This is a genomic window from Polymorphospora sp. NPDC050346 (assembly GCF_040655695.1).
In the GTDB taxonomy this organism is placed as follows: Bacteria; Actinomycetota; Actinomycetes; order Mycobacteriales; family Micromonosporaceae; genus Polymorphospora; species Polymorphospora lycopeni.
On the sequence record NZ_JBFAKM010000035.1, the window covers coordinates 1 to 57,671 of the forward strand.

General features: G+C 69.3%; 48 protein-coding genes and 1 pseudogene (1 of these 49 running past the window's edge). 24 read left to right on the top strand and 25 right to left on the bottom strand.

All coding sequences use genetic code 11. The features are described 5' to 3' along the window. Positions 1–486 (top strand): annotated as a pseudogene (locus AB0I42_RS28400) (IS1634 family transposase); the annotation flags it as partial. Between the two features lie 466 nt (positions 487–952). Here AB0I42_RS28400 and AB0I42_RS28405 read toward each other — a convergent pair. Beyond that, a complete protein-coding gene (locus tag AB0I42_RS28405; protein WP_357541892.1) occupies positions 953–3,421 on the bottom strand; it encodes a serine/threonine-protein kinase in 2,469 nt (822 codons plus the stop codon). 924 nt (positions 3,422–4,345) lie between these two features. On the opposite strand from AB0I42_RS28405, the gene AB0I42_RS28410 reads away from it, so the two are divergent. The 4 genes from AB0I42_RS28410 to AB0I42_RS28425 all read left to right on the top strand — a co-directional run bounded on the left by AB0I42_RS28410 (position 4,346) and on the right by AB0I42_RS28425 (position 8,315). Beyond that, on the top strand, positions 4,346–5,230 hold the full coding sequence (locus AB0I42_RS28410) for a replication-relaxation family protein (protein ID WP_357541894.1): 885 nt from the start codon (positions 4,346–4,348) through the stop codon (positions 5,228–5,230). 360 nt (positions 5,231–5,590) lie between these two features. Further along, positions 5,591–6,463 carry a DUF2637 domain-containing protein gene (locus AB0I42_RS28415; protein ID WP_357542029.1) on the top strand — a complete coding sequence of 291 codons (873 nt, stop codon included), beginning with the start codon at positions 5,591–5,593 and terminating at the stop codon, positions 6,461–6,463. After that, positions 6,460–6,849 carry a hypothetical protein gene (locus AB0I42_RS28420; protein WP_357541896.1) on the top strand — a complete coding sequence of 130 codons (390 nt, stop codon included), beginning with the start codon at positions 6,460–6,462 and terminating at the stop codon, positions 6,847–6,849. Before AB0I42_RS28415 ends, AB0I42_RS28420 begins: the two co-directional genes overlap by 4 nt. Continuing rightward, positions 6,846–8,315, top strand: coding sequence for a tyrosine-type recombinase/integrase (locus AB0I42_RS28425; RefSeq protein WP_357541898.1), 1,470 nt, complete (start codon positions 6,846–6,848; stop codon positions 8,313–8,315). Before AB0I42_RS28420 ends, AB0I42_RS28425 begins: the two co-directional genes overlap by 4 nt. A 470-nt stretch (positions 8,316–8,785) precedes the next feature. Here AB0I42_RS28425 and AB0I42_RS28430 read toward each other — a convergent pair whose 3' ends face one another. The 6 genes from AB0I42_RS28430 to AB0I42_RS28455 form a co-directional block, all read right to left on the bottom strand. Continuing rightward, positions 8,786–9,748: a DUF4365 domain-containing protein gene (locus AB0I42_RS28430; RefSeq protein WP_357542031.1), complete on the bottom strand. Its 963-nt coding sequence runs from the start codon at positions 9,746–9,748 to the stop codon at positions 8,786–8,788. A 696-nt stretch (positions 9,749–10,444) separates the two neighbouring features. Then, the gene (locus AB0I42_RS28435) at positions 10,445–11,650 is read right to left on the bottom strand and encodes an XRE family transcriptional regulator (protein WP_357541900.1); all 1,206 of its coding nucleotides are present in this window, start codon (positions 11,648–11,650) and stop codon (positions 10,445–10,447) included. 1 nt (position 11,651) lies between these two features. Further along, a complete protein-coding gene (locus AB0I42_RS28440) occupies positions 11,652–12,680 on the bottom strand; it encodes a 7-cyano-7-deazaguanine synthase (RefSeq protein WP_357541902.1) in 1,029 nt (342 codons plus the stop codon). A gap of 302 nt (positions 12,681–12,982) precedes the next feature. After that, complete coding sequence (locus AB0I42_RS28445) at positions 12,983–13,582, bottom strand: hypothetical protein (protein WP_357541904.1); 600 nt, start codon at positions 13,580–13,582, stop codon at positions 12,983–12,985. A gap of 633 nt (positions 13,583–14,215) precedes the next feature. Next, the gene (locus AB0I42_RS28450) at positions 14,216–15,529 is read right to left on the bottom strand and encodes a serine/threonine-protein kinase (protein ID WP_357541906.1); all 1,314 of its coding nucleotides are present in this window, start codon (positions 15,527–15,529) and stop codon (positions 14,216–14,218) included. Continuing rightward, a complete protein-coding gene (locus tag AB0I42_RS28455) occupies positions 15,516–15,917 on the bottom strand; it encodes a hypothetical protein (protein ID WP_357541908.1) in 402 nt (133 codons plus the stop codon). The genes AB0I42_RS28450 and AB0I42_RS28455 overlap by 14 nt, the downstream gene beginning before the upstream one ends. Positions 15,918–16,284: 367 nt before the next feature. On the opposite strand from AB0I42_RS28455, the gene AB0I42_RS28460 reads away from it, so the two are divergent. The 4 genes from AB0I42_RS28460 (at position 16,285) to AB0I42_RS28475 (ending at position 18,200) form a co-directional block, all read left to right on the top strand. Next, positions 16,285–16,851 carry a DUF6244 family protein gene (locus AB0I42_RS28460; protein WP_357541910.1) on the top strand — a complete coding sequence of 189 codons (567 nt, stop codon included), beginning with the start codon at positions 16,285–16,287 and terminating at the stop codon, positions 16,849–16,851. Between the two features lie 92 nt (positions 16,852–16,943). Continuing rightward, positions 16,944–17,267, top strand: coding sequence for a DddA-like double-stranded DNA deaminase toxin (locus AB0I42_RS28465; RefSeq protein WP_357541912.1), 324 nt, complete (start codon positions 16,944–16,946; stop codon positions 17,265–17,267). After that, positions 17,254–17,472 (top strand): hypothetical protein, encoded by a 219-nt coding sequence (locus AB0I42_RS28470; protein ID WP_357541914.1) that lies wholly within the window; start codon positions 17,254–17,256, stop codon positions 17,470–17,472. The genes AB0I42_RS28465 and AB0I42_RS28470 overlap by 14 nt, the downstream gene beginning before the upstream one ends. A gap of 356 nt (positions 17,473–17,828) precedes the next feature. Further along, positions 17,829–18,200, top strand: a complete 372-nt coding sequence (locus AB0I42_RS28475) for a hypothetical protein (protein WP_357541916.1) — start codon at positions 17,829–17,831, stop codon at positions 18,198–18,200. A gap of 84 nt (positions 18,201–18,284) precedes the next feature. Here AB0I42_RS28475 and AB0I42_RS28480 read toward each other — a convergent pair whose 3' ends face one another. Beyond that, a complete protein-coding gene (locus AB0I42_RS28480) occupies positions 18,285–19,835 on the bottom strand; it encodes a glycosyltransferase family 39 protein (RefSeq protein WP_357541918.1) in 1,551 nt (516 codons plus the stop codon). 653 nt (positions 19,836–20,488) lie between these two features. Between AB0I42_RS28480 and AB0I42_RS28485 the strand changes: the two genes are divergently transcribed. Together AB0I42_RS28485 and AB0I42_RS28490 are read left to right on the top strand one after the other, a co-directional pair. Further along, the gene (locus AB0I42_RS28485) at positions 20,489–21,025 is read left to right on the top strand and encodes a hypothetical protein (RefSeq protein WP_357541920.1); all 537 of its coding nucleotides are present in this window, start codon (positions 20,489–20,491) and stop codon (positions 21,023–21,025) included. Positions 21,026–21,095: 70 nt separating this feature from the next. Further along, complete coding sequence (locus tag AB0I42_RS28490; RefSeq protein ID WP_357541922.1) at positions 21,096–22,067, top strand: GNAT family N-acetyltransferase; 972 nt, start codon at positions 21,096–21,098, stop codon at positions 22,065–22,067. A 34-nt stretch (positions 22,068–22,101) separates the two neighbouring features. On the opposite strand, the gene AB0I42_RS28495 is transcribed toward AB0I42_RS28490, so the two are convergent. The 9 genes from AB0I42_RS28495 to AB0I42_RS28535 all read right to left on the bottom strand — a co-directional run bounded on the left by AB0I42_RS28495 (position 22,102) and on the right by AB0I42_RS28535 (position 32,720). Beyond that, a complete protein-coding gene (locus AB0I42_RS28495; RefSeq protein ID WP_357541924.1) occupies positions 22,102–23,355 on the bottom strand; it encodes a VWA-like domain-containing protein in 1,254 nt (417 codons plus the stop codon). Further along, positions 23,352–24,590, bottom strand: a complete 1,239-nt coding sequence (locus tag AB0I42_RS28500; protein WP_357541926.1) for a MoxR family ATPase — start codon at positions 24,588–24,590, stop codon at positions 23,352–23,354. The genes AB0I42_RS28495 and AB0I42_RS28500 overlap by 4 nt, the downstream gene beginning before the upstream one ends. Before the next feature lie 87 nt (positions 24,591–24,677). Further along, complete coding sequence (locus AB0I42_RS28505) at positions 24,678–26,066, bottom strand: hypothetical protein (RefSeq protein WP_357541928.1); 1,389 nt, start codon at positions 26,064–26,066, stop codon at positions 24,678–24,680. Between the two features lie 231 nt (positions 26,067–26,297). Continuing rightward, entirely contained in the window at positions 26,298–26,843 is a 546-nt protein-coding gene (locus tag AB0I42_RS28510) for a hypothetical protein (protein ID WP_357541930.1), read from the bottom strand. Between the two features lie 292 nt (positions 26,844–27,135). Beyond that, positions 27,136–28,188, bottom strand: a complete 1,053-nt coding sequence (locus AB0I42_RS28515) for a 2-hydroxyacid dehydrogenase (RefSeq protein WP_357541932.1) — start codon at positions 28,186–28,188, stop codon at positions 27,136–27,138. Between the two features lie 106 nt (positions 28,189–28,294). Next, on the bottom strand, positions 28,295–29,731 hold the full coding sequence (locus tag AB0I42_RS28520; protein WP_357541934.1) for an FGGY-family carbohydrate kinase: 1,437 nt from the start codon (positions 29,729–29,731) through the stop codon (positions 28,295–28,297). A gap of 9 nt (positions 29,732–29,740) precedes the next feature. Beyond that, the gene (locus tag AB0I42_RS28525; protein ID WP_357517145.1) at positions 29,741–30,526 is read right to left on the bottom strand and encodes a DeoR/GlpR family DNA-binding transcription regulator; all 786 of its coding nucleotides are present in this window, start codon (positions 30,524–30,526) and stop codon (positions 29,741–29,743) included. Then, positions 30,523–31,224 carry a histidine phosphatase family protein gene (locus tag AB0I42_RS28530; protein ID WP_357541936.1) on the bottom strand — a complete coding sequence of 234 codons (702 nt, stop codon included), beginning with the start codon at positions 31,222–31,224 and terminating at the stop codon, positions 30,523–30,525. The genes AB0I42_RS28525 and AB0I42_RS28530 overlap by 4 nt, the downstream gene beginning before the upstream one ends. Next, entirely contained in the window at positions 31,221–32,720 is a 1,500-nt protein-coding gene (locus AB0I42_RS28535) for an FGGY family carbohydrate kinase (RefSeq protein ID WP_357541938.1), read from the bottom strand. The genes AB0I42_RS28530 and AB0I42_RS28535 overlap by 4 nt, the downstream gene beginning before the upstream one ends. Before the next feature lie 257 nt (positions 32,721–32,977). Here AB0I42_RS28535 and AB0I42_RS28540 point away from each other — a divergent pair, with 257 nt between their 5' ends. From AB0I42_RS28540 to AB0I42_RS28580, 9 genes are all read left to right on the top strand, one after another. Continuing rightward, on the top strand, positions 32,978–34,315 hold the full coding sequence (locus AB0I42_RS28540; protein WP_357541940.1) for an ABC transporter substrate-binding protein: 1,338 nt from the start codon (positions 32,978–32,980) through the stop codon (positions 34,313–34,315). Between the two features lie 109 nt (positions 34,316–34,424). Further along, positions 34,425–35,123 carry a glycerophosphodiester phosphodiesterase family protein gene (locus AB0I42_RS28545; protein WP_357541942.1) on the top strand — a complete coding sequence of 233 codons (699 nt, stop codon included), beginning with the start codon at positions 34,425–34,427 and terminating at the stop codon, positions 35,121–35,123. Further along, positions 35,120–35,932: an inositol monophosphatase family protein gene (locus tag AB0I42_RS28550; RefSeq protein WP_357541944.1), complete on the top strand. Its 813-nt coding sequence runs from the start codon at positions 35,120–35,122 to the stop codon at positions 35,930–35,932. The genes AB0I42_RS28545 and AB0I42_RS28550 overlap by 4 nt, the downstream gene beginning before the upstream one ends. Beyond that, positions 35,929–36,882: a sugar ABC transporter permease gene (locus tag AB0I42_RS28555; RefSeq protein WP_357541946.1), complete on the top strand. Its 954-nt coding sequence runs from the start codon at positions 35,929–35,931 to the stop codon at positions 36,880–36,882. Before AB0I42_RS28550 ends, AB0I42_RS28555 begins: the two co-directional genes overlap by 4 nt. After that, entirely contained in the window at positions 36,879–37,694 is an 816-nt protein-coding gene (locus AB0I42_RS28560; protein ID WP_357541948.1) for a carbohydrate ABC transporter permease, read from the top strand. Before AB0I42_RS28555 ends, AB0I42_RS28560 begins: the two co-directional genes overlap by 4 nt. Next, the gene (locus tag AB0I42_RS28565; protein WP_357541950.1) at positions 37,691–39,271 is read left to right on the top strand and encodes a hypothetical protein; all 1,581 of its coding nucleotides are present in this window, start codon (positions 37,691–37,693) and stop codon (positions 39,269–39,271) included. The genes AB0I42_RS28560 and AB0I42_RS28565 overlap by 4 nt, the downstream gene beginning before the upstream one ends. A 39-nt stretch (positions 39,272–39,310) precedes the next feature. Further along, positions 39,311–40,948 carry a right-handed parallel beta-helix repeat-containing protein gene (locus tag AB0I42_RS28570; protein WP_357541952.1) on the top strand — a complete coding sequence of 546 codons (1,638 nt, stop codon included), beginning with the start codon at positions 39,311–39,313 and terminating at the stop codon, positions 40,946–40,948. A gap of 94 nt (positions 40,949–41,042) precedes the next feature. Continuing rightward, positions 41,043–41,990, top strand: coding sequence for an inorganic phosphate transporter (locus AB0I42_RS28575; protein ID WP_357541954.1), 948 nt, complete (start codon positions 41,043–41,045; stop codon positions 41,988–41,990). Then, complete coding sequence (locus AB0I42_RS28580) at positions 41,984–42,625, top strand: DUF47 family protein (RefSeq protein ID WP_357529211.1); 642 nt, start codon at positions 41,984–41,986, stop codon at positions 42,623–42,625. The genes AB0I42_RS28575 and AB0I42_RS28580 overlap by 7 nt, the downstream gene beginning before the upstream one ends. 96 nt (positions 42,626–42,721) lie before the next feature. Here AB0I42_RS28580 and AB0I42_RS28585 read toward each other — a convergent pair whose 3' ends face one another. Continuing rightward, the gene (locus AB0I42_RS28585; protein ID WP_357541956.1) at positions 42,722–47,059 is read right to left on the bottom strand and encodes a discoidin domain-containing protein; all 4,338 of its coding nucleotides are present in this window, start codon (positions 47,057–47,059) and stop codon (positions 42,722–42,724) included. 384 nt (positions 47,060–47,443) lie between these two features. Then, positions 47,444–47,959 carry an N-acetyltransferase family protein gene (locus tag AB0I42_RS28590; protein ID WP_357541958.1) on the bottom strand — a complete coding sequence of 172 codons (516 nt, stop codon included), beginning with the start codon at positions 47,957–47,959 and terminating at the stop codon, positions 47,444–47,446. A 45-nt stretch (positions 47,960–48,004) separates the two neighbouring features. On the opposite strand from AB0I42_RS28590, the gene AB0I42_RS28595 reads away from it, so the two are divergent. Next, the gene (locus tag AB0I42_RS28595) at positions 48,005–48,607 is read left to right on the top strand and encodes an XRE family transcriptional regulator (RefSeq protein WP_357541960.1); all 603 of its coding nucleotides are present in this window, start codon (positions 48,005–48,007) and stop codon (positions 48,605–48,607) included. 33 nt (positions 48,608–48,640) lie between these two features. On the opposite strand, the gene AB0I42_RS28600 is transcribed toward AB0I42_RS28595, so the two are convergent. The 4 genes from AB0I42_RS28600 to AB0I42_RS28615 form a co-directional block, all read right to left on the bottom strand. Then, a complete protein-coding gene (locus AB0I42_RS28600; protein ID WP_357541962.1) occupies positions 48,641–49,963 on the bottom strand; it encodes an aminotransferase class III-fold pyridoxal phosphate-dependent enzyme in 1,323 nt (440 codons plus the stop codon). Further along, positions 49,960–50,931: a transketolase C-terminal domain-containing protein gene (locus AB0I42_RS28605; RefSeq protein WP_357541964.1), complete on the bottom strand. Its 972-nt coding sequence runs from the start codon at positions 50,929–50,931 to the stop codon at positions 49,960–49,962. The genes AB0I42_RS28600 and AB0I42_RS28605 overlap by 4 nt, the downstream gene beginning before the upstream one ends. Continuing rightward, complete coding sequence (locus AB0I42_RS28610) at positions 50,928–51,887, bottom strand: thiamine pyrophosphate-dependent dehydrogenase E1 component subunit alpha (protein ID WP_357541966.1); 960 nt, start codon at positions 51,885–51,887, stop codon at positions 50,928–50,930. The genes AB0I42_RS28605 and AB0I42_RS28610 overlap by 4 nt, the downstream gene beginning before the upstream one ends. A gap of 90 nt (positions 51,888–51,977) precedes the next feature. After that, entirely contained in the window at positions 51,978–53,324 is a 1,347-nt protein-coding gene (locus AB0I42_RS28615; protein WP_357541967.1) for an MFS transporter, read from the bottom strand. A gap of 235 nt (positions 53,325–53,559) precedes the next feature. Between AB0I42_RS28615 and AB0I42_RS28620 the strand changes: the two genes are divergently transcribed. The 3 genes from AB0I42_RS28620 (at position 53,560) to AB0I42_RS28630 (ending at position 56,873) form a co-directional block, all read left to right on the top strand. Continuing rightward, the gene (locus AB0I42_RS28620) at positions 53,560–54,324 is read left to right on the top strand and encodes a ferritin-like domain-containing protein (RefSeq protein ID WP_357541969.1); all 765 of its coding nucleotides are present in this window, start codon (positions 53,560–53,562) and stop codon (positions 54,322–54,324) included. A gap of 153 nt (positions 54,325–54,477) precedes the next feature. Then, positions 54,478–56,307, top strand: a complete 1,830-nt coding sequence (locus AB0I42_RS28625) for a RiPP maturation radical SAM C-methyltransferase (protein WP_357541971.1) — start codon at positions 54,478–54,480, stop codon at positions 56,305–56,307. Positions 56,308–56,309: 2 nt separating this feature from the next. Continuing rightward, positions 56,310–56,873, top strand: a complete 564-nt coding sequence (locus tag AB0I42_RS28630) for a DUF5825 family protein (protein ID WP_357541973.1) — start codon at positions 56,310–56,312, stop codon at positions 56,871–56,873. A 45-nt stretch (positions 56,874–56,918) separates the two neighbouring features. Here AB0I42_RS28630 and AB0I42_RS28635 read toward each other — a convergent pair whose 3' ends face one another. Together AB0I42_RS28635 and AB0I42_RS28640 are read right to left on the bottom strand one after the other, a co-directional pair. After that, a complete protein-coding gene (locus AB0I42_RS28635; RefSeq protein ID WP_357541975.1) occupies positions 56,919–57,626 on the bottom strand; it encodes a hypothetical protein in 708 nt (235 codons plus the stop codon). A gap of 4 nt (positions 57,627–57,630) precedes the next feature. Further along, positions 57,631–57,671 carry the 3' portion of a hypothetical protein gene (locus tag AB0I42_RS28640; RefSeq protein WP_357541977.1) on the bottom strand. 250 nt of this gene lie beyond the right edge of the window, so 41 of the gene's 291 nt are visible here — the last part of the coding sequence; its start codon lies off the right edge, out of view; the stop codon is at positions 57,631–57,633.

The window sequence follows — 57,671 nt, forward strand, 5'->3', positions numbered from 1 at the left end:
GGGAAGACCACGGTCAAGCGCAACCGGTTCGTCCAGCTCTCCGGCGGCACCCGCACGGTCAACCGGGCGCTGGAGGCCAGGGCCCGGGCCGTGGCTGGTCTGAAGGGGTACGTCACCAACCTCGCCGCCTGCCCCGACGGCACCCCCGTGACGGCCGAGTTCGTGATCGACGCCTACCACCGGCTGTTCCAGATCGAGAAGTCGTTCCGCATGTCCAAACACGACCTGCAAGCCCGACCGATCTACCACCACCAGCGCGAATCAATCGAAGCCCACCTCACGATCGTGTTCGCCGCCCTCGCGGCCAGCCGCTGGATCGAAGACCGGACCGGCTGGTCGATCAAGAAGTTCGTCCGCACCACCCGCCGCTACCGCACCATCGAGATCCAGGTCGGCACCCACACCATCACCGCCGCCGACCCCCTACCCGACGACCTCCGTGACGCCCTCGAAGCCATCACCCGAACCACCCGACGTGCGCACTAACGTGAGCCAAGTCGGGGCCAACACATCGACCGGCGCTGTGATGTGGAGATCACCGAACGGGGGGCATCATCCTCAGCCCGCTCAAAGCCACCCAACTCGCGGCCGAACATGCCGAGTCAGGACTCCGGCGATGCCGTCGCACTGCAACTCGACGTACAACGACGGCCCTCCAAGCCGCGATCCGCCACCCAGCGCCCAACTCCTGATCGTCAGACGACCACGAGGCCGCAGCAATTCTCGACCATCCTCGCCGTAACTCGCCGGCTTGTCGGCCTGGTCCGCCAGGCGCTCCAAGGGTGAGTTAGAAAAACAGTTCCCCACGTGATCGACGTTACGGCGCCGCTGAGCAACCTTCTTTGGTCGTGCGTGAGCACAGGTAATGTCACCTGCGGGGAGGTAATCTTTGTGGGCGAATCGACGTCTACCTGCTCCCCGATAGGCAGGTTAGTCCGGGAGTGGCGTGGGGCTAGAATCCCGTCGCCCTCTTTCCTGTGGCATTCAACGCGGTCCGCGCTTCTCTGAGGGCGTCAGACGTCAATCGATATCCGTGCTCACCCCGGTAGTCCAGCATCTTTTCGATGATCTTAAAAGTGCGCTGGCTGACATTCTTGCGAGCTAAAACGAGTAGGTCGGGTAGGGTCGCTTTTCCTATTTCTGCTCCGCTGGCGAGTTGCAGTAGGGTGAGTCCGAGTTGATAAAGGTCGACCTCGTGCGTCCAGTTTCCGAAGATGAACCCGGGAGGCAAGTAATGAGGGGTTGCGCTCACTGTATTAACCGGGGTGCCCGCAGCAATAGAGATGTTGAAGTCGATCAGTACTGGCCCTCGACCCTTGCTCAAGACTATGTTTGCCGGCTTGATGTCCCTGTGTACGACGCCGTGCTGTGCTTCGAAGATTGCTTGGGCGACATCGCCATCGAGTTCGTCGTGACGCTTGCGCATTTCGTCGACCTGTGCCGGACGCGGGTGCATTCTCTCCAAGGCGTTGAGGAGGGCGACTGTCCACTTGAGGAGGGTTGGCTCAGAGGGGCGAGTTGAGGCCTCGCAGTAGCTTCGCAAAGTAGGACCCTCGACATACTCCATTACCAAGTATGCGTCGCCATTGGTCAGGCTTCCTGCATCGATTATTTTAACGATGTTTGGATGATGGAGCGTCTGGAGGATATCCAATTCGCGCTGAACGCTACTCAGTTTTCCGTTTCGAACTACCTTAAGGGCGACTACTTCGTTCGTTTGGTCCTGTCGATGCGCTTTGTAGACTCTGGCGAATCCACCTGGAGCCCCTACAGTGTGCTCTATGACGTAGTCGCCGACCTCTTCTCCTGGCTGAAGGTCGGAGGATCCGCTATTTCTGAATGGGCGCTCTAGTGCACTTAACTGTCTCTGCAGGTAGGTCTGGAGTAAGTTGATGCACAACCGTGGAACAGTGTGCGGGTCTTTGCAGATTCCATAACCGACTAGGTGGGCGACGTCGGGAGGTGAGGATCTAGCCCATTCTGCGAACTCGTTGACCTTGCCTTCTGCCAGCAACGTTAGCAAGTAGTACTCATCTGGGTACTCGTCGCGTAGGGTCGATACGAGTTGATCCAAGAGTGACGACCGCTCGATGAGGAGGTCTTGTGCGAGCAGTCTTACGTCGCCTTCAACGATGCGAGTCGCATTGCGCCGGTTGGGTTCCCGGCCGTGGGCGCTTGATCCAAGCGCGCGCAATAGTGCCGGATGGCCACCGGTTTGCGAATAGCTGGCCGAGAGCGAATGTGTCTCCCATTCAAGACCAATTCGCTTTCCGATGGTGACAAGGAGGTCAGCCGCTTCGTCTAGGTCCAGTGGACTTAGGTATTCGCGGGTGAAGTAGTTGTATACGGGGTTGTCCTCCGCGCCGATCTTTGCATCCTCGACGCACTTGGGGTTGGTTCCAGAAATGATATAGGAAAGTCGCCCCGGAAACTGTTGATCAAGTCCGCGCAAGAGTCGCCACAGTTGAACGAAGTTCCGCTGGGCCTCCGGTGAGGGGTTCGGTGGCAGGATTCGCTCGATCTCATCAAGGAAGACGACAATCTTCCTGTGGCGTTCTCTCAGGAGTAATTGAATGTCGTGGTCGTATAGTTCTGTTACGAGTTTCGGATCTGGAATGTCGAGGAAGAGGCGATACTGGCCGAATAAGCGGAGGCTTTTGACGTCTCGTACTCGTCTATGAGAATCGAAGATTGCCTGTCCTACCGACCAAAGGATATAGGAGGTGTCTGGTCTAATTGCGGCCGCTCTTTGTAGATCAATTTGCGCAACAAAGCATCTGCCGTCTTCGCGGACGAGCTGGGCAAGCCTGTTTACTAGTGATGTCTTGCCGATCTTTCTTAGGCCAAAGATTCCCTGGTGTCCAGATCCTGTTACGATCTCCTGGCGGAGGCGCTCGAGTAGTCGGCGGCGGCCAAAGAAATCCTGTGATTTAGTGACGGCTCCAGGTAGGTTGTATAGGTCACGTGCATATGCTTGCGACTGAAGTAGGACCCGAAAGTCTGTGTCTCCGTGCGGCTTGCAAGACCGGATTCGATCTAGGCTGAAGCCGACGAATAGTGTTCCGCTCTCGTCGCTGTACTCACGGACTCGATCGCCAGTTCGTCGATCCTCGGTCATTATGATGCTGATCGACCTGCTGAGTCGAACGCCCGTAGATCGGATTATGTCCGCGGCCTTGTCAATCTCACTCGCCTGGAGTCTGTCGTACTCGGCGACCAGTACAAGTATTTCTCTGGTTTCCCCTAGGGCTGCCTGGAGGACTTCGGATGGCTTGACAAACAAGCTCCAGACTCGAGGATTATCTGTCGTCTTGGTGTACTCAATCGAAAGGCCGCCAGCCTGGAGTGCCGCAGCGACATCACGTTTGATTCGACTTCCCTCGATGAATCGCTCAAGTGCGCCGGGTGGCAGTGGGGGCATAGTGCGCCATGTTAGCGGTTCGAGCGCCGACTGTAATCCCCTGATCAACTGACCGTCACAGGAGTTTGTCCAACGAAGGTTCCCCTATGTGGCGACGAACAGGCAGTGATCTGCCACGAATCAGGTAGGCGCTGCCCTCCGATGAAGGGGTTGTGCAGTCCGGCGACGCCGCGCCTTTGCGTTGCTGGGGCTGTCGTCTATCGAGCGGTTGGAGTCGCCTCAGCTGGATAAACGTTCGTCCGGCGATCTTGTCCGCCGGGCCATGGTCGATCGGCGGGCGCCGCCGCTGGTGAGGCGCTTGCATTCGTTCCGGTCTGTCGTGAGCGGGTTGCGGGGGTGAGTGAGCCTCACGGGAGGCCACCATGAAGGATCTTCTTCCAGCCGATTGGGCGCCGCCGCGCAGCCGCCTGCGCGTGTCCTGTCCTCGGCCGTCGCTGGTTCGGCTGCTACGCCGCCCGCTCGCCTCGCCCATCGCCCGAGCCCCTTCCGTCCCTGGCCGCGTAGGTCGTGGTCGCGGTGGGTGCTGACCTTCTCTTTCCAGCCGTCCCCGAACGGGGACGACGCGTCCGTTGACAGTTCCACAGTGGATGGCGCCCGTCGGGCGCCCCGTTCTGGTGCCGCCATAGGGGTGGCACCGGTCGCATCTTCTCGTTGAAGGAGTTCCGTTGTTCTCCCAGGTGTTTCCTGCCGCTGCCGGCTTCGGTGGCGGTGACAGATTCCTGCTTGGCCGTCGTTCGGGGGTCAGGCTTGACGTCAGGGTTGATGTCAGTCTTGGGCCGGACCCCCGGACTGACCCCCTGTTCCTTCTCACAATGCAGGTCGACGCGGTTGTCAGCGCCTCCGGCTGGTCCTGCGACAGACCCTGCTGGTCTCGGGTCTCTCCCCCTGGGGAGCCCCACAGGCGTCGGCTGGGGGTGGTGGCCCGTGGATGATCCGATCCTGCGGGTGCAGTCCCAGGTGACCGCCCGCGATCGGGTGTTGCTGGGCTGGTTGTACGACCACGGGGTGCTGACCTCGTTCCAGCTCGCCCACGCCCTGTTCCCGTCGCTGGACTTCTGCCAGCGCCGGCTGCGCAAGCTGCACGGGTTGGGACTCGTGGCCCGGTTCCGGCCGCAGCGTCCCGACGGCGGCTCGTACCCGTACCACTATGTCCTGGACCAGCGCGGTGCCGAGGTCGTCGCCGCGTACCGGGACGAGCGTCCGCCGAGGCGGGACCACGCCCGGGCGCAGCGGCGGCGGTGGACGTCGAGCCGTAGCCTCGCGCACCGGCTCGGGGTGAACGGGTTCTTCACCGACCTGGCCGGCTACGCCCGCACCCACCCTGGCGCGGAGCTGGTGGAGTGGTTGCCGGAGGCGACGTGCCTGCGCCCTGGTGCGTTCGCCGGCCCGGATGATCCGGTGTTGGTGCGGGCGTATCAGCCGCGGGTCCGTCCGGACGGTTTCGGCCGCTGGGTCGAGGACGGTGTCGTGGTGCCGTTCTTCGTCGAGTACGACACCGGTGGCGAGCCGCTGTCGGTGCTGGTCAACAAGCTGGCCGGGTACCGGGAGCTGTTCGACACGCTCAGGCGGATGTGGCCGGTGCTGTTCTGGCTGCACTCGGCCGCCCGGGAACGGAACCTGCGCCGCCTGCTGGCCGAGGCGCCGCTGCTGCCGGTCGCTACCGGTGCCCGCGACCACGCGACCTCAGCGGGACTGTGCCCGGCTGGGGCCGTCTGGGCGGCGCCTGGCGATGTGGGGGAGCGGCGGCGGCTGGTCGACCTGGCCGGCTATGTCGCCGACTTCCGCAACCACCCGGAGGAGCCGGCATGAACCGCGCGTTTCGGTGCCGCACCACGAGTCTGTTCCGCTGGCACCGGTCTGTCAGTGCCTCGCGGGTGGCGGCTGACAGATCGGTGAGAGGACCGGATCGCCCTGTCAGTGATAGGGGAGAGGTATCGTCCGCGCTTCCCGTCGTCCGGTCCACGGCCCGGTCCCGGACCGCTCCCGTAGCGGTCCGGGACCGGGACACGGGGACCGGCCGCCAGATGCGGGACCGGTCCGCTTCCGACCGGCGCGTGCCGGTCCTGCTTCGGTCCGGGGAGGTGGTCCGCCACGGCCGCCTCGACATCTGACGCCCGGGACGCCGGTCGGCGGTCCAGCCGGATCGAGGGCACGGTCCAGATCGTGATCATGCTCGCGATCGGTGGGGCGGCCGGCGCGGCGTCGTTTACCCACGTACGTGACGTCGCTGCCGCTCACGGCCAGCCGGGCTGGTTGGCCTGGGCGGACGCGATCGTCCTGGAGCTGATGTCCATCGCCTCCGGGCTGGAGCTTCGCCGCCGTAAACGGGCCGGTAAGTCGACGCTTTTCCCGGCGACGGTGCTGGCCTGTGCGGTCACGCTGTCCCTGGCCGCGCAGGTGGTCGAGGCGGAGCCGTCACCGATCGGCTGGATCGCCGCCGCCGTACCCGCGCTCGGCTTCCTCGTCATGGTCAAGATCGCCCTCGGCTATGCCGACACAGCATCCGCCACCAAACCGACCGGTCCCGTCCGATCAGACGCACATGCCGGAGACCTGCCCACCACCGATACCGCTCCACCGGACGGCCGGGACCTGTTTGCGACACCGGTCCCGGACCGAACCGTCGCCGAGCGGACGGTCCACCAGCCGGGTCGGGACCGCCGTCCCCGCGGACCGGACCACCGCAAGACCAGCGGACCACAGCATCAACGCCGACCCGTACGACGTGGACCGTCCCACGGCGGTCCGGCCAGCCTCGACGAGTTACTTGCCGCCGCACGACGTACCCGCGAACGACTCGCTGCCGGGGGCCGGCCGTTGACCCGCGCTGCCCTGGCCGAAGCCCTGCGCACGGCGGGGTTCCCGGTGTCGAACACCAGGGCATCGCACCTGCTGAAGATCCTCAAAACCGAGCAGCCGCCGGCATCTGCGGCACCCGTGCCGGACCGTTCCGGTCCGGCGGCCGGCATCGCGCCGGCCCCGCTCACCGACCCGTCCGTACGACATCCAGCCGTTCCACATCCAGGAGACGCCACACCATGAGCGCCAACCCGATTCCAACCGACCACACCAACCCGACCACTCCACGCCGGCCATCCGGCGGGGTGTGGACCGCCGAGCGGATTCGCGTGCTCGGCGCGACCACCGACCTGCCGACCGCCGCGGCCGTCCTCGGGATCAGCCGGTCCCAGGCGTACCGGCTGGTCGCCACCGACAGCTTCCCCACATCCGTCATCCGCGCCGGCAGCCGGATCATCGTCCCGGTCGCCGGCCTGCTCCGCCTCCTCCTACTCGACAACCCCGACCCCGACGGCCAGCGACTTGATCCGGTTGCCGAGACGAGCGTGGATGCAACGGACACGCCACCAGCGGACTACCGCCACCACCGCTGGTGGCACCACGCCGAGCACCCGGGAGACGATGAGTGAAGGGCACCACCTTCAAACGCTGCGGCTGCCGTGACACCACCGGCCGGCGACTGGGGCAATCCTGCCCCCAGCTCCGGCGGGCCGGCGGAGCCTGGTCCCGCAACCACGGCAACTGGCACTGGCAGATCGAAATCCCCGCCCGCGCCGACGGCACCCGCCGCCCCCTACGTCAAGGCCCCCACCAAAGCCAAGCCGACGCCGAAGCCGTCCTCGACCGCATCCGGGCCGCGCTCACCGTCCCCGACCCCACCGACACCCACGCCACCACCAAAACCGGCGACCTCATCGAAACCGCCGTCAAGACCGGCGCACCCATCCCCACTCCCGACCAGATCCGCCGCGCCCTTCACCTCGACATCACCCCCACCGAACTACCCACCATGGAGACCTACCTGCACAGCTGGCTCGCCGGGCGCAAGGGCATCAAGCAAGGCACCGTACGCACCTACGAAGCCCACATCCGCCTCTACCTGATCCCGTACCTCGGCCACCTCCGCATCGACCGACTCCGCCCCGGCCACATCGACGCCATGTACGACGCCATCGACGAACGCAACACCACCATCGACACCCTGCGCGCCAGCCCCGACCCCGCCAAACGCGACAAGGTCAAAGGCCAACGCACCGTCGTACCCGCCACCATGCACCGCATCCGCGCCACCCTGCGCAAAGCCCTCAACGACGCCATCCGCCGCCACCGACTCATCGACATCAACCCCGCCACCATGATCGAACTACCACGGGCCCGAGCCCCCAAGCCCACCATCTGGACCGACCAACGCATAAAGACCTGGCGCGACACCGGCAAAACCCCCAGCCGCGTCATGATCTGGACCCCCGAACACACCGGCCGATTCCTTGACCACACCCACGACGCCGGCGACCGCCTCTACGCCCTCTACCACCTCGTCACCTTCACCGGCCTACGCCGCGGCGAAGCCTGCGGCCTGCACTGGGACGACCTCGACCTCGACAACCGCACCCTCACCGTCCGCTGGCAACTCGTCCAACACGGCTGGGCCACCGCCATCGACACACCCAAAACCGCCGACAGCGAAGGAGCCGTAGCCCTCGACGTCGAGACCATCGCCGTTCTACGCGCCCACCGGACCCGCCAACACCGCGAACGCCTCGCCGCCGGCGAGACCTGGACCAAGTCGGGCCTGGTCTTCACCACCCCGACCGGCAACCCACTACACCCCGCCGACATCACCGACCACTTCCACCACCTCGCCGCCCAAGCCGGCCTACCACCCATCCGGCTTCACGACCTCAGGCATGGCGCCGCCACCATGGGCCTTGCCGCCGGAGTCCAGATGAAAGTCATCTCCAACCGGCTGCGCCACTCCAGCCCACACTTCACCGCCAAGTACTACGGCGACGTCCTACCCGAACTATCACACGCCGCCGCCGAAGCAACCGCCGCCGTGGTACCGCGCCAGCGCAACACGACAAGGCCGGCGTAATCTCCACACGTCGTCCAACCATCCTTAACAGTGTTAGGGCCGTAGGCAACCCCACCCCTATCAGAAGTAACCGCAACGCCCATACCTGACATGAAGATCGGCCCTTTAGTCACGCAAGTCATTGAGAGAATCCGCCTCTGCCGCTGACTGTCTCTATTCGCGTAGTGGGTCTGCTGCACCAGTAGACACCTGAGTACTGCCCAAGCCACTACCGCCGCCGTGCAGACGACAATAGTCGCTACCCCGGTTGCGTCCGTCAAATTTGAGAGCATCATGCACCTCCGGCCAGTCAGGTCGCGTGACGACATCTGCCATCCGCCGCTGCCCCATACAGATTCCCCTGCGGTTCCACGGAAGTGGCTGCTAAGCATGCAGTGCGGAATAGAGACGCAAAAGAGTGGCCGGCTTTTCAGTGCCTGCGGTCCGGGTTTGGGCCTACCAAGGATAGTGGCTCACTCGTGCGGTGAGCCTCATGGGGCGGCGTTATCGGCTGCGTCGGCTAACGCATTGAAATCTTGCTTGTACTCCTCAATCAATCTGAATCGCGACTGTGCGTCTTCCTCAAAGAGTATGCGAACGAACCGCTCCTGCGTCACCGATGCATACATGCCCCGGTTCCACTTACTCCAAGACGATTGAAGCTTTCTAATGTAGGATAGTAATTGTTCGCCGCGGATCGTGAGGCGGCCCAGGAACTTGCCTGTCATGCGCCACCGTTCCGCCGCCTCATCAAACCATTCATAGTTAAAGACGACGATGTTGTGGGCTATGAGGAATTCGATGTAGTCGTCAATAAAGCTGTGGTCGCCACTTTCTACATCCGGATATCCCGTCTTGTGAGCAAGGATCCCACAGTATAGATCCATGCCGAAATAGAGGGCTCGCCCAGTTTCGGTGAGGCCGTTAACGAACAAATCAAAGTACGATATTTGTGAGCGAATGCCCGACGATTTTGAAAGCATTTCCTCGCAGATGCCGCGAGGAGGCAGTGGTTCGGTCGGTAGCGGGCCGCCCGAACGGAACAATTCGAGGAAATTGTCTGGCGTGAGGACGGGACTTAGGGGAAGTTTGACGGGGCTCGCCCGGTTGAGCCTGATTGCCTTGCGTACGTCGATCCAGTGCATTGAGCCGATGGTAGGGGCGTAGATCGCCAGGATTACAGGGAGTGGATAGCTAGACCAATACTCGCGGTGTTTGTCGGATGGGGAGTATGTTATTCGACCGTTCGTTACGTTTGTGTATGATGAGCCGCTCTTAATCTGTACCGCGATGTTTCGCCCAGTGGCGGCGCCCGCTGGAGTGACGTACTCGACATGTCCATCCACGCCAACGTCATGCATGGGCGTCTCGCGCCACAGGCAGCGGGCCCGGTTCGCAAGTGTTGCGAAGGTATTCACGCCTTCGCGTTCCACGAAGGTGCTGTCCGATACCATCGGCGCCAAATTAGCCCTCAGAACCTCAGACAACAGCCACCTTCCGGCATCTAAGCGTTCAATTTTTGGATGGTTGCAAGCGCAGTACCCCGGCAACGGCCGGCTCTTCGCTCGCTATCGTGCGTGCGACATCAATCTCACCAATTGGTCAATCTGCACTCAGCTCTGCAAATGCTGTGTCCACCATTGGAAATCAGGATCGGAGCGCGCGGGAGCGAAGTACGTTTCAGTGCGAATGTGATCTAGCAGAGCTCGGATCATCGGATTCGGCATCGAGCAAGAATCGGTGTACCGTCGAAGAATTTCCAGGCTTCGCAATGGCGAATATATCCCGTTCTCAGAGCAGACACGCCGCGCTCTTCGATCATCGATGGCAAGCTGTATACCGCGATTCGCTGCCACTGCGACGGTTGCGGCGGATGCATCGTCTAGAAGCGCGGCGAGCGTTACATAACTGTCGGACTCGTGTGGTAGGAGATCCGTAATCTCAAAGACTCGCTGACCGCCAAACGCATCGATCGTTTTCGGAAACGAGTTCTCGATCAAGGCCTTCCGTACCTCCGGTACCAATGCCGCAGCCTCGCGGACCATCAAGAAAGTCGTGCCTAGCCTGTCGGCAATCTCAGCCAGTCTCTTCGAGGCAGTCAAATTGATCGCAACGCAAGGGCCGAGGAGCAACTTCTGTCGAGGCACGTTTCACTCCGACGTCTCGGATAGGTCGACGAACTGGAACGCACCGTCTTCAGAAATGTCACGCGTCTCAGTCAACTCCTGATAGATCCTGCGAGCTTCGATTATGCTTGCGTCCAGATACTGAGCAAGTTCGGGTTCGGTTATCTTGCCATCCAAATACAGTTGGACAGCAAGGTTGCGATAATGAAGTGGAAGGTAATGGCCGCCCTCGTCGTGTGGCCGAAGGCCGAGCCGAGTTGCCGCCAGTCGTGGCTGGAATCTATTGTCGTGGAGTTTGTCCCACGTTCCAGCTTTTACGAGGCCAAGGTCCTCCAGTCGGATGGTCAGGGCCTGAACTGAGACCTGGTAAGAATGAGCTAGTTGCACCAGTGTCGCGGGTGTGACGTTACCTCCTTGCCCGCGCTTAAGTTCGTGAAAGCGGCGTGTTAGTCCGTTCCTGGGCATCAGGAAATTCGCCGCAAAGGCATCCGCGTACCGCTCGGACTCCTGCATCTTGGTCCGAGCGTCAAGCGTGGTCACCTCGGCCCGCGTCCTAGAGACAAGAAAGTGCGCATATTCGTGTGCCATGGTCCACCGGCGTCGTTCAATAGGATGATCTGCGTTCGCCGCGACACAACCGCCGAGATTCTCGACAAAGACGAAGAAGCCGGCTACCTTGGACGGGAGTGGAACTATGAATACTCTTAGGCCGACCTCCATTTCGAGGATCTCCCGAAGCTGAATAACAGGTCCGTCTCCAATGCCCAGCCGATTCCGTTCCTCCATTGCAAAATCCTCACCTGCCTGTGCAGGGGCGAGGTGGTCAATCGTCTTGATGGAAGGATAGCGACCAGGAGGCTGTGCGCGTGCTCGCCTCAGAAGGTCCAGATAGTTGTCGGCTAGCGCCTCGATCTTCTCGATTTCAGCATTCACATTACCGGCGCTTGGCGAGGATCCTGCCGCGAGCCTGAATCTAGTACCGATAGCAGTTGGTGGCGCGGCTGGACGCAGGAGTGCACTGACTTGCACACCGTAGATATGCGCCAAGCGGATCAGTTCCGACGGTTGAACCTCTCTGGCGCCCTTTTCCATCGCGATCAGGAGGGGGCGACTGACTCCGAGTTCGGCCGCAGCTTGCGCCTGGGTCAGATTTGCAGACTCCCTCGCTGCGCGTAGCCTCATCGCCAATGAATCTGGGCCTACTTCGGACTGGAGGCTCTGTGTAGTCATCTCAGGTCATTCCTCTGCGTTGCCACGTCGTCACATCTACCCCAAGTGCGTCACCAGCGACACGCCATTCTTGCACATACCGATCGTAGAGCCTCACGAGGTCGTTAGGGTCCAAAATGTGCGACGCTTTAAGTAGGCTTGGAAACTGTGATACCAAGGCGCGCCATGGATGCGCTTGCGCTAGGCACTGTTCAAGCAGCGAGACTTGCCAAAGCATGGCGGAAAGGCCTGGATCTTTCGATTTCGTCTGCCTTCTATATCGTGACGAGTCGTCTAGATATCCCCGGCCAGCACTTTGTAGTGACTGGCGTCGCAATAAGCACGAAGTGCATGAGCCGCATTCATAAGAGGATCGTGCAGAGAAGCCCGAGTCGCAGGAAATTGAGGCAGCAAGCGCAGGATCAGCGGACTGTGGCACCATCCCAATGAGGTCGCCCTTCGTGGTCCCCAAGTATGGAGCCTGGATAGTAAATCCGCCGCTTGCGACCTTCGAGGCGATCTCGGACATTTGCAGCAGCGTCAAAGGATGCATGGATCTGGTCGCCTGAGAACCGAATTGCGATTTAAGGTATGGAATATTGAGCGCGCCAACGCCGTTTTCATACACTCGCAAAACGTTCGAATCTATCGCCCACGATGTCGCAATTCCTACGCTCAGAAACAGGAATCCGCGTGTCCGTTGGCTTGATTCTCGTTTGCCATACTTGCGGCCTCCGGCAAGTTGAATGCGATACGTTAAAGGGTCAATCGAATGGCTGCTGCTCGCTTTTAGTGCGGCAAGTACGTCATTTTGGGCGCGCCGCATTCGGGAGTTGGTGTAAATGCTGATGGGAGCCACATTTTCCTGAGCTGAGTCAATTGCTAGACCGCAGCACGAATCTAGCCCTCCGGAGAACAAGGCTGGTGTTGCGTTCTGAGGGATTGTTTCGAACAGGGCGTGCTGACCGTCGTAAAGAGGTCCGTCTTCGCGGTCCCGGGAGGCAAACTCCACATCCCATTCGTCATCAGTCAGCCAGTTCAGCGTCTTCATTACCAAATCAGCATGCGTTTGCCAAGTGCTCAAGCATCTAACGGGAACTCGCACCCAAATTTTTCTGCCCCAACCTACGGTTACCCCGCTTTGGGCCGCGTTCGGTCGTGGTGCGTGCTGATCAACCGCAAACACGATGCTTGCCAGTTCCACAAGATCCGCCGCCTCGGGCGGAAGTTGTCGGGCCAGTCTGCGAATAACCTGACTGCCTGCGAGTGTGATGTGGTACCCGAAGCAAATGCTTCTGATGTTCGAGTCGTCTTCTGTGCGAAATTCTGCGATTCTGCTTTCGGCCCGAGCGCTCACAGATCCTCCAGCGTGGTGTTGAGTAGCTCGTCATGTGAGCGCCTTGGCGTGATTCGATTAGGTGCGCGAAGATGTTCTGCGGTAGGACGCTTGAGCAGGCTCCTTGCCAACTTCTCCAGTTGGCGACCTTCCATGATTTGGTTAACGACGCTATGGAACTCCATCGGCTTGTATTCGCCTTGGTTCACAAGTTTTGGCACCATCCGGTCAAAGCCTGCGTAATGCGCAAATTCGATGAGCAGTCTCTTTGTTAGCAGTAGTGCTGCCTTTTCGCTCGACACCAACGCCAGTTGCGACTGCATGGTGGCTGCCAGAACCTGTGCCGCCTCCTCGGCTAGGCGCGTTGGGACATGCGGAGGGCTCGCGCTCAATCTCGATAGATCAGAGGCGTTCCAGCTGCCGGTTCGTGCCGATTCCTGCATTCCGTCTGCAATCGTGCGTAGGTCTGGAACGCCGCCACTTGCCTTGAGTGAAGAGGCAAGAGCCCCCATTGTCCGCTGTTCGAGCTCCTCTAGGCCCGCGCGTTCGCGGAGTCCACGTAGGACTTTGCCCCATCCGGCGGTGAGGCGAAGGCCGAAGCGATCGTCGTCTGGCATGATCCCTGCCCTCTGACAATGTCAACACCTCCACGGTACGCAGTGCGGCGCCGATGTCAAGATGTCAAGTGGCTAAGGGTGACGATGTCTGTCCGTTGTGTATCCCTCGGTCCATGTTGGTCGGATTGTGCTTCGGCCCTAGGGGGCACTGCGATCACCGAGGCCGCCTGTGGGCGGGCGATAAGTCTGATCTGTCTGGTGTGGTTGCCAAAGTTGAAGCTGGTTGAGGGGGCTCTCGTCGTCCCGCCAGACAGTAGGTAGTCCTCGATGCCCGCGATTGTCCCGGCGCTCAAGCCTGGTGACCATGCCTCGACTGCTGCATGCTGTTTACATAGGTAGCAATGCTTGGTGGACGGAGGGGCGATATGGCGCAACTGCGGCTCGCATCCACCTTCGCTGCGCAGCACTCGGGGCTGCCTGGCGGGCTTGTCGGCGTCGTATGCGCCTTACTTGCGATCGGCCCCGTCACCCGCGCGCCGGTCGACCCTGCGTGGCCGCTGCACCGCGCCCTGCTGGAGCTGCGCGAAAGGGCTCTTGCCGCCGGGTTGGCCGACCCTCTCTACGGGGCGGCCACCCGGCCGGATCCGCACTTCGGCGTCCGCGTCGTCGGAACGGAGCGGGCCCTGCGATCACTTAGAGCCCAGGGCGTGGTCGTGGCGACGGGATCCGGGGCTTCAGCAGGCTGGGAACTGACTGCTGAAGCCGCGATGACTGCCCGGAGCGACTTCCTGCGTCAGTGTCCAGCTGACCCGGACCTGCTGCTCTGGGCTGCTCACCGTTGGAACGCGTCACTATCCGCTGTCGAAAAGGCTCGGTCCAAGGGGGCCCGGTCATCGGGATCCGATACGGAGTCAGGTGATAGTCGTCGCCAGGCGGTGCCCGCTCGCTTGCGATAGAGGACGCTAACGCGGATTCGGCCACGGTTTGGTCCAGCGGACAATGGCACAGCCTCGACGCGGTAGGAACGGACTTTGCCGTCGCGGCCCGGCAACCCAGTGCCCTCCCATTCGGCAGGCGCACCGTCGCGGGGCCCCGATGGTCTCCAGTCGATGGTCCTGCATTCTTGTAGCCGGCGAAGCGCGTCGATCGCGGATGCCGGCGGGACGACGGGGTCTGTGACATCAATGACTTGACCGCTCGGCGGACCTGCCGGTTTACGTGCGGTGGAAACTCAGCGAGACGGTCCGAGAATGCCCGTCGGCCACGGCCCAGAGACTCCTCCATCTGTAGCGGGTCCATCTGTTCATAAGGGAGCGGCCCCTTGAGCATTTCCAGGAGGGTAACGCCGAGGCTGTAAAGGTCCGACCGTGCATCCAGCACACCCGTCCTGTACTCCGGTGGTCGGTAGAGCAGGGTCCCACCGTGCGCGTTACAGGTTCGGCCGCCGTCTGATAGGGGAGAAGCGGACCCGAGGTCACCGAGGTACGCCGTCTTGCGGTCCTGGTCGAGCAGGACATTCCCTGGCTTGACGTCCCGGTGTAGGAACCCGTGCCCGAGGTGGAGATGATCGAGCGCGTCAAGAACCTGCCCCGCGAGCAGCAGTGCCCCGCGGACCCCGAACCGGTGGCCGTCCTGGAGGGCGCCGTGAACGCTCCCGCCGGATAGGTAGTCCATAACTAGCGTCAGGCCGTGGTCGATGTCTGGGTCCGGCTGAGCGTCACGAATTCTGACGATGTGATCGTGCTGAACCCGGTCAAGCAGTCTCGGCTCCCGATAGGCGACAGCGTCCTCGAGACCGAGTAGGTCGATGGTCTTTTGCACGAGCATCCGCTGCAGAGGCTCGTGCCAGACGAGCCGAACTTCGCCGACCGCGCCTCCGGGCAGAGTCTGAAGGAATGAGTAGGACGGCTGATTGAGGCGGTCGCCACGGATCACGTCAGGCCCCTGCCTCCACGGCAACGGCGGCGAGCGCGGCCAAGCCGCGGCCGTCGCTTCAGTACTTGCCACTCCGGGCGACGCTGCCCACGCCGAGCTTCGCTAGCCCACCGCTCCCAGTCAGCCCGAGTGCGCCCTTTACTGCCTGGTGCGATACGTACCGGCATGGAACATCCGCCTTCGCGCACTCCAGCCGCAGCAGCGTCTCCATTGCCAGGCGGTTTGTCCAGCCGGTGTGTGTATCCGTGTGATTCGACACGGCACGTAGGATTACCACCTGGGACACCTCAGCGTCGCGAAGTGCACGGGCGGCGTCCTTTCCGAACTCAACTAGCCGCTCCGCGTCGGACAGGCCGTCGCGGAAAGCCAGCCGCTCTGGCCTGCCTTCGACAACAGCCGCTCCGTCGGCGACGACAAGGTATGTGTACGACGACGTGCAGGCGACTCCGAGTGTAGTCATGGTCCTCCTCGCCTCTGCCTTACTAAGATCAGCCGGGACTCGCTCCCGTCCTACCTGTCGCGGCCCGACTGGCACTGGGCCTCAAGCGCACGCTGGCGGCCGGCGCAGTAGCCCGGTCGCGTAGTTGCCCGATTGGTCCAACGTGTGGCCGGCGGACATGCAGCACTGCCGTCAGCAGGGCTCCGACCGACAAGCGGCAAGTTACCGGACTACGACGGCATTGAGAAGATGCCACTGTGGACGCCTGCATTGTAGCGGCCAGTGGTGGACGGAACCTCCATCATCGGCTCGCTCTCCTGCTTACAGTCGGGATTGTGTCAGGCCTACCGTGTGGAGGTCGATGAGGTACGAGGAGCGGGAGGTGTAGGTGTCCCTGCTCGATTCCATCCGAACGGGCTTGCGGGTGATAACTGCTGGTATCGGCCGTGCCGGTCAGGAGATCGTCTCTGCTGATCATGGCGCGCAGCAGGTCGCGTTGCATGCGGCGGCGTCAGGTTTCGTGGGGATTGCGCAAAGCACGGCCAGAGTTCGCCAGGTGATCGGGCAGGTCCAGGCGGGGATCGGGAGCCTGGCTGTCCTGGCGGGTGAGGCCACCACGGTCTTGTCTGCCGTCCCGCGACAGTCGACCCCGCAAGAAGCCGTCGCGATGCTCGCCCCAGTGATGGAGAAGCTCAACGGTATCCATGACGGGGTCGGTGGTTGTATCGGGCAGGTCGACCAGGCCAAGCAGGTTACTGCGGCGGTCCTGCACGGTGGCGATCCTGGGCCTCTGCTGGCCAGGCTGGATGCCCTTCTTCAGATCCTGGCCGGGGTTGGTCAGCACGTCAACGCTGCCAGGGAGCAGGTCGTGGCGGCGATTAGCGAGGCGAGAAGGGCCGGTAGTTCGGGAAACCGACTTCGGGTGGCGGGCAGAGGATCGTCCCGCCACCCGTGACAGCACCGGTTCGGATACCACCGAACCGTTCCGCGATCGAAGAAATCCGTCGGTACGTTGGGCGAGATGTGGCCGCGGGGCGGTTGTACGACGTGGACGGGCGACCGTTGACGCCGGTCGTCGGGCCCGGCGACACCGGCGCGGCCGAAGATCTTGCCGAGCCGCGCCGGTCGATGCGGTTCGTTCACCACGTGGAGTCGAATGCGACCGCGTACATGCGCCGGCACGGCGTGCGCTCGGCAGTCCTCTACATGAACATGCGACCTTGCCAAGGGGAGGACGGCTGCACCGAGAACCTCAAGGCGACGCTGCCGGTAGGTTACCGGGTGACCGTCTACCAGGTGTACGCCAACGGGTCTGTGCGGCTGTGGGACTTCAAAGGGACCGGGGAAGGGCTGACCGATGATCGACGCTGACGACCGCCAAGTGCAGGCCGACCCCGCAACCCTGGCCGCACTCAACGAGCGGGTGCACGATCTCGACACGCCCGAACTGACCGCCTACGCCACGTCACTCGGCGTCCGGCCGCCCGACGACCGCCCTGGCTGGTACATCGTGCTGGAGTATGCCCCCGACCTGACCGAGCGCGGTCTGTTCTGGGTCGGCCCTGACGACGAATGACCCATGCGATGTCCGGATAGGCGGCGACACGGAAAACGGTTGCTGGTCCGCGTTTGTTCCCCGTTTCATTCGGTCGCTGGGAGGGCACTGGTGGGTGCTCCCCGGGTGCTCGGGCGCCGTGGACGGGTCGTACTTGTGTGGACCGGGCGGGACGCCGTCTCGAAGAACTGGGGGATTGGCAGCGAACAAATGGACTCCTACGACCCGGTTGGACCCGTTGAGTCGATCACGACCGCGCTCTTAATCTGCGGGGACTGCCTGGACGGGGTGGGACGTGTGGGAGTGGGACTGACCTTGGGATTCTGTGTGAAGCGTGGCGTCGTAGCTGCCGGTCCAGGTGGGCTTCCTGAGACTGCTTGCGTGAAGTCCGCTGGTCGACGCCTGCTCCGCCCAGTCGGCTCTTTTCCAGCGCGCTGGAGCAGGTCCTGGCCCTTTGGGTACGCCAACGGCTCGCCGCGCTGCTGGCCGCCACTGATCGGGCAGAGGGCCTGGGCAGTCTGGACGCCCGCGTGCGGCGCGCGGTCGTGGTGGCCCGGCAATACCGGTCGCGGCACGAACTGTTCGCCGACCGCCACTGGCAGGGGCGACCACCGGCGCCGGGGTGGTGCCTCGACGGCACGCTCGCCGTCCGCTCGCTGTTCGACGGCTACGCCACAACTGGGGTGCCGTCCGATCAGTGGCCCGACTTGGCTCACGGTCTGCTGATTCTGCGGTCTGCGGGGCTGTGACCTGGGGAGATTGGTCGCCAACATATGGACTCCCGCGGCCCGGTTTGACCCGTTGAGTCGATCGTGACGAGCTACCGCCGGCGATCAGCCGGCGTGGCGTACCTCGGCCTGCCAGATGTCGGCCCACGGCCGGCGCAGCCCGACGCAGAGCCAGATCGGGCCACCGTTCTCGTCGTTGTCGACATCGACCCGCTGGTCGACACGGCCGGCCAGGCTGACGGTGGTGAACCACTCCCGCAACTGGTCGGGACGGTTCCAGCCGACGGCGATCACCACGTCGGCGTCGGCCGGAGGGCGGCCGAAGTCGGCCATGCTGTTGTGTCCGGAGTACGCCGGTGGCAGGCCCCGCGTCGGGCCGTAGCGGGCGACGGCGCCGGCCTCGCCGTAGTTGGCGGTGAGGATCACCGCGCGCTGTCGCTGCTCGGCGGGGAGCGCTTGGTGCACGGTGGCGAGGGAGTCGGCGAACGCGGGCCAGCCGATCGTCTCGCCGGCGTCGTAGTTCACGTCGACCACGAAGCCGGGCAGGCGGTCGGCGGGCAGGGTGGGCAGCAGCAGCACCCCGTTCGGGGCGACGAACAGCAGCGCGCCGGCCACCAGCAGCGTACGACGCAGCACGCTGGCGCGGCGGGTGGCCCAGGCGGCGGTGACTATTGCGCCGGCGGCGGTGAGCACCAGCAGCAGCGGGGCGTCGTAGTAGCCCTTGCCGCCGGCGAGCAGCACCACGGCGACGACCACCAGCCAGGCCCAGGCCAGCGCCCGGTAGGCCCGCCACTGGGGGCGTCGCAGCAGCGCCACCAGGCCGGCGATCCAGATGGGCACGGCGTAGGGGCTGATGATGACGAACTGCAGGGCCAGTGCGTCGAGCCGCCCGCTGTAGGAGCTGTCGCCGCCGGAGATGGACGCGGCCACGGACAACTGCGGGAAGCCGTGCGTGGCCTGCCAGACCAGACTGGGCGCGGCGAGCAGCAGGGCGACGCCGAAGCCGGCGAGCACCCACCGGTCGCGCAGCAGCCGGCGGGGTCCGGCGATCGCCACCCCCGCGAGCAGGCCGACGCCCAGCAGCGCGGGCAGCAGCTTGTTGAGCATGCCGGCGCCGAGCACGAGCCCGATACCGAGCGCCCAGCGGGTGTCGCCGGTACGCAGCAGCCGGGCCGCGCACAGCGCCGCGGCCAGCCAGACGAGCATGTCGACGGTGGTGGTGCTGAGCAGGTGGCCGCTGGCCAGCACCAGGCCGGAACTGCCGGCGAGGAACGCCGCGAAGGTCTGCGCACCCCGTCCCGCTCCGAACTCGCGGGCGAGCGCGGCCACGAGCAGAACGCACCCGCCGGCAATGAACGCCGACGGGGTACGCAGCGCCACCAGGTTGCCGGGCGCCACGGTGTCGGCGAGCCGGGCCAGGGCCGGCACCAGTGGGCCCTGGTCGACGTAGCCCCAGTCGAGGTTTCGGCCGGCGATCAGGAAGTAGAGCTCGTCGCGGTGGTAGCCGTAGCGGTTGGAGAGGATCAGGAGCGTGACGATCACCCCGCCGGCGACCAGCCAGGGACCGTAGGCCCGTGGACCGGGAGCGGGTGGCGCGCCGGCCGGTCCGGGCTCCTCATGAGATGGGCGAGCCAGGTCGGCGACTGATTCGGCCATGTTCCCATGATGGCTGCCAGCCCTTTCGACCGCTGCCCCAAACGCCCTGTCGACAGTCACGGATCGGCCCCGGTCGAGAGTCCCGCACAGCCAGGTACCCACGGACACGCCGGAACTCCGGACGCTGCCGCCGGGGATGCCCGGCCGGTTTCCGGGCTATGACCTGACCCGGCTCGTCCTCGCTGACGCGGGCGAGCCGGATACCCACGCCGGGGTGCTGTCGGAGCCCGAGATGAGCGAAGCGGGGCTGCGGGTGCTTGGTGATTTCGCGGCCGGGCGGCCAGGAACGGCTGGTTGACCATGGAACCTGTCCCGGCCGATCGCCCGCTGGCGGGTTCGCCACTGATCGAGGGCCACGTGCGGGTCGGACTTACCGGGGAGGGCGGCGTCACGAGGAAGAACTCCGGGCGAGCCGGAGCGGGAATGGCGGGATCGATAGACGTCGGCCCCCGGCCGTCGCCGGTGGGTCGCGATCGGGCGGCAGGTACGGGACAGGACGTTTCCGTATCGCATGTGAAGATTTAGGTGTCCCCTCTCCTGACGGCGTTCGGGTTGTTTCTGGGAGGCTGCTTCGTCGGGGCAGGTCTCCTGGCCCTCGTGACCGGTGCGGCGCCACCATTCCCGGGGGCGAGTCGGGGCCTTGAGGAGGATCCGTGGACGCCGACTACTCGCCGGTTGCCGAGCTCAACCTGCTCATGGCGTTCCAGGACCGTATCGGGTTCGGCCAGTACGCCGACGGGTTCGGGCTGACCGAGTACGACGACACGTCCGGCCTGGCGGCCGGCTGGTCGGACGATCCCGAGTTCCTTGACCGGCTGGTGCCGTTCGCGCGGGCCACCGACGGCGGTTCGTTCTACACCCTGTGGCGGATCGACGACCGGGCCGACCTGGCGAGCCTGCCGGTCGTCGTCTTCGGCGACGAGGGCGGCCAGCATGTCGTCGCCCGCGACCTGCGGGAACTGTTCCGACTCGTCGGCTACGACTGCGAGATCACCGTCGGCTGGGACGACGCCTACTTCTACCGGGGCGACGACCACGAGCACCGTTCCGGCCATGCCGACTACGTCGCCTGGCTGGCCGAGCACTTCGCGCTGACCCCGGCGGACGACCCGGACGTGGTCGTCGCCACGGCCCGCGCCGAGTACGGCGACCGGTTCGAGACCTGGTCGGCCGGCTTCCTGCCCGAGTGAGGGGCGCCGGGCAAAGGGCGAGCGCGAAAAGCGAATGCCGGCCGGGGCGCGGATGTATACCGTGCCCGCCATGTCCCGTGTAGAGGTTCGTCCGCTCGAGGCCGCCGATCTGGCCGCCTGCGGCGCGATGCTGGCCGAGCGGCACCGCCGCCACCGCATCGCACATCCGTTACTGTCCCCCCGATTCGAAGACGTCAACGCCGCGGTCGCGGAGTTGACCGCTGCATTCGAGACCGAGGACGCGTCCGGTGCGGTCGCGTTCCGGGCCGGCTCACCGGTTGGGTTTCTGCTCGGCGCCCCGAAGACGTCGCCGGTGTGGGGGCCGAACATCTGGGTCGAGGCGGCCGGGCAGGCGGTCACCGACGCCGAGGTGATGCGTGACCTGTACGGCGTCGCCGCGACCCGCTGGGTCGACGAGGGCCGCACCGCGCACTACGTGATCGTGCCGGCCGATGACGAGGACCTGGTCGGTGCCTGGTTCCGGCTGGGCTTCGGCCAGCAGCACGCGCACGCCATCCGACCGCCGGAGAAGGTGGCGACGGCGCCCCTGGCCGGCGGGCTGTCGGTGCGCCGGGCCGTCCGGGCCGACATTCCGGAGCTGGCCCGGCTCGATCTCGAGTTGCCGATGCACCACGGCCTGGCCGCGACGTTCTCGGCCGGCCGGGTCGGGACGGTGGAGGAGAGCCTCGCCGACTGGGAGGACGACATCGACAACCCGGAGTACGCCACGTTCGTCGCCGAACGCGACGGCAAGGTGATCGGCTCCGCGATCGGGTGCGCGTTGGAGAAGTCGAGCAGCCACCTGAGCCTGGCTCTTCCGGACAACGCCGCGTTCCTCGCGTACGCCGCGGTGTATCCGCACGCCCGTGGGGCCGGCGCCGGCCGGGCGCTCGGTGAGGCCGTCATCGACTGGTCGGTCGACAGCGGCTTCGACAGCGTGGTCACCGACTGGCGGGTGACCAACCTGCTCTCCTCGCGTACCTGGCCGAGGCTCGGCTTCGCCGAGACGTTCCTCCGGCTGCACCGCACGGTCGGCTACTGAGCCCGCCGCCCGACCGCGGGTGCCGGCGGCGGGTTCAGTACGGCTGGGGGCCGATGGTGACGACCCGGGCCCAGCTCGGCGGCGTGTCCGGTACGTAGTCGGGATCCTCCTCGTCCCATGACCGACTGGCTCCGTGCCGGGGAAACAGGCCCACCACGGTCCGGCACGGCGGCTGTCGGTCCGGCCAGGGGGTCTGCCCGTCGGTCAGCGCCACGATGACGTCCGGCCGGGGCGTCGCCCGCAGCGCCCTGGCGAAGCCGGTACGCAGGTCGGTGCCGCCGCCGCCGACCAGCGGAATGTTCTCGGCGCGGCACACCGGGCGTACCAGGTGGGCCGCGGCATCGCACGACAGCACGGTGACCAGGTCGCGTCGACCGCCCAGTGCGCGGGCGATCGCGGCGACCTCGAGCAGCGCGCTGCCGAGTTCGGAGTCGCTGACCGACCCGGACGTGTCGACGACCACCGAGACCCGGGGTGGCCTGCGCCGCAGGCTCGGCAGGACGATGCCGGGCAGGCTGGTGGACCGTCGCGACGGCCGGCCGTACGTGTAGTCCTCGCCCGCACCGGCGCTGGAGGCGGCCGAGCGGACCGCCGCCCCCAGCAGGTCCCGCCACGGCTGCGGCGGGTGGAACGCCTCTTCCGCCCAGCGTCGCCACCCTTTCGGGGCGTCACCCGGTTGTCCCGTGAGGCCCTGCGCGACCCGGAACCGGACCGCGTCCCGTTCCTGGTCGCTGAGCCCGTACGCGCCGTCCGCCCCGAGGTCCCATTCCCGTTCCAGCCCGTCGGCGCCACTGCCACAGTCCAGCCAGACCAGGCCCTGGGTGTGTGGTCCGAGCCGGAACATGGTCAGGTACTCCTCCATCAGCTTCCCCTCCGGCAGCCTCAGGAGAGCCGGGTCGACGGCGCCTTCGGGCCGGGCGAGTCCGTCGCCGTACACGTCGTCGTTGATCTCGCAGTCGGCCGCGATGTTCATCCGCAGCCGTTCACCCCGGCCGGTCAGGCCCTGCTGCGACGCGATCCGGTCGCCGCGACCGTGGTGGTCACGCAGCAGGTGCGAGACCTCGTGCACCCACACGCCGGCCAACTCCTCGACCGGGGTGCGGTCCACGAACGCCGGCGACACGTAGCACCGCCAGTGCCGGTCCACCGCCATCGTCGGCACCCGCCGTGACTCCACCGGATGCAGGGCGAACAGCGCCGTCGCCAGGTACGGCCGGACCCGGGCGGCGTGCAGCCGGGCGGTGTAGAGCTTCTGGAGGTCGAGTGCACCCCGTACGGCGGCGGTCATCGGCCGCTCCCGACCGCCGCCGCGACCCGGTCGGCGCGCCGGCTCAGCGACACCACTCCGGTGAGGCGCTCGATCGCCGCCGGGACGTCCCAGTCCGGCTGCCGCAGCGCGGCGAGCGTGGTCGCGGGGACGACCACGAGGTCCGGGGCTCCGGTCTCCAGGGTCCGTACGAGCAGGTTCCACGCCGCATCCCAGCGGGCCCGGTCCGGACGCTCCCGGACCGCCGCGACCACAGCGTCGAGTACGGCCTGGCGCAGGTCGCCCCGTTCGGGCAGCTCGGCCGTTGCCGGGGCGGCCAGCAGCGTCTCGGGATCGGGAAGGTCCATCCGGTCCAGGCTGGCGAGCAGTTCGAGCCCCGGCCCGTCCCCGACGGTCCCTCTGACCAACATGGACAGGACTTCCCGCGAGGACCCCGCCGCGGTGGCGAACGCGATCAGGCACAGCGCCATCTGCCAACTGCGCGGTGACGGCCAGGGGCCGCCCCGGCGGGCTTCGTTGTTCGGCATCTGGTGCACCAGCGCGGGGCGGCCGGTGAGGAGCCCGCACACCGCCCGACGGGCGTACGCGACGGCCTCGGGCAGCCGCTGCGGGGCGAGCCGGGGCAGTGCCGCCCTGGGCCAGGTCCCGCCGAGGCCGCGTACCACCGTCTCGTGCTCGTACGTCCACTGCAGATGGACGAACCGGTTGGCCAGGGGCGCACTCAGCTCCCAGCCGTCGGCCGCGGACGACCGTGGATTGGCGGCGGCCACGATCCGGACACCGGCCGGCAGCCGCAGGGCGCCGATCCGCCGTTCGAGTACGACGCGGAGCAGGGCGGCCTGGACGGCCGGCGGCGCGGTGGACAGTTCGTCGAGGAACAGGAGTCCCCGCCCGGCGCGGACCAGGCGGACGGCCCAGTCCGGCGGGGCCATCGGGACGCCCTGCACCGCCGGGTCGTCACCGACCACGGGCAGGCCGGCGAAATCGGACGGCTCGTGCACGCTGGCGATCACCGTGGTCAGCGGCAGGTCGAGGGCCGTCGCGAGCTGGTTCAGGGCCGCCGTCTTGCCGATTCCCGGCTCGCCCCACAGCAGCACGGGCAGGTCGGCGGCCACGGCCAGGGTCAGCGCCTCCAACTGGATGTCGGGACGCGGCTCGGTGGCGGTGTCGCGCAGGAGGGCGAGCAGGTCGGCGGCGACGTCGAGCCCGGTGTGGTGGGCCGTTGCCGGGGTGACGGACGGGATGGAACTGAGCATGTGGGATCACCTTGGGTTTCGAGTCGGGGCGGCAGCGGTCGCGCCCGTGACGGGGTGGAGATCGGAAAGGTGGGGGAGCGGGCCGCGTCAGCGGGGCAACGCGTGCCGCGGATGGGTCCGGCAGTCGCGACGCAGGCGGCGCTGGTCGGGTCGGCGGGCCAGGGCGCCGATGCGTCCGGCGAGTCCGGCCCGGAACAGTCCGTGCCTGACCTGCCGGAGCGCCGCGGTCTCCAACTCGTCCCGCAGAGCACCAGGGCGTAGCAGCGCGTCGGGTCCGAGAACGGCCTCGACGGCGGCCAAGGCACCGGCGATGTCGCCGTGGTCCAGGCGGGCCCGTACGTCGACGAGGCACTCCGGGTGTCGGTGGGCGTCGTCGATCGCCTGTAGGCAGGGCAGTGGGGTGCCGGTCAGCGCGGCCAGCAGTTCCTCACGGCGGATCTCGGCCGGGTCGTGGTCGAGCGGGACGAGGACGCCGTCGACGAGGCCGATCCGGTGCCGGGCGCCCCGGCACTCGACGAGCCGCGGAACGTGGTCGCCGTCCGCTGCGTGCGCGGCGTCGGCCGGTGGCCGATCCGGTACGAGGGCCTGCGCCACCAGCGGGTGCAGCCGTTCGGGCCCGATCAGCCCGGCGCGCAGCAACGCCAGGTCGGGTAGCTCCCAGGTCGCCGCGTCGGGCAGCACCGGAAGTCCGCGGCTGCGGCCCCCGGCGGGCGCCACCGTGATCCTCGGTCCCGGCGACCCGCCGGTGGTGTTCCCGACGGTGGTCAGGTCGAGGAGCAGCCGGCGCCGGGCGCCGATCCGTACGGCGACGGTGCCGGTGGTCCGGCCCTCCGCGCGGAGCAGCAGCCCTGCCTCGTCCGCCCACCGGTCCGCGGCGTAGCCGTGGCCTGGCGGCACGAACGGTTCGACAGCGAGATTCTGGTCGCCGGGACACCGGTCCGCGCCGGCCCGGGTTCGCAGTTCACCCGCCCGGCGCGAGTCCCAGAGGTGGCGGTGCAGGTCGAGGCGGAACCGCCGGTCGGGGTGCGAACCCCGGCCGGTTCCGGGCCGGGACCCGTTCCACAGCGCCAGGCTGATCCGTTGGCCGGCGTCCGCCCAGGCCGGGGGAGTCCGGGCCACCAGGTGGACCGTGTCGCCGTCCGCGCCCTCCGCCGGGCCGTAGCGGGTCAGGGAGACGGTCAGGCCCGGTCGGAGCAGCCCGTCCGGTGCGACCCTCGGCATGTGCCAGCGCAGCAGGTCGGGAGCCAGTTGACGGAGGTCGGACCGGATCCGTGCCGCGAGTTCCTGCCCGTGGGCGTGGGCCACGAAGCGAAGACTCAGGTCGACATCGACGCGGGCGGCGGCACACGCTCCGGCCCAGTCGCCGACGGCACGGCGGTCGGTCGCAGATCTGATCATGGACGGCGGGACGGCGAACTCGCGCACGTGCCGCCAGACGAGAAGACGGGAATCCCGGTTCGCGGTAGATGGGTGCATCAGCACTCACCTTGTGCGAATGGGGCCCCCAATCTGAAAGAGGAGGTGTTCATCGGGGGCAGCGTACAACCGTCGCACCCGCCACGCCAGACATGGGGCGGCCGAATGCCGGAACCGCCCCGGGCAGACGCGCCACGAACCGGGGGTGGGCACCCGGTCCAGGTACCCACCCCGTCGCCGGAGAGCGCTACGCGGCCCGGGTGATCCGGCCGATGGTGACCGGGCGGTCGCTCACCGGACGCCAGGTGCTCTCGTTGGCGCCCCACCAGTGCCCCAGGATGGTGCCGGCACTGTCGGTCCGGAACACCATGTGCCCTCGCCGAGCCCGTCGTACTCGACCGCGCCGACCGTACGGCTGTCCCGGAAGTCCTGCGGGATGCTGCCCGCGACGCCGTGCGGCTCGCTGGTGCTGTCGAGGACCCGCACCGCCCATTCGATGGTGGCCGGGTTGTTGTCCATGTCGTACGGCGTCCGGCCGGCGAAGTACGCGGTGTGGCCGGTGGCCGCGCCGGAGCCGCCGTTGTACCTGATGGCGATGATGTCGCCGACGAACGCGTCGGTCAGCTTGCCGACCTTCTTGACGTGCGGCACGGTGCCGGCGTTGATCGCGTTGTAGTACTGCGCCGAGGTGGGGCTGGTGCTGCCGAAGTGGGTCTGGAAGAAGCTGTTGGTGGCCCAGTCGGCGCCGTACGCCCGCTTGAGCGAGAGGGTGACCATCGGCGCGCAGGTGGCCGTGGCGGTGTACGTCGAGGGTGAGCCCGGCGTCCCCCACACCATGGTGCTGGACCCGTTGGGGTTGCCGTTGGCGCCCGGATAGTAGTCCTGACCTCGTTGGCCGCGATGTAGCCGTTCGCGAAGTTGAAGTCGAAGACGGGGCCGGCGGCGGCCGGTACGGCGGTGGCGGCGGTCAGGGCCGCGACGGCGACGGTGGTGACGATCGCGGTGCGGGCGGCGCGAAGCGACGACATGGCTCGAACTCCAGACGGTGGTGGGATTCGGGGCTGGTCGCCCCGGGCTGTCCGGTGTCCATGCTCGCCGCCGTGCCACCCCGGACTCTTCCGGGAAATCCCTAGCGCCGGCCGTTCACCGCCGCCGCGACGGGTCCGGCCGTCGTCGCCGCATCCGGCCCTTCGCCGGCCAGGTGGGCGGCGACCGCCTCGGCGGACAGCCGCGCCGCCCGGATCGCCGTCTGCCTGGTCGCCCCGGCCAGGTGCGGGGTCATCACCACCCGGGGGGCGGTGCGTAGCGGCGAGTCGGCGGGCAGCGGCTCGGCGTCGAAGACGTCGAACGCGGCCGCGCGGAGCCGCCCGGAGTGCAGCGCGCGGGCGACCGCCGGGTAGTCGACCAGGCCACCGCGGGCGGTGTTGACCAGTACGGCCCCGGGGCGCATCCGGTCCAGCGCGGCGGCGTCGATCATGCCGGCGGTTTCCGGCGTGAGCCGGGCGTGCAGGCTCACCACCTGGCTGCTGGCGAGCAGTTCGGGCAGGTCGACCGGGCGGCCGGTGACGGTGGCCGGGTCGGCGTACGGATCGTGCACCAGCACCTCGGCGTCGAAGGCGTGCAGGATCCGGGCCACCCGGCTGCCGATGGCGCCGTACCCGACCAGGCCGACCGTGGCACCGGCCAACTCGTCGCCGCAGTGTTCCAGGGCGTACAGGTCGCTGCGCCACTCTCCGGCGACCAGGCCGGCGTGGTTCGCCGGGATCTGCCGCAGCGCGGCCGTCAGCAGCGCGACGGTGTGTTCGGCGGCGGCGACCGCGTTGCGGCCGGGGGTGGTCCGGACCGTCACCCCGTGTGCGGTGGCGGCCGGGATGTTGACGTTGACCGGCCCGCCCCGGCAGACCACGACGAGCCGTAGCTCCGGCGCGGCGGCGAGGACCCGTTCGGTGAACGGGGCCATCTGGGTGACCGCGATCCGTACGCCGTCCAGGGCGGCGATCAGTTCGTCCTCGCTGCCGGACGCCTCGTCGACCTCGGCGACCGGGCCGAACGGGGTATACGGCCAGGGCAGGGTCAGTTCACGGATCTCGACTGCCTCGCCGACGGTGGCCCGCAGGTGCTCGGCGACGAGTCCACAGGTGACGAAGTGGTCTCCCGCGATCAGGACCGGGATGGGGGGCACGGCGCTCTCCTGTCTTCACCCGCCGTCGGGCGGTACCGGGTTCTGTCGCGCCGCCGGCGGCGGCACGGATGGCTGGATCGGCCGGGCGGCCGGCGCCCGGCACGGGTCAGGGGCCGGTCCAGCCGGTACGGGCCCGCTCCAACCGCCGCAGGTAGTCGGCGTAGCCGGCCTCGTAGTCGGCGACCGCTGCCGGATCCGGGGTGACCACCGCGGCCGGCGGCCCGGGAAGCGGCGGCAGGTCGAGCGCGGCGTGTACCGTACGCGCCGCGCCCCGTGCCCCGACCTGCTCGCCGGTGTGGGCATGGATCGGCCTGCCGAGCACGTCGGCGAAGATCTGCCGCCATTCGGCGGAGGCGATCCCGCCGCCGCAGGCACTCAGCCGCCCGGTCAGCCCGGCGGCGGTCAGGCAGTGCCGGGCGCTGTAGGCGATCGCCTCGCACGCGGCGCGGACCAGGTCGGCCCGGGCGGTGCCCAACCGCAGGCCGTCGAAGCTGCCCCGGGCGTGTGGCGCGGTGAACGGGGCACGTTCCCCGGCCTCGGCCAGGAACGGCAGCATCCGGACCCCGTTGGCGCCGGGCGGGCTCGCGGCCAGCAGGGCCGGCAGGTCGTCCACGGTCGCGCCGACCAGGGTGAGGACCCAGTCCAGCGCGGCCGACCCGACCATCGCCGGCATCGCCCGCAGCCAGCGCCCCGGGTCGGGTAGCGAGAGGGTGAGCCCGGCCGGCGGGCCGTCGGTGCGGACCCGGTCGGTGACCACCTGGCAGGCGAGGGTGGTGCCGACGATCAGGACCCCGTCGCCGACCCCGGTGACCCCGGCCCCGATCGCCGTGGCCGGCAGGTCGTACGGGGCGGCGACCACCGGCGTCCCGGCCGGTGGGCCGTCCGGCACCGCCGTCGCGGTCAGTTCGCCGACCGGCGTGGCCAGTACGGGCGCGAGCAGGTCACGGTGCCGGCCCAGCCCGCAGGCGTCGATCAGCGACTCGTCGTACCGTCGGGTGTGCGGGTCGAGGAAGGGCGCCGAAGCGTCGGAGACCTCGGTGGCGCGCAGCCCGGTGAGCCGTTGCACCACCACGTCCTTGCAGTAGCCGGCGGTGGCCGCCCCGGCGAGCGCCGCCGGCTCGTGGGTGTCCATCCAGGCGAGCAACGGGCCGGAGGCGCCCGGAAACAGGTGGTTGCCGGTACGCCGGAAGACCTCGGCGGTCCGCCCGTCCGCCGACCACTCGGCGAGGATTCCGACGGCCCGCCCGTCCAGCCAGGAGACGGCGGGCCGGACCGCCCGCGCGTCGCGGTCCACCAGCCACAGGCCGTCGCCCTGCCCGGTGACGCCGATCCCGGTCACCGGGTGCGGGCAGCGGGCGGCGAGTTCGGCGAGCACCTCGCCGACCGAGGCCGCGACCTGGTCCGGGTTCTGCTCGTACCGGCCACCGGGCAGCCGCCGCAGCACCGTCGGGCGGCTCGCGACGGCGACCGCCCGGCCGTCGGGGGTGAACCCGACGGCCTTGGTGACGGTGGTGCCGACGTCCACCCCGATTGTCACCCGCACCGGAACTCCTCAGGCGATCTCGTAGGCGATGTGCTGTTCGCGTAGCTCGGCCAGGGTCTCCTCGGGCGCCTGGTCGTCGGTGAGCACCAGGTCCCAGTCCGACAGCGGGGCCACCTGGTGCAGTGCCACCCGGCCGAGCTTGGTGTGGTCGACCATCAGCACCCGCCGCTGCGCGGAGCGCAGCATCGCGCGCTTCACCAGCACGATCTCCTGCTCCTGGTGGTAGGTGACGCCACGGGACACCGCCGAGGTGGAGGCGAAGAGCAGGTCCACCCGTAGCGCGTCGATCGCCTCGATGCAGGGCACGCCGAGGAACGAGTCGTGGGTCGGGTAGTACTCGCCGCCGAGGGCGAGCAGTCGGATGCCACGGATGCCGGAGAGCAGCTTGATCGTCTCCAGGAAATTGGTTACCACGGTGAGCGGGGTGCTCTCCTCGAGCAGGCGGGCCAGCTCCAGGGTGGTGGTGGAGTCGTCCAGCATGATCGCCATCCCCGGCTCGATCATGCCGCGGGCCCGGCGGGCGAGCGCCTGCTTGTGCTGCGTCGAGGCACGCAGCCGGAAGTGGACGTTGGACTCGAAGACGCTGGACGGCTGCGCGCTGGCGCCGCCCCGGAACTTGCGGACGATGCCCTGCCGGGCGAGTTCGTCCAGGTCGCGGTGGATGGTCATCAGGCTGACCCCGAACTGTTCGGCGAGGTCGGCGGCGGAGACCGAGCCGTGCTGGAGAACCTGCTCGGCGATGTCGGACTGGCGTTGGGCCGGGCGGCTGCGCTCCCCGGAATCGATGCTGCTCATCGGCTTCCCGTCGGAATGTGGTTGGGTTGCGGACACGGTGTCGCTACCGGAAGGTTGTACGCCAGCAGGGCCGCCCCGGGCACACCCGACGCCGATCCGTCCACTGTGTCCGGCACGGGTGCCGGTGCGGCGGGCAGCGAGATCACGCAGACCGCCGCCGGATCCAGCCGGGGCAGCCGGCGCCGGTAGTCACCCAGCGGAATGCCGAGCGCCGCGCAGATCACCAGCCGGATCAGGGTGCTGTGCGCGACCACCAGCACCCGGCCGCCCGGGTCGGCGGCGGTGATCTCGGCCAGGGCGGCGTACGCCCGCGCCACGGCCGCCGCCGGCCGTTCACCGCCCGGCCACGGGTTCGCCGCCGGATCGGCGAGGAACGCCGCGACGGCATCCGGGTCCCGCTCGCGCATCTCGGCCATGGTGTGCCCCTCGGCGACACCGAAGTCGACCTCGACCAGCCGTTCCTCCACCCGCACCCGCAGTCCCGTACGGGCGGCCACCGGCGCCGCGGTGGAGCGGGCCCGATGCTGCGCCGAGCAGGCGAGCCCGGTGAGACCCTGGCCCGCCGCCCACTCGGCGAGCCGGTCGGCCTGCTCCTCACCGGCGCGGGCCAGCGGGATGTCGGTACGGCCGGTGTACCGGTTCGGCGAGTGCCAGGCCGTCTGGCCGTGCCGGGCGAGCAGGACGGTGGTGGCGTTCACGCTGCCTCCAGGGCATGCCGCGACAGCTCCGGGCTGAGGTAGGCGCGGCGGGTCAGTTCAGTGACGAAACGGGCGTACGCGGGCGCGAAGCGGCGCTGGCCGTCCGGCCGGGGGTCGATGCGCTGGCCGGGGCGGACCATGCTCCGCGCGGTGGCGGCCAGCGACTTCTCGCCGGCCGCCGCGACGACCGCCATGCCGAACGCGGGTTCGGGCTGGGCGGGGCGGCGGACCGGCTGCCCGAGCACGTCGGCGCGGACCTGGCACCAGTACCGGCTGCGGCTGCCGCCGCCGGTGACCGAGATGGGGCCGGTCACCGGTGCGCCCAGCATCCGCAGGTAGCTGAGGCAGAGCCGTTCGACGAAGGCGACGCCCTGCAGGACGCCGGCGTAGCGGTCGGCGGTGCCGGCGAAGGTGCCGATCTCGAACGGCTCGGCGCCGGGGTCGACGAAAGGGAACCGCTCGCCGCGCCCGTTGATCGGGTAGCTCAGGCCGCCGGCCGGTTCGTGGCGGGCGGCGGCGACGTCGAACTGTTCGTGGTCGGCGTCGGGGAAGCGGGCCCGCAGCACCCCGGCGCCCACGTTCGAGGCGCCGCCGGGCAGCCAGCCACCGTCCGGGTGCCGGTGCGAGTAGACCGCGCCACCGGAGTCGCGCAGCCGGTGCCGGGTCACCCCCTTGAGCACGAGGGTGGTGCCCAGGACGGAGTTCCACCCGCCGGGTTCGAGCGCCCCGGCGGCGACCTGGGCGGCGCAGCCGTCGGTGAGGCCGGCGTGGATGGGCAGGCCGACCGGCAGCCCGGTGTGCGCCGCCCCGATCCGGCCCACCGTGCCGATCTCGGTGCCGGGCCGTACGACCTCGGGGAAGAGCGTCGCCGGCAGGTCGAGACGGTCGAGCACCTCGGCCGGCCAGCGCAGCGCCTCCACGTCGTACCCGCTCTTGAGGGCGTGGGTCCAGTCGGTGGCGACCGGTGCGCCGGCCAGTCGGCCGGCGAGGAAGTCCGCGCAGTGCAACAGCCGCAGCCGGCCGCGGCCCAGGTCGGCCGCGTGGGTCGGTGCCCCGTTGCGCAGTAGCCAGACGAGCCGGGGCAACGCCCACGTCTGCTGCATCGGATAGCCGAGGTGGGCCCAGAGTTCGGCGCCTACCTCGCTTACCTCTTCGACTTCCGCGCCGGCGCGGGCGTCGTCGTACATCAGCGCGGTGCTGTGCGGCCGTCCGTCAGGGGTGGCGAGCAGGAAGGTGCCCGACGTGCTGCAGATGGCGAGGCCGCGCAGCCGGTCGACGGCGAGGTCGCCGAGTGCCTGGCGGAACGCGGTTCCGAGCACCCGCCACCACTGTTCCGGGTCCTGTTCGTGCCGGGGCCCGTTCCGCCGGCTGGTCAGTGGCCCGGAGCCGTGGCCGACGACCAGGCCCTGCCCGTCGGTGACCATGACGCGGAGGCTCTGGGTGCCGACGTCGACCCCGGCCCAGAGATCTGGTGTGGACAGTGCGGAGCTGCGCATCCGGGATCAGAACCTCCAGCACGGGAGTCAACAAGAGTTGCGTTAACTTAACACGGAGTTGTGAGGTGTGGGAGTGCCCTTTTCTGACTCTCCCTGCCGCGTTGCTCCTGTATGGGTGGCCGCTCCGCGATATTTCCAGCGGATCACGGTGTTGTGAACTTCACTCGCACCGTGTTAGATAACAGCCATTGCCACACCGATCTTCACGGTGTGCGGCAGGCCGGCCGCCGGCGCGCGGCCGTTCAACTGGAGGACAGATGATTCGACGCAGGATCGCGCGCGGAGTCGCCGCCATCGCCTGTGCGGCTCTGATCGCCGCGTGCGGCGGAGGGAGCGGAGACTCCGACGGCGTCCAGACGATCAGCTTCTGGCATTCGATGGGCGGCAAGAACGGTGAGGCCGTCCAGGCGCTGGTCGACCGGTACAACGAGCAGAACGCCGGCAAGGTCCGGGTCGAGGCGATCTACCAGGGCAAGTACAACGACTCACTGACCAAACTGCGAGCGTCCATCCAGTCCCGGCAGACACCGAACCTGGTGCAGGTCTTCGAGATCGGGACCAGGCTGATGTACGACACCAAGGCCACCGTGCCCTTCGCCGACCTCGCCGCCGACGGCGGCATCGACGTCGACCAGATCGAACCGGGCATCGCCCGCTACTACACCGTGGACGGCAAGCTACAGTCCCTGCCGTTCAACGCCTCGGCACCGATGCTGTTCTACAACAAGACCGCCTTCGCCGAGGTCGGACTCGACCCGGAGAAGCCGCCGACCACCCTCGCCGAACTCGCCGACGCCGCGCGGAAACTGACCGTCCGCTCCGGCGGCAACGTCACCCGCTACGGCTTCGTCGCCTCCATCGACGGGTGGCTCGTCGAGCAGTTGCTCGCCAACGCCGGGGTGGAGTACTGCGACAAGGGCAACGGCCGCGAAGGGCTGCCCACCGCCGTCAACTGGGACAACCCGACGCTGCGCAACATCGTGCAGACCTGGGCCGGCCTGATCAACAGCGGCGACGGGCTCAACGTCGGGCGCAACAACACCGACGCGTCCGCGGCCTTCCAGGCGGGCCGGGCGGCCATCCTGCCGTTCACCTCGGCGAACCTGCGGGACATCATCAGCGGTTCGGACTTCGAGGTCGGCGTCGCCAACTACATCCGCGCCGAGGCCGGGCAGACCGGTGGCGTCTTCAACGGGGGCGGATCGGTCTGGACCATGGCCGGGCACCCGAAGGCGAAGCAGGAGGCGGCGGTCGACTTCCTCAAGTACCTCGCCTCCGCCGAGACCCAGGCGCAGTGGGCGGCCCAGACCGGCTACATCGCGATCAACCGCACCGCCGAGGAGACCGCCGCGTTCAAGGAGATCCTCACCACCTACCCGGACTTCGCCAAGCCGGCCGCCCAGGTCCGCCAGGCTCCGGACACCCCCGCCAGCCACGGCTGCCTCATGGGCGTCATGCCACAGGCCAGGGACAAGATGAACGACGTCGTCGAGGCCGTCATCCTCGGCCGGTCCACCCCCGACCAGGCCATCGCCGAGTCGCAGCGGGCCCTGACCCCCGTCATCGAGTCCTACAACAAGTCGGTCGGCCAGTAGGCCCCGCATCCCCCGGCCCGCTGTGCCGTGCCGCGCCGCGCGGCCGGCGGGCCGTACGACCGGGCGGCCGGTGGGCCGCGTACGAACCCTTGATAAGAGGAGCTGCACTGTGCCGACTCTGGTAGGCCACCGGGGAGCGCCGACGCGCCGCCTGGAGAACACTGTGGGATCGCTGCTTCTGGCCCGCGACCAGGGCGCCGAAGCCGTCGAGTTCGACGTACGGGCCACCCGTGACGGACATCCCGTCCTGCTGCACGACCGGACCCTGGAGCGGTTCTGGGGCCGTCCGGAGCTGGTCGGTGAACTGACCCTCGCCGAGCTGCGCGAACTGCGGGCGGCGGAGGAACCCGAGGCGAGGCTGCCCACCCTGGGCGAGGTCGCCGACGCCGTCGACCTGCGACTGGTGGTGGACGGCAAGGACCCCGACCTGGTCCCGACGATCGTCGAGGTGCTCCGCCGGCACGACGCGCTTGCCCGGTCCTGTTTCATCGGGGAACCCGGCGTGCTCGGCGAGGTCCGTCGGGTGCTGCCCGACGCCGAGATCATCCTGTCCTGGGCGGGGGAGCGGCCACCACCGCCGGAACTGCTCGACACCATCCGGCCGGCCGCGCTCAACCTGCGGTGGGCAGGGCTGAGCGACGAGACGTACCGGGCGGTCCGGGAACTCGGCCACCAGATCTGGACGTACTGCGTCGACGACGCGACGCAGGCCCGGCGGGCGCTGCGGCTCGGGATCGACGCCGTGATCACCAACGACCTGCCCGCGGTCGCACCGGTGCTGGCCGGCGTCGCGGAGGTGGGCCGGTGAGCGGCCCGGAACAGCTCGCGGACTGGCACCGGGCCGCGGTCGAGCTGGCCGGCTGGGCGGTGCGGACCATCGCGGCCGGCGACCCCGACCCGGCCCGCTCCGAGACCAAGGTCAACGCCGGGGACTGGGTCACCCCGTTCGACCGGGCGGTCGAACGGCACGTACGCGCCGAACTCCTGGCCCGCTTCCCGGACCACACCGTGGTGGGCGAGGAGTACGGCGCCGACGGCGGCCCGGCCGATCCCTCCGTCACCTGGTACCTCGACCCGATCGACGGCACCACCAACTTCGTGCACGGTGTGCCCTGGGTGGCGTTCAGCCTGGCCGGCGCGGACGAGCACGGTGCCGCCGTCGGCGTCGTCGCCGACGTCTACCGGGGCGAGGTGTTCAGCGCCGTACGCGGCGGTGGCGCCTTCCTGGACGGCCGGCCCGTACGCTGCGCGGCCGGCGCCTCGATCGCCGGCGGCATCCTGCTCACCGAGTGGTCCCGACAGGACGCCTGGCCCGGCATGTACGACTACCTGCCGCGGATCTCGGCGCGGCACGGCGCCACCCGGATCATGGGTTCGTGCGCCCTGGCGCTGGCCACGGTCGGCGCGGGCCGGGCGGCCGGTGCCGTGCTGCCGGGCCACTACAACGCCTGGGACGTGATGGCCGGCGTGCTCATCGCCAGGGAGGCCGGCGCGGTCGTCCGGGACCGGCGCGGCGACCACGACGGGGTGCCGCTGGACGGCGTACTGGTGGCACCGGGCCCGGTCGCCGACGAGCTGTGGCACGCCTGGGTGGACCCAGTGCCGGCGGCGACATGAGCACGCCGACCCTGGCCCCGGCCGCCCCGCGCCCGCCGGTCCCGGTTGCCGTGCCGACCCGCAAGCGGCGCTACCGGCCGGCGGAGATCGCGATCTCGGTCGCGTTCCTGCTGCCCTCCACCGCCGTCTACCTGATCTTCGTCTTCTACCCGCTGGCCAGAACCCTCTGGCTGAGCGTCCACGGCACCGACATCTTCGGCGCCACCACCGACTTCGTCGGCCTGGACCGGTACGTGGAGTTCTTCACCGAGCCCCGGCTGCGCCGGGTGCTGTTCACCACCGCGCTCTTCTCCACCGTCACCGTGCTCCCGACCCTGCTGCTCGGCCTCCTCCTGGCCCTGTCGCTACAGGCCAAGGTGCGCGGCATCAGCTTCTTCCGGACCTTCATGGCGACCCCGTTCGCCTTCTCGGCGGCCGCGGCCGCGGTCGTCTTCGACATCTTCTACAGCCCGAGCGTCGGGGTGTTCAACGGGCTGCTCAGCTCGATGGGGCTGCCCGTGGTCGAGTGGCTCACCAACCCGACGACCGCACTGCCGAGCCTGGCGGTGGTCTCGGTCTGGCGGGACCTGGGCTACGCGATGCTGGTCTTCTCCGCCGGCCTGCAGGCCATTCCGGACGAGGTGCTGGAGGCGGCCCGCATCGACGGCGCCGGCCGGTGGACGCTGCTGCGCCGGATCGTGCTGCCGCTGCTCACCCCGACGATGTTCTTCCTGCTGGTGGTCTCCACCATCTCGTCGCTGCAGACCTTCGGCGAGATCAACATCCTGACCGGCGGTGGCCCGGACGGCGCCACCACCACCCTGGTCTACAGCCTCTACCAGTCCGCGTTCGCCTTCGGCGGCAGCGACTACGGCCTCGCCTCGGTCCAGGCGGTCGTGCTGCTCGGGCTCGTCATGTTGATCACCGTGATCCAGTTCCGGGTCCTGCAGCGGAGGGTGCACTACGGATGAGCAAGCTGCGTACGTTCGGCACCCTCGCCGGCCTGAGCCTGCTACTCGCGATCGTCGTCTTCCCGCTCTACTACACGGTGGCCGGCGCGTTCATGAGCCAGGCCGAGCTGACCCGGTTCCCGCCGGCCCTGTTCCCCGGCGGGCTCAACTGGGGAAGCTTCAGCGGCGTCGTCGAATCGGTGCCGCTGGTCCGGCAGTACGGCAACAGCATCCTGGTCTCGCTCTGCGTGGTGGCCGGGGTGGTGACGACCTCGGTGCTCTCCGGGTACATCTTCGCCTTCGTCGAGTTCCCGTTTCGCCGGGTCGCGTTCGGCATGTTCCTGGCCACCATGATGGTCCCGGCCGAGGCGACGATCATCCCGAACTACCTGACGATGGCGGACTGGGGCCTGGTCAACACCTTCCCCGCGCTGATCGTGCCGTTCCTGGCCACCGGATTCGGAACCTTCCTGATGCGGCAGTTCTTCCTCACCTTTCCCAAGGAGATCCACGAGGCGGCGAAGGTGGAGGGCTGCGGACACCTGCGGTTCGTCCTGCAGATCCTGGTCCCGCTCTCCCGGCCGGCGATCGGCACCCTGGCGATCTACTCGTTCATCGGCACCTACAACCAGTACTTCTGGCCGCTGCTGATCGCGAACACCCCGGAGATGCAGACCCTGCAGATCGGCCTGGCCCAGCTCAACTCGCTGGAGGAGCGGTCGCCCAACCTGATCTTTGCGGGCGTCACTCTCGCCATCATCCCGATGCTGATCATGATCTACGCGTTCCAGCGCAACATCGTGCGCGGTCTCACCGCCGGGGCCGTGCGATGACCGGGGAACGCGCCAGGCCGGCGACCACCGCCGAACGGGTCCTGGTCCCCGGCGCGACCCTCGGAATCGGCAGCGACGGAACCTACCGGGGACTGCGGGCGGGACCGGGCGAACCACACCGGACCCGCGCCGACCTCGCGCCAGCCGTACCGCCCGGACCGGGCCGGCGGGTGCTGGCCACCCTCGCCCACCTCACCGACCTCCACGTCGTCGACCCCGGCTCACCGGCCCGGCTGGACTTCGCCATGCGAACCGGTGCCGGCACGGCCAGTTGGGGCGGGGCGGTCGACTGGGTCTTCCGACCCCAGGAACTGCTCGGTACACACGCCGCGGCGGCGATGGTGGACACCCTGGCCCGGCTGCCGGTCGACCTCTGCGTGGTGACCGGCGACAACGTCGACAACGCCCAGGCCAACGAACTCGCCGCCTACCTGGCGCTGCTGGACGGCGGACCGGTCGTCCCGCTGCCCGACGGCCGGTACGCCGGACCGCAGCGACCCGACTGGGACGACGACTGGTACTGGCGACCCGACCCCGGCACCGACCGGTACAAGCGGCGCTGGGGCTTCCCCACCCACCCCGGCCTGATCGAACGCGCCGAGCGCGGCTTCGTCTCCACCGGCCTCGGACACCCGTGGCTGGCCTGCCTCGGCAACCACGACCTGCTGGTCGGCGGCGCCAGCGCCGCCCACGCCGCCCTCGCCACGCTCGTCACCGGGGACCGCAAACCGGTACGGCTGCCGGACGGACTCGACCTGCCCGACGCACTGGCGACGCTGCTGACCGACCCGGCACCGATCTTCGGCGGCCCGACCCGACCGGTCACCGCCGCCGCCGGCCGGGCCTTCGTCGACACCGCCGGATTCGTCGCCGCGCACCGCCACCCCGGCGCCCGCCCCGCCGGCCACGGCTTCACCCCGGCGAACGAGCGGGACGGCACCGGCTACTACCGTCACGACCCGGTCCCCGGCCTGCGCGTCCTGGTCCTGGACACCAACCACCCGCACGGCCACTGGGACGGCAGCGTCGACCGCGACCAGCTCGCCTGGCTGGAAACGGAACTGGCCGGACTCGACGGCCCGGACGACCCACTGGTCGTGCTCGCCTCGCACCACGCCTCCCAGTCGATGACCAACGCGTACGGCGTCTGCCCGGACCGCCCCGCCGAACGGGCCTTCGCCGACGAACTGCTGCGGATCGCGCTGCGCTGCCGCAACGTCGTGCTCTGGCTCAACGGCCACCACCACACCAACCGGATCGTCGCCCACTTCCGCGCCGGCGGCGGCGGCCTCTACGAGGTGACCACCGCGGCGGTCACCGACTGGCCGAGCCAGGCCCGGCTGATCGAGGTGGCCGTCGAGGCGGACGGCACCTGCTGCCTGACCAGCACCATGGTCGACCACGACAGCCCGGCCGTCGCCGGTCCCGATCTCGACCCGGCGTCGGTGCCGGCGCTCGCCGCACTGCACCGCGAACTCGCCTACAACGACGGTGTACGGGCCGGCCGGTGGGGTGCCGGCGGCTCGGTCGCCGACCGCAACGTCCGGATGCGGGTGCCGCCGCGCCCGCCCCGGTAGACCGACGGCTCCATCCGACCCACCACGAAGGAGTGCAGCTTGGACGCGACCCGCAACACCGGCGACCTTCGCCGCCGCAACCTGCTCAGAATGGCCACCGCCGGCGTGGCCGGCGCCGCCGTCGGCGGCACCGCCCTGGCCGCCCCGGCCGCCGCCAACCCCCCGTTCGTGCCGGCGGGCTCGCTCGTCGTCGACGTACGCGACCACGGCGCGGTCGGCGACGGCACCGGCGACGACACCGCCGCCATCCAGGCCGCGCTGACCGCCGGCAAGGGCGGCATCGTCTTCCTGCCGCCCGGCACCTACCCGGTGTCGACGATGCTCACCGTCTACTCCGGCACCACCGTGCTGGCCACCGCGACCACCGTGGTCCGGCGGATCGCCGGCCCGTGCCTGATGGGCAACGGCGTACTCGGCGACTTCACCGCGACCGCCTACAACGGCGAGTCGAACATCGTCATCCGCGGCGGCGTCTGGGACGTCAACGCGGGACAGGTCGCCGCGAGCGGCGCCGGGTTCGGCCTCAGTCACGGCGAGAACGTCAGCCTCTACGACCTGCGGGTCCTCGACGTGCAGCGGCACCACGCCATCGAGGTCAACGGGATGAAGAACGTACGGATCGTCAACTGCCGCTTCGAGGGGTTCTCCGACCCGGACGGCAACCGCGGCTACTCCGAGGCCGTACAGATGGACTACGCGGGCGGACCCAGCCACTTCGGGCTCTTCGGCGCCCCGGACTACACCGGCTGCCAGGACATCGAGTTCACCGGCTGCTATTGCGGCCCGTCCGACCAGTTTCCCTCCTATCCCCGGATGGTCGGCTCGCACGGTGGCCCCAACGGCCACCAGCACACCGGCCTGCGGGTCACCTCCAGCTATGCCGAGGGCTGCACCGAGTGGGCGATCCGCCTCTACGACTGGCTCGACGCCCTCGTCGAGGGAAACCAGGTCGTCGGCGGCGGTGGCGGCATCCAGATCGGCCCGGCCGGTGTCCAGAGCGGCGGCAACATCATCGTGCGTGGCAACACCGTACGCCGCCTCGCCGGGGTCAGCGAGGCGGCCGGCCGCCCGCCGGACGCGGCGATCTGCGTGGGCCGGCTGAACGAGTCGCGGACCCGCCACCTGGTCGTCGACGGCAACGTGATCGAGGACGTACGGATGGAGGGCATCGCCGTCTACCGGACCGACGGCGCGATCGTCGCCAACAACATCGTCACCGGCTGCGACGGCGTCGGAATCCGGGTCAACCGGTCACCGCGCGCGCTGGTACGCGGCAACAACGTCGCCACCCCCGGCCGGGAGGGCGTCGTGGTGCACGTCGGCAGCGATTACAGCAGGGTCAGCGACAACATCCTCAAGGACTCCGCCACCTACGGGGTGAGCGTCACCGACGCGGTCACCGACGTCGTGGTCCGCGACAACACCGTGCTCGGCGCCGGCCGTACCGCCGGCACCGTCGCTTCGCTGCGGGTGAGCAACAACGCCAACCGTACGGCGCTCGTCGGCAACACCGTGCGCCGCCGCGGATCGGGCAACGAGGCGGCGTACGGGATCTCGATCACCAGCACCTGCGCCGGCACCTGGTACACCGGCAACGACCTGCGGGACGGCGGCCCGAGCGGTGCGGCCAGCGACGCCGGCACCGGATCGTCGACCAACCCGGGAGGACCCACCTGACCGGGCCGACCCTTCGACCGGAGGCGCCGCCGGCCAACCCGGCCGGCGGCGCCGACCGCCCGCCGCCCGCCGGCACGAACCGCCCGGGGCACCGATGCTGCTGATTGCCGCCGGTCTCTTCGCCGCCTTCACCGGCTACAACGACGCCGGGGCACTGGTCGGCATCGGGCTGCGCAACCGGGGAATCCGACCCGTGGTCGGCCTGCTGGTGCTGGTCGCCACGGTGGTGGCGGCACCACTCGTGGTCGGCGTCGCCGTCGCCACCACACTCGACGAACGCCTGGTCTCCTTCGACGACGGGCGGCAGTGGCCGCTGCTGGTCGGCATCCTCACTGCGGTGCTGGTCACCGGGGTGCTCGCGTTCCGCCGGTTGCCCACCAGCCTCACCCTGGCACTGATCGGCGGGATCTCCGGCGCCGGCCTCGGCACCCGCGCCACGGTGGACTGGACCGTGGTCGGGCTGGTGCTGCTGGCCGCCGCGGCGGCGCCGTTCGCGGGTGCCTTCGTGGCGCTGCTGGTCTGCCGGCTGCTGGCCGTACTGCCCGCACCGGAGGGGGCCGGGCGCCGGCTCCGCTGGCTGCACGTCGGGGCGTACACCGCGACCTGTGTCGCCTACGGCGCCAACGACGGGCAGAAGATGATCGCCGTCTACGCGGCCCTGTACGGCGGCGGCGTGGCGGCACACGCCACCTCACCGGCCGCGCTGGCGCTGATCGCGGGCTGTTTCCTGCTCGGCGCTGTCTTCGGACTGCAACGGCTGGCGGCCAGCATCGGCGGCGGCCTGGCCGCGTCGCGGACCGACAGCGTGGTGGTCACCGAGGCGACCGGAGCCGGCGTGGTGCTCGGCACCGCGCTGCTCGGCGCGCCGGTGAGCATGACCCAGTCGCTGTCCGGCGCCATGGTCGGCACCGGGCTGGCCAGGAAGAGTAGGAGAGTGCGATGGCGATCAGTGTTACGACTCGGGACGGCGTGGCTGTTGACGCTGCCCACCGCGATGGTGGTCGCCGCCGCGGCCGGCGCCGCACTGTCCGTGCGGTGGTAGCCGACAGCCGGATCGCCGCCCTGGTCCGTGACCTGTCCGGGCGGACCGACCAGGCACTGGCCAGCCTGGTGGTGGAGCAACTGGCGGCGACCGCGGCCGGGGTACGGCTGGCCCGGTCGGCGGCGGCCGGCGAGCTGGCCCCGGCGGTCGCCCGGCAGCGGATGGGTGCCGTCGAGCACGAGGGCGACGCCGGCCGGGCGCTGCTGGTCAAGCGGTTGCGGCGCAGTGTCAGCTCGCCGATCGACCGGGAGGACCTTTTCCGGCTCTCCCGGGCTGTCGACGACGTGCTGGACGCGCTGCGTGACTTCGTCCGTGAGTTCGACCTGTTCCAGGCGGCGCCGAGTCCCGCGTACGCGCCGGTGCTGGACGCCCTGGCGGCCAGCGTCGACCACCTGTCCGAGGCGGTACGGCTGCTGCCCGCCGCGCCGAGGCGGGCCGCCGACGAGGCGCTGCTGGCGAAGAAACCGGGGGTCCGGCCGCGCTACCAGCACGCGGTCGCCGACCTGCTGGGCGGGCCGGTCGACGCCGACACGCTGCGGGACACCCTGTTGCTGGGCCGGCTGGACCAGGCCGGCACCAGCCTGGCTGCGGCCGTCGACGCGCTCGCCGACGGCGTGGTCAAACGGTTCCAGTAACCGGACCGCCGGCCGTGCGGTGTGTCCCGGGTGGGAGCACGCCGCACGGCCGGTCGGTTCCGGCGCCGACCTCTGCGGGCCGGCGCCGGAACCAGATCAGCTACCGGTGATCGTGAAGCCCGATCCCGGCTGGATGACGATGTTGCCGTCGGCCGAGTTGGTGATGGTCACGTTCGTCAGCCGGGCGCTGCCGCGGGCACCGCCCATCGCCAGGATGCCGGCACCGTTGTTCGATTTGTCGATGCGTACGTTGGTGATCGCGACGTTGGGTATGGACCCGCCGCCGGTCTTGAACTGGATGCCGTCGTACGTGGAGTCGTGGATGTCGGTGTCCCGGATGGTGACGCCCGGGATGTCCAGGCCCGCCGCGAAGAGCGTGATCGCCCCGAACTCCTGGTCCTCGTTCCAGAAGGCGCCACCGGTGCGGTAGAGGCCGTTGTTGGCGATCAACGTCTGCCCGGAGAACGGCAGCGGGCTGTGGTCGGTCGCCAGCATGATGCCGGGGTAGTTCATGGTGTCGTAGACCAGGTTGTTCTCGATCTTGTTGTCGTAGCCGCCGTAGATGGCGATGCCGTTGGCCCGCCAGGGCAGCTGGATGGTGTTGTTGAGGAACTGGTTGCTGTGTCCGATGTCGACAGACGTGTCCTTGACGTACGGGTTGGCCCAGACCGCCAGGGCGTCGTCGCCGGTGGTGCGGAACGAGGAGTTGAAGACCCGCGAGTTGCGGGTGCCGTTGGAGAAGTTGATGCCGTCGGCGTACGTGTTGCGGATCCGCATCCCGCTGAACTCCAGCCCGTCGCCAGGGTTCCACAACTCGGGGATGTTGCTGTAGTCACGTCCGACCCAGGCACCGACGTTGGCGTGCTCGATCCAGACGTTGCTGATCCGGGTGTTCTTGCCGAACCGCCCGTTCAGGCCGACGCCGCCCTCGGCACCACCCGGCCCGCCCCGGATCCGGCCCGAGCCGAAGATCGCGATGTCGGAGATCTGGGTGTTGTCGTCGATGTCGAACCCGAAGTTGCCCTCGTGCGGGTGGTTGATGCCGCCGACCACCAGGTGCGGCTCGGTCAGCGTGTGGAGCTGGGAGTGCCACATCCCGGCGCCGCGGATGGTGACGTTGCGGATGCCGACCTGGTTGTGGGTGCCCCGGTTCAGCGGGTCGTCGGTCAGGATCTTCTGCTCCTGCCGCCACTGGCCCGGCGGGATCCACACGCAGCTGATGACACCGTTCTGGTCGTCGGTCACCGCCCGCTGCAGGGCGGCGGTGTCGTCGAGACCGTCGTTGGGCACCGCGCCGTACTCGGTGATCGACGTGCACTCGGCCGGCTTGCTCGACGGCGGCGCCACCTGCTCCAGGTCGACGAAGTCGATGATGTAGAAGGAGGCGGTGTCACCGGCGTCGCGCTGCAACTTGAACCGGGTGCCGGGCGGGTACGACTGCCCCAGCAGCGCGTTCGACTCGTCGAACAGCCGCCGGGCGTCGGCCTGCGGGGTGTTCGTCAGCCCCTCCGGGTCGTCGGTGTTGCCGTACAGCCAGCTGTGCCGCGACGACAGGGTCAGCTTCCGGTTGAACGTGCCGTTGACGTAGAGGCTGATCGTGGCCTCGATGCCGCCGCCGTTCGCGGCGTCCGGGATCGAGTTGCGGACCACGATCGAGTTGGCCTGGTTCGTGGAGGTGAACTCGACAAACTGGCCGGTGCTGTTGAGCCGCACCGACTCGCGGCCGGACGACTCGGTGGCGAAGTTGGTGTGCCCGAAGGTGCGCAGCGGGTCGGCCTGCAGCAGGACACCCTGGTAGTTGGCGTCCTCGGCCTCGTACGACACCCATGGCACGGCGGCACCGCGACCGACCACGATCGACCGGGTGAGGGTGTTGTTGCCCTCGTTGGTCTCGGTGACCGTGTTGGTGGCGTCGGCGGTCGCGGTGATCGTCGCCCCGCCGCTGGTCGCGGTCCAGGTGCCGCTGATCGCCACGATGACCGTCGCGCCGGCTGCCACGGCCGGGGTGGTGCCGTTCAGCGTCGTGCCGCCCACCGTCAGCCGGGTGACCGTGCCGGCGGCCGCGCCGGTGGTGCCACGGTTGTTGACCGCGACGGTGAACGAGACCGCCGCCCCGACCGCCGGGTTCGGCGGGTTGGACGTGACGGCGAGCACCTGCAGGTCGGGTCCGGGCGCCTGGGCGACGACCAGCGGCGTCGGGTTGGCGCCGGTGTTGTTGCCCTCGTTCTGCTCGACGACGGTGTTGGCCGGGTCGACCCGGGCGCTGACGGTGTAGGAGCCCTGGGCCAGGGTGCCGATGGCCCGGCTGACCGGCAGCGAACCGCCGGCGGCGATCGGGCCGATGTCGGCGCTGGCCTTCACCACGCCGCCCAGCAGGAAGTCCAGCCGGGTGTTGCCGGACACCCGGTCACCGGTGTTGTTGACCGTGGCGGTCAGGCTCAGGTTGGTCGTCTCCGACGGCGACGCCGGGGTCCACGACACGTTCGTCACGGTCAGGTCCGGGTTCGGCGCCGGGGTGCCGCACACCTCCAGCTCGGCCACCTGACCGGCCGGGGCGCCGCTGTTGGAGTTGAACCGCAACTGCACGTCCGCGGTGGTCGCGGTGACCGGAACGCGTACGACGTTGTTGCCCTGGACGAACTGGTAGTTCGCGGCGGGCACCAGGCTGGTGTAGGTGGTCGCCGCCTGGTCGCGGCCGAGGATCTGGAAGTTCTGGGTACGGGTGCCCCAGGACGGGTCCGGGTTCAGCTTGACGGTGACCGCGGTGACGGCGTGGTTGGCGCCCAGCGCCACGGTCAGGTTCTGCGGGTAGCCGCCGCCCCCCTCCCAGTAGGTGCCGAGCTGGCCGTCGTTGGCCTTGTCCGGCGTGAAGGTGAACGTCGACCCGCTCGCCGTCATGGTCTTGCCCTGCGCGACGTTGACACACGTCGGCGGCTGGCTGCCGGTACGGGTGGTGGTGTTGCCGAACGCGGACAGGTTGCCGGCGCCGTCGCGGGCCCGGACCTGGTAGGAGACGGTCGCCGTCGGCGGCTGGCTGTCCTGGTACGTCAGCACGGTGCCCAGCGTCGCGATCAGGTTGCCGTCACGGTAGACGTTGTAGCCGGCCAGCCCGCTGCCGCCGGTGTCGGTGGAGGCACCCCAGTTCAGCGTGATGGTGTTGCCCGAGGTGCTGTGCGACAGGGTGCCCGGCACGGTGGGCGGGATGCTGTCGGTGCCGGTACGGGTCACCGTGTTGCTGTTGCCCGACCGGTTGCCGGCGTTGTCGCGGGCCCGTACGTAGTAGCTGACCGTCGCCGCCACCGGCTGGGTGTCGGCCCAGGTGGTGACGGTGCCGACGCTGTGGACCAGGGCGCCGTTGCGGTAGATGTCGTAGCCGGCCAGGCCGCTGCCGCCGGCGTTGTCGGTCGACGCACCCCAGTTCAGGGTGATCGTCGTGCCGGAGGCGGTGTAGGACAGGGTGCCCGGCACGCTCGGCGGGGTGGTGTCGGTGCCGCCGCCGGGGCCGTAGATCTCGACCTCGGACAGCTGCCCGGCCGGCCAGGCGCTGTTCGCGGTGATGTTGATCCGGACGTAGCGGGTGGTGGTCCGGTTGAAGGTGATGGTCACCGAGTTGCCGGCCACGGCCGGGTCGAACGTGTACGTACGGGACGCGACCACGTCGGTGAACGTCGACCCGTTGGTGCTGCCCTGCACGTTCAGCGTCTGGGTACGGGTGTTCCAGCCGGCGGTCGGCAGCTTGAGCACGACCCGGTCGATGGCGGTGGCGGTGCCGAGGTCGACGGTCAGCCACTCGGGGAAGGAGTGGTTGGTGCTCTCCCAGTAGGTGCTCTGGTTGCCGTCGACCGCCCGAGACGAGGCGTAGACGTCGGCGTGACCGCTCTCGGTGGTGGGGCGGCCCTGGGCGAGGTTGGTGGTCGAGCCGGTCGTGGTGCCGTAGACCTCGAGTTCGGCGAGCTGCCCGGCAGACCAGCCGGTGTTGGCGGTGATGTGGACCCGGACGAATCGGGTATTGGTCGCCGGGAAGTCGATGGTCACCGTGTTGCCGCTGGCCGGGTTGAAGACGTGGCCCTGCGGCGTGGTGATGTTGGCGAAGCTGACCCCGTCCTGGCTGCCCTGCACGGCCAGGGTCTGGGTGCGGGTGCCCCAGCCCGGCGGCAGCTTCAGCACGACCTGGTCGACTCCGGTGCTGGCGCCGAGGTCGATCTGGGCCCACTGCGGGAAGGCGTTGTTGGTGCTCTCCCAGTAGCTGCCGGCGTTGCCGTCGTTGAGGTTGCCGGCCGGGTTCTGGCCGTTGGTCGAGCTCGCGGCGGCGGTCTTGCCGAGCGCGAGGTTGGGGCCGCCGGCCGCGTGTGCCACGGCGGTGCCTCCCACGGTGGCGATCACGGCGGCCGCGACCGCTGTCGCCACCGCCCTGATCAGAGCGGATCTTCTCATCACTGTCCTTTTCGCTGTCGGGACGGTTCGGCCGGTGGCGCGGGGGCCACGGGCGCGGGGGTGTGCCGGCGCGGGGCCGGGGTGGGCCGCGAACGGCGAGCGGGACCGGATGGTGTTCACGGGCGGGATGGGTGCGGTGCTGGGTGGGCCGGTGGGCACCCCCGGGGCCGGGGTGGGGGCGACCAGCCGGTGCGTACGGCAGCCGAAGGCATCACCGGGCCTTGTCCGGGACGGAGGAGAGGGGCGGTCACCGTGGGTGTCCGCGTGGAAAATTGCGCCAGCCTGCTTTGAAACAAGCATGGCTTTGTTTGAATCTTTCGTTGCTTGGGGGCGAACTTTACCGACGTGCTACGGAGGCGTCAACGGCGTGATGTCGATGGATGTCTAGGGCGCGGTCAGTTCCCGCTGGAGCAGCAGGGTGTCGATCCACCGGCCGTGCTTGAAGCCGACCGCCCGGAGCCGGCCCGCGTCGACGAACCCCAGCCGGCGGTGCAGTGCGGCCGAGGAGGGGTCGCCGGTGTCGGCGATGACCGCGATCATCTGCCGGCAGCCCGCTGCGGTGGCCCGGCTGACCAGTTCCGACAGCAGGGCCTTGCCGATGCCGTGGCCGGTCGCGGTCGGTGCGAGGTAGACGGTGTCCTCCACCGTGTGCCGGTAGGCCGACTTCGGTCGCCACGGGCCGGCATAGGCGAAGCCGACCACGTCCCCGCCGGCCTGCGCGACGAGGAAGGGGAGACCCCGGGCCGCCAGGTCCCCGTGCAGTCGGGACCACTCGCCGGCGGTCGGCGGGGTCTCGGTGAAGGTGGCGACGGTCTGCTCGACGTAGTGCTTCATGATCTCGGCGACCGCGGTGAGATCGGCCGAAGTGGCGGGGCGGATGGTCGCTGGCGGCGTCGACACGGCGTCTCATTTCTCTATAGTGAAATGGAACGCTATTATAGTGAAATGCTCGATCTGGTGAAGCTGGGCGCCCGGGTCCAGGAACTGCGCCGCGACCGGGGCATGACCCTCGCCGAGGTGGCCGACGCGGCCGAGGTGAGCGTGAGCATGCTGTCCTCGGTCGAACGCGGCCAGAAGGTGCCGACCGTCGTGGTCCTCGCCCGCATCGCCGACGGGCTCGGCACCAGCCTGGCCGACCTCGTCACCGAGGCCGAGCACGTACGCGTCGTCGTCCGCCGCGCCACCGAACAGGACACGGTCGAGGAACCCGGCGGATGGCGGCGGACCATCGTCAGCCCCGTGGTGCCCGGAGTGAACTTCGAGTGGATACGCACCACCCTGCCCGCCGGCTGCGACGCCGGCGAGTTCCCCGCCTACGCGCCCGGCTCCCACGAGTTCGTGGCGGTCGAGCACGGCACCCTACGGCTGAGCCTCACCGACCGGGTGGTCGACCTGCGGGCCGGTGACTCCGTCTACTTCGCCGCCGACACCCCGCACGCCTACGCCAACCCCGGCACCGGGCCGTGCTCCTACCACGTGGCGGCACTGATCATGCGACCCCGGACCGCGCGTGCCCGCCCGGACGGACCGGCGGACCCGGCCGCCTGACAGCGGCCGGGCATCCGGGCGGGCCGGTGGGCGTCAGGCGCCCGGTTGGTACGCCGCCAGCGCCTTGAGCAGCAGGTCGACCAGCTCACGGCAGTCGGCCTCGCTGATGGTGAGCTGGGGCAGCAGCGGCAGCACTCCGAGCGAATAGCTGGTCAGCAGCCCCTGGTCACGGCAGGCCAGCCGGAACCGGTTCACCTCCCGCACCCGCCACGGCTCGCCGTTCTCGTCGATCAGTTCGATGCCGAGCAGCATCCCCTCGCCGCGTACGGCGCCCAGCCGCGGCTCCGACTCCGCCGCCGCGGCCAGCATCGCGACCAGGTCGGCGCTGCGCCGCCGTACGCCGTCGAAGAAGCCGTCGGCGGTGAGGACGTCGAGTACGGCCAGCCCGGCCGCCGCCCCGAGCGGGTGGCCGTCGGTGGTGGAGCCGTTGGGGAAACCGAGCCGCACCGGCGGGTGGGTCAGCGCGTCGAAGACGTGCGACCCGACGGCGAGCACGGCCAGCGGGAAGTAGCCGGCGCTCAGCCCCTTGCCGAGCACCAGCATGTCCGGCACCTCGGTCAGCCGCTCGATGTACGTCATCGCGCCGACCCGGCCGGCGCCGGTGGTCACCTCGTCGGCGATGGTGTGGATGCCGCGCCGCCGGCACTCGACGATCAGCGTCTCCAGGTAGTGCGGCGGCGCCGGAAGGAACGAGGTGCCGGAGACCGGCTCGAACATGACCGCCGTGACGTGCTCGGTGCCGACCGACTCGATCGCGTCGAGAACCGGCCGGATGCACCCACCGGTGCAGGCGCCGGGCTCGCACGACACCGGCGGCGGGGTGGTGACGTGCACGACGTGCTGGTCGACCGGCGCGGAGTAGTCGTGCAGGACCGGCTCGTCGGTCAGCGCCGTCGCCAGCGGGCCGGTGCCGTGGTAGGCGCTGTGCAGGGCGATCACGGTGTGCCGGTCGGTTTCGCCGGTCATCCGCCGGTAGAACCGGGACAGCATCGCCGCCGACTCGGTCATCTGGCTGCCGGTGTTGCCGAACCGGATGTGCCGCAGCGGCGCCGGCAGGGTGGCCGCGAGCGCGGCGGCATAGTCCACGGTGGACTGCGGCGGGTGCTCGTAGCGCATCACGGTGCCGGACGGCAGCACGTCGAGCTGGCGGGCCATCGCCCGCTTCACCGGCTCGCAGGAGTAGCCGAGGGTGACGTTCCACATCGACGACCGGGCGTCGAGGTAGCGCCGGCCGCCGGCGTCGACCACGTGGCTGTCCGCCCCGCTGACCAGGAACATGTCCGGATCGTTGTCGCGCAGGAACTCGCCCATCGGGGTCAGGCCGTGCCAGACGGCGTACCCGCTGCTTTCGATCATGGGTTCTTCCTTCGCAGGTCGGGGGCGAAACTGTGCAGGGCCGCGTCGACGATCCGGTCCACGTCGGGCAGCAGGGGAGCGAGCAGGGTGGGGCTGACCGGCGCCGGCACCGGGGCGCCGGTGATCAGGTCGATCCGCCCGGGGTCGGCCGCCCCGGTCTGGACCAGGTGCAGGGCGAGGTCGGTCATCACCGACCCGGAGCGCGGCTCCTCGTCGACGAGCAGGACCGGCCGGTCCGGCAGGACCATCGCGGCCACCCCGTCGCGGTCCAGCGGTGCCGCCGTACGCAGGTCGACCACCCGGGCGTCGACGCCCTGCCCGGCCAGCCGGTCGGCGGCGCGCAGGCAGGCGGCGACCGTGTTGCCGATGCCGACCATCGTCAGGTCGGCGCCGCCCCGGGCCAGCCCGGCGACCCCGAACGGCAGCGCGGCCGGCGACGGCTCGGGCTCGGGCAACTCCGCCCAGTCCGGGGTGAACAGCAGCGGCGACTCCAGCACGACCACCGGGTCGGGATGGGTCAGCGCGGTCCGCAGCAGGCCGGCGAGCGAGTTCGGCGAGCCGGGTACGGCGACCACCAGGCCGGGGATGCGGCTCAGCAGCCCGTACGGGGCGTGCTCGTGCTGGGCGCCGAGGTGCTCGCCGCCCCGGCTGAAGCCACGGACGACCAACGGCACCGAGAACTGCCCGCCCGACATGTAGCGCCAGGTGGTGACCTGGTTGACCAGCTGGTCGAAGGCGCTGTAGAGGAAAGCGATCCGGGCGATGCTGACCAGCACCCGCCGGCCGGTCAGGGCCATCCCGAGCGCCATGCCCAGCATCGCGTTCTCGGCGATCGGCATCCGGACCATCCGGTCGCCGCCGTACCGCGCGACCAGGTCGTCCTGCTGGTAGGTGCAGAACATGCTCATCGTCGGCTGGGCGGTCAGCGCGTCGCGGACCGCCGCCCCGATCGGGTGCGGGCGGCTCACCGGGCCGCGCCGATCAGCGCGTCGCCGGTGACCGTGATCCCGGTCCCGGCGGTCGCCGGGTCGGGCCCGCCGGCGTCGACCACCCGGCGGATCAGCGCGTCCGTCTCGGCGGCGACCTCGGCGCGCAGCGCGGTCAGGTCGGCGGTGATCCGATCGGCGGCGACGGTCAGCGGGTCGCGGGCCAGCCAGCGTTCGCGTTCGGCCGCCGGGCGGTATTCCGCCGGCGGCCGTGGACCCAGCTGGGAGTGGAAGTGCCGCAGGTAGGTGTGGGCGACCAGCACCCCGACCCCGCCGCCGTCCCGGCAGGCGGCGAGCGCGCCGGTGGCGGCCTCGTGCACCGCCTCGACGTCGTTGCCGTCGACCTCGACGTGCGGCAGCCGCAGGCCACGGACGAGTTCGGTCGGGGTGAGGTGGCGCACCAGCGGGCTGGCGGTGCGGTCCTGCCAGCCGTTGTCCTCGCAGACCACGAGCAGCGGCAGCCGCTGCGCGGCGGCGATCATCAGGGTCTCGTACGCGCCACCGGCGCTCAGCGCCCCGTCGCCACAGAAGACGATCACGGCCCGGCCGGCGCCGTCGAGCTTCGCGGACATCGCCGCGCCGGCCGCGATCGGGAGCTGGGCCGCGACGATCGACGTCGACCCGAGCAGGTGGTTGGCCCGGTCGGCGAGGTGCATCGAGCCGGACTTGCCGCCGCACACCCCGCCGTCGCGGCCGAGGATCTCGCGCAACAACGGCTCGGGCGGGCTGCCGGCGGCGAGCGCGTGACCGTGGCAGCGGTAGAAGCTGACCACCCACTCGTCGGGCCGGCGGGCGGCGAGCACGCCGACGGCGACGGCCTCCTGGCCGGTGTAGGGATGTGTCGCGCCGGGCACGAGCCCCTGCCCGGCCAACCGCAGCACGCCCTCTTCGAAGAGTCGGATTTCGAGCATGGCGCGGTATGCGGACAACAGATCCATGGTGCGGTCCCGTCAGGAGTTCGTTGGCTTGCGTGGTGCGGTTCCGGGCGGAGGAAACGCAGGACGCCGGGTACGCCGTACGGCTCGTGACTAACTGCTGGAGCCAGCTTTCGGGCTGGTCGGCTCGGCTGTCAACAAAACCTCAGAGGATGGCGCGTTAGTGCCACTCTCGGTGGGCCGATCATCGACCGATGTCGGCATCATTGTGCCGAACCGGGTGTTCCGTACGATGCTCGCGCCGGTGCCGGCCAGCGCCGCGGCGGCGAAGGCGAGCAGGGTCGGGACCATGCCCCACCACTGGGCCAGCGCCCCGCCGAGCAGCGCGCCGACCGGGATGGCCAGCGCGCCGATCGTCCGGCTCATCGCGATCACCCGGCCCAGCTGGTGGGTCGGCACCAGCGACTGCTGGAGGGTGGCGGTGGCGATGAACCACACCGTCGCGCAGTAGCCGAAGACCGCCTCGTAGGCGACCAGGGCGGCGAACGGCGGGGCGATCGCGGCGGCCGGGATCAGGAACAGGGCGGCCCCGGCCAGCGGGGCGAAGAACGGCACCACCCGCACCATCCGCAGCCTGCGGATGACCCACCCGGCCGTCCCGACCGCCACCAGCGACGCCACGCTGTTGACCACGTAGGCGGCCCCGACCAGGCCCGGCGACAGGTGCAGTTCCTGGTAGGCGAAGACGAGGTAGAGCGCGCCGAGCGCGGAGCCGCCGAAGTTGAGCGCCGCGGCGGTGACCGCGATCCGTACCAGGAGGGGCTGGCCGCGCAGCACCGCGACGCCGTCGCGCAGCGCCCGGACCATGCCGGACGCCTCGGCGGACCGGCGGGCCAGCGCCTCGCGGGAGGGACGCATCGTGGCGAAGGCGAGGATGGACAGCACCCGGGTGCCCGCGTCCACGCCCATCGCCGCCGCCGCGCCCCACCACTGCACCAGCGTTCCGGCGACGGCCGGCCCCGCCACCTGCCCGACCGACCGGGCCCCGGCCATCGCGGAGTTCGCCGCGACCAGCTTGTCGCGCGGCACGAGCACCGGTACCACGGCCTGCAGCCCGATGGTGATCAGCCCGCCGAGCACCCCGGTCACGACCGCGACGGCGCCGAGCAGCACCAGCGAGAGCAGGCCGCCGACGGCGGCGACCGGCACCAGCAGGACGGCCAGGCCGTAGCCGAGGCTGGCCAGGATCAGCAGCCGGCGGGGCGACCGGGCCCGGTCGACCAGCACGCCGAGCACCGGCGCGGCGAACGCCTGTGCCCCGAACTCCAGCGCGAAGAGCACGCTCGCGGCCAGCGGCGACGCTCCCAGGTGGAGGATCGCGAGGGTGGGCAGGGCCAGCGCGGTGATCTGGGTGCCGACCACGCCGACACCGTGCGCGGTGACGAGCGATCCGAGCCCGTGACCGGCCGTACGGGACCAGGGTCTGCGGCGGGTTGCCATCGACGCAGCTTAGTTCGACCCGGGTCACGCTGACCGCGAGTAGCAGCCTTGACGCGGTCCGTAGGGCCAGTTAGTTTGGTCAATCTCCGGGCGGAGAGTGGCCGGCTGCGTGTTTCGCCTCATCGAGGCGCGTCACGGGCCCGGCCACGGGCAGGACATGCGGCGCCACGGGTCGGCCGGCATCACGCCGGCGGGTCACGGTCCCAAGGTCCGCTCGCACCGCACTGGAGCAGTCATGGCACTTCACCGCGCAGACGAACTCGACAGCGACGCCGCCGCCTACCGCATCTTCGGCGCGACCCGCGACAAGAAGTCCTGGCGCGCGACCGACATCATCGGCGACGCCATGCGCCGCAAGGACTGGGACCGCACCGAGTCCGCGTGGCGGGTCGCGTCGCGCGGCTACTACGCCGAACAGGCCGGCCTGGTCGCCGCCGCCACCCTGGCGACCCACACCGAGGACGCGCCGCTGCGCTTCAGCCTGGCCCTGGCCACCGCCGACGAGGCCCGGCACGCCGACGCCTTCTACCAGTACGCCAAGGCGATCGGCGGCGAGCCGGAACCGGACGCCCCGGAGACGGTGGAACCGCTCAACGAGATGCTGGTCAGCCTGCCGCACATGGGGCGGGCGCTGGTGCACACCATCCTCGAAGGGCTGGCGGCCGACGAGTTCATCCTGTTCCAGGAGATCTTCGCCGGCGACCCGCTCGGCCGGCTCTACGAGGCCGTCCGCGGCGACGAGATCCACCACATCGCCATCGGCCTGAACTACCTCGCCCGGGTCTCCAAGACCCGCCAGGGCGCCGAACTCTGGCGCGAACACGGCCAGGAGTGGCACGACCTGGGCTTCAACATCACCTCTCTCGACAGCATCTCCGCCAAGTGCGGTGCGCTGACCGGCCGCGACCCGAAGCGGATCAAGGCCTGGTTCGTCCGCCGGCACCGCGCCCGGTTGCGCGCCGCCGGTGTGGAGTTCACGAGGGGAGGTGAACACGGATGAAGATCAAGAAGGTGGGCCTGAAGAAGGTCACCCACGGCACGTGCAAGTACCAGGTCGACCTCAAGCGGTCGGCCAAGTGATCCAGACGCCCGGGCGGTGCCACCGCCCCGCCCGGGCGTACCCCCGGCCCCACCAGTCTGCGGAGGTGACCCCGTGGCCATCTGCCTCGCGGCCATGCCGTGGCAGTCGCTGGACTGCCCCTCGCTGCCCCTCGGCCTGCTCAAGGCCATCACCGTCGCCACCGGACGGCCGGAGCCGGCGACCTACCACGGCGGCACCCGGTGGGCCGAGTTCCTGCTCGCCGCCACAGACGGCGGGATCGGGCCGGCGGAATACACCGACGTCGCCGAATCCGGCCTCTTCCACGGACTGGGCGACTGGGTCTTCGCCGGGGTGCTGCACGACGACGACGAGTTCGGCGTCGCCGAGCTGCGGCGGTACGCCGCCGACCTCGACGTCGACATCGACGTGGTCACCCGGATGCGCCCGCACGCCGCCGCGTTCGTCGACGCCGCCGCCCGCGACATCCTCGCCACGAACCCGACCATGGTCGGCTTCAGCACCACCTTCATGCAGAACGCGCCGAGCCTGGCCACCGCCCGCCGGCTGCGCGAACTGGCACCCGACCTGATCATCGTCTTCGGCGGCGGCAACTGCGACGGCGCCATGGGCACCGCCATGCACCGCAACTTCCCGTTCATCGACCACGTCATCCGGGGCGAGGGCGAGATCGCCTACCCGGCCCTGCTCGACGCCGTCGACGGGAAGATCCCGTACGCCGACGTACCCGGACTGTCCTGGCGCGACGGCGACCAGCGGCACGACAACCCGCAGGGCGGCCTCGTCCCGCCCGGACTCATCCCGGTGCCGGACTTCGACGACTGGTTCGAGCTGATGGCCGACTCACCGGTCAACGAGTACGTCGAACCGAAGCTGGTCCTGGAGAGCGCCCGCGGCTGCTGGTGGGGGGAGAAGCACCACTGCACGTTCTGCGGCCTCAACGGCACCGGCATGCAGTTCCGGGCCAAGTCGCCGGATGCCGTGATCGCCGAACTGACCACACTGGTCAGCCGGCACCAGACCCTCGACGTGATCATGGTCGACAACATCATCGACAACCGCTACTTCCGCGACGTGCTGCCCCGCGTCGCCGACCTCGACTGGGACCTGCGCATCCACTACGAGGTGAAGTCCAACCTGCGCCCCGACGAGATCGAGGCGCTGCGGCAGGCCGGCGTCACCCACGTCCAGCCCGGCATCGAGTCGCTGATCAGCCCCGTACTCAAGCTGATGGACAAGGGCGTCACCGGCGTCCGCAACGTCCGTACGCTGCGCGACTGCGAATCCGCGGCGCTGACCGTGACCTGGAACTGGCTCTACGGCTTCCCGAGCGAGCGCGGCGCCGACTACCAGGCGATCCTGCGCCAGGTACCGGCCCTGATCCACCTCCAGCCACCGGCCGGCCTGGCCCGCATCCTGCTCGAACGGTTCAGCCCCTACTTCGAGAACCCGCTGCTCGGCTTCCCCGAGCGCCGGCCGGCCCGGCTCTACGACCACGTCTACGCGCTGCCGGCCGACCAGCTGACCGACATGGTCTATCTCTTCGACACCGAGCCGGCCGGACTGTCCGACGCCGACGCCGAACCGCTCGCCAAGCTGATCAACCTGTGGAACGACGGATACCCGTCCAGTGCGCTGCGGGTGGTTCGCGACGACGACGAGGAGATCGTGATCGCCGACCGGCGGGTCGGCTGGCCCGAACGCGACCACCACATCGTCGGGGCGCCGTTCGTCGCCGGCTACCGGGAACTGGCCAACGGCCGTACGGCGAAGGCCCTCGCGGCCCGGCTCGCCGACCACGGGCTGCCGGCCGAGAAGGTCGACGCCTGGCTGCGGGAACTGTCCGAGCACGGGCTCGTCTTCACCGAACAGGACCACTGGATCGCGCTGGCGACCACCATCGAGCCGCTGAAGGTGGGCTGACGATGACCACGACGACCCGACCCGCGGTCGACATCGCCGCGCTGCGCGCCGACCCGGCGGCCCACAGCCTCCAGGTGGTCGACCTGCCCGAGCCGCTGCGGTTCGGGCAGGACCCGGTGCAGGATCTCGAACACCTGCGGCTGCTGCGCACCCTGACCAGCCACGCCGTACGGCTGCGCTGGACGATCAGCGGCCGGCCGGCGTTCCCGCTGGAGACGTACACCCACTTCGTCGCGCCGTCCGACGGTGTCGACCTCGACGGCATGAACCACGCCGTCGAGTGGGCCCGCGACTACCGGTACGGCACGTACTACTACCGCCGCGGCCCCGGCATCGTCACCGTCAAGGACGTCCGGCCCGGTCAGCCCGGCGCCCGGATGGTGATCGAGGAGGGCGCCGACCGGTTCGAGCGGCTCGCCGAGTCACCCGACGGCGTCCCCGGGCCGGGCGACGACGAACTCGTCGCTGACGCGGTCGAGGCGGGGCTCGCCGTCGAGGCGGGCGGCCGGGCGCTGGTGCTGCCGTACCGGATGCGGCACTGGCCGGTGCCCTACCTCGCGGTGTGACGGGCGGGCGCGGTTCCGGTCGAGTGCCGGCCCGGCGGGCGGCTTTCAGACCCAGCCGCGCCGGGCCGCCTGCACCCCGGCCTGAAAGCGGGTGGCGGCGTCGAGGCGCTGCATCAGCACCGCCACCCGCCGGGCGAACGTCCGCTTGCTCATGTGCAGCCGCGCCGCCGCCTGCTGGTCGGTGAGCCCGTCGCCGAGCACCCGGACCAGGTCCCGCCCGCCCTCGACGCCGTCGATCCCGGCGGCGACCCGGGCCGCCTCCGCCCGCCGCGCCGCGGCCTCCCAGGCGGCGCCGTACGCGGCCGCCAGCGAGCCGGCCAGCACGACGTTGCGCATCCTGGTCAGCCGGTCCGCCTTCGGATGCCCGGAATCCTGGTAGGGCAGGTAGAGCACGGCCCGGTCCCGGATCACGAGGAAGTAGGGAATCTGCGACGACGCCGGCAGGGCGATCCCGCTGCGGGCCAGGGCGGCGAGCGGCCCGGCCGGCGGTTCCGGTACGGCGGCGTGCAGCAGCCGGACGGTGACCCCACGGGCCCGCAGGCTCTCGAAGAGGTGCGCCGGCAGCGGCAGCCGGTGCGGCGCCGGCACCAGCACCAGCAGTTCGTCGCGGGTCAGTTCGGCCAGCTCGGCGGCGACCAGGGCGAGATTGATCTCGGCGGCCGGGCCGCGCCGCTCCTGGTACGTGGCCCGGTGCGGCAACGTCCGGTCGGGTCCGGCGGCCAGCCGCGTCGACGCGGTGTCGTCTCCGGTCACGTGATCACCCGTCGACCGCGGGAGTGTGCCACTCGGGCGCCCCGA

What these genes read in the sequence shown, in the direction of transcription:
- AB0I42_RS28405 (WP_357541892.1), bottom strand. Translation starts at nt 3,421, where the DNA reads ATGCCCCCACTGCCACCCGGCGCACTTGAGCGATTCATCGAGGGAAGT.
- AB0I42_RS28415 (WP_357542029.1), top strand. Translation starts at nt 5,591, where the DNA reads ATGCTCGCGATCGGTGGGGCGGCCGGCGCGGCGTCGTTTACCCACGTA.
- AB0I42_RS28420 (WP_357541896.1), top strand. Translation starts at nt 6,460, where the DNA reads ATGAGCGCCAACCCGATTCCAACCGACCACACCAACCCGACCACTCCA.
- AB0I42_RS28430 (WP_357542031.1), bottom strand. Translation starts at nt 9,748, where the DNA reads ATGGTATCGGACAGCACCTTCGTGGAACGCGAAGGCGTGAATACCTTC.
- AB0I42_RS28435 (WP_357541900.1), bottom strand. Translation starts at nt 11,650, where the DNA reads ATGACTACACAGAGCCTCCAGTCCGAAGTAGGCCCAGATTCATTGGCG.
- AB0I42_RS28440 (WP_357541902.1), bottom strand. Translation starts at nt 12,680, where the DNA reads ATGAAGACGCTGAACTGGCTGACTGATGACGAATGGGATGTGGAGTTT.
- AB0I42_RS28445 (WP_357541904.1), bottom strand. Translation starts at nt 13,582, where the DNA reads ATGCCAGACGACGATCGCTTCGGCCTTCGCCTCACCGCCGGATGGGGC.
- AB0I42_RS28455 (WP_357541908.1), bottom strand. Translation starts at nt 15,917, where the DNA reads ATGACTACACTCGGAGTCGCCTGCACGTCGTCGTACACATACCTTGTC.
- AB0I42_RS28470 (WP_357541914.1), top strand. Translation starts at nt 17,254, where the DNA reads ATGATCGACGCTGACGACCGCCAAGTGCAGGCCGACCCCGCAACCCTG.
- AB0I42_RS28480 (WP_357541918.1), bottom strand. Translation starts at nt 19,835, where the DNA reads ATGGCCGAATCAGTCGCCGACCTGGCTCGCCCATCTCATGAGGAGCCC.
- AB0I42_RS28490 (WP_357541922.1), top strand. Translation starts at nt 21,096, where the DNA reads ATGTCCCGTGTAGAGGTTCGTCCGCTCGAGGCCGCCGATCTGGCCGCC.
- AB0I42_RS28495 (WP_357541924.1), bottom strand. Translation starts at nt 23,355, where the DNA reads ATGACCGCCGCCGTACGGGGTGCACTCGACCTCCAGAAGCTCTACACC.
- AB0I42_RS28500 (WP_357541926.1), bottom strand. Translation starts at nt 24,590, where the DNA reads ATGCTCAGTTCCATCCCGTCCGTCACCCCGGCAACGGCCCACCACACC.
- AB0I42_RS28505 (WP_357541928.1), bottom strand. Translation starts at nt 26,066, where the DNA reads ATGCACCCATCTACCGCGAACCGGGATTCCCGTCTTCTCGTCTGGCGG.
- AB0I42_RS28510 (WP_357541930.1), bottom strand. Translation starts at nt 26,843, where the DNA reads ATGGTGTGGGGGACGCCGGGCTCACCCTCGACGTACACCGCCACGGCC.
- AB0I42_RS28525 (WP_357517145.1), bottom strand. Translation starts at nt 30,526, where the DNA reads ATGAGCAGCATCGATTCCGGGGAGCGCAGCCGCCCGGCCCAACGCCAG.
- AB0I42_RS28535 (WP_357541938.1), bottom strand. Translation starts at nt 32,720, where the DNA reads ATGCGCAGCTCCGCACTGTCCACACCAGATCTCTGGGCCGGGGTCGAC.
- AB0I42_RS28540 (WP_357541940.1), top strand. Translation starts at nt 32,978, where the DNA reads ATGATTCGACGCAGGATCGCGCGCGGAGTCGCCGCCATCGCCTGTGCG.
- AB0I42_RS28555 (WP_357541946.1), top strand. Translation starts at nt 35,929, where the DNA reads ATGAGCACGCCGACCCTGGCCCCGGCCGCCCCGCGCCCGCCGGTCCCG.
- AB0I42_RS28560 (WP_357541948.1), top strand. Translation starts at nt 36,879, where the DNA reads ATGAGCAAGCTGCGTACGTTCGGCACCCTCGCCGGCCTGAGCCTGCTA.
- AB0I42_RS28565 (WP_357541950.1), top strand. Translation starts at nt 37,691, where the DNA reads ATGACCGGGGAACGCGCCAGGCCGGCGACCACCGCCGAACGGGTCCTG.
- AB0I42_RS28575 (WP_357541954.1), top strand. Translation starts at nt 41,043, where the DNA reads ATGCTGCTGATTGCCGCCGGTCTCTTCGCCGCCTTCACCGGCTACAAC.
- AB0I42_RS28585 (WP_357541956.1), bottom strand. Translation starts at nt 47,059, where the DNA reads ATGAGAAGATCCGCTCTGATCAGGGCGGTGGCGACAGCGGTCGCGGCC.
- AB0I42_RS28595 (WP_357541960.1), top strand. Translation starts at nt 48,005, where the DNA reads ATGCTCGATCTGGTGAAGCTGGGCGCCCGGGTCCAGGAACTGCGCCGC.
- AB0I42_RS28600 (WP_357541962.1), bottom strand. Translation starts at nt 49,963, where the DNA reads ATGATCGAAAGCAGCGGGTACGCCGTCTGGCACGGCCTGACCCCGATG.
- AB0I42_RS28610 (WP_357541966.1), bottom strand. Translation starts at nt 51,887, where the DNA reads ATGGATCTGTTGTCCGCATACCGCGCCATGCTCGAAATCCGACTCTTC.
- AB0I42_RS28615 (WP_357541967.1), bottom strand. Translation starts at nt 53,324, where the DNA reads ATGGCAACCCGCCGCAGACCCTGGTCCCGTACGGCCGGTCACGGGCTC.
- AB0I42_RS28620 (WP_357541969.1), top strand. Translation starts at nt 53,560, where the DNA reads ATGGCACTTCACCGCGCAGACGAACTCGACAGCGACGCCGCCGCCTAC.
- AB0I42_RS28630 (WP_357541973.1), top strand. Translation starts at nt 56,310, where the DNA reads ATGACCACGACGACCCGACCCGCGGTCGACATCGCCGCGCTGCGCGCC.